This is a genomic window from Acinetobacter halobius (assembly GCF_044130335.1).
Taxonomy (GTDB): Bacteria; Pseudomonadota; Gammaproteobacteria; order Pseudomonadales; family Moraxellaceae; genus Acinetobacter.
In genome coordinates this window covers 1-56608 of record NZ_JBIQOD010000020.1, presented here as the reverse complement: position 1 = coordinate 56608, position 56608 = coordinate 1, and the positions used below count along the sequence as shown (strand labels likewise).

Genomic DNA, 56608 nt, shown 5'->3' with positions numbered 1-56608 from the left:
ATTCTGATGTGACAAAACCTGAATCCTTGTAGTTGAAGTGTTTGTTCGCACTTATATTTTAACTACTTTGGACTCAGGTTTTTTTATTTAAGTCTAACTATGGGACAGCAGTGGCCTTAGCGTCCTTTTTTGCTCAAAAAGAAATTAACGTCTTTGATTATAAACTGCTTGTGCAGCGGCTAAGTTCTTACGCATCGCTTCAATACGCTGACTATTTGATGGATGCGTCGAAAGGAATGAAGAACCACCAGCCCCATCGAGCTTATTCATTTTCTCCCATAAGCTAATTGCCGCTTGTGGGTTATAACCTGCACGCGCCATCAACATTAAACCGCCCTCATCTGCGCGGCTTTCTAAGCTGCGCGAATACGGCAGGCCAATACCAATCTGACTACCTAACTGCGCCGCAGCTGTCCCAGTTTGACCCACACCAGCAGCACTGAGACCAATACCCAAAGCCAAGTCAGTTAATGCTTGTGCGCCAACTTTACTCTTTGAATGCTCTTCTAAAGCATGCACCATCTCATGTCCCATCACTGCTGCAATTTCAGCATCAGTAAGGTTCAACTTATCCACAATACCCGTATAGAACACCACCTTACCACCAGGCGCTACATAAGCATTGACTTGATTTGACTTAAGTACAGCCAACTGCCAGTCAAATCGAGTGCCTGTTTGATTCATCTGATCAGCATAAGGCTTCAAGCGATTGAATACACCATAAATACGCTTGTACGTGCTCGATGAAGTGTCCAAAGTTTTGTTGGTTTTTGCTTCATTTACAGTTTTGTTAAAACCTTGAGTTGCTGCTGCATTTAAAGTTGCTGTATCCGCACCTGCAACCTCCGCAAAAGTTGCACAACCAGAAATGGTGACCACCGTTGCTGCGCACAGACTCATTAATATTTTATTTTTCATTATGGCTTAACTCCATCCATTTTAAAGCACTTCACATAATGTGTTGAATTATAATGAATAGATCTAAAGTGTTAAATATCATAAGCATGTTTTATCATAGCAATTATGTAAAAACAGCTTCATCACTATGCATATTCAACAAAGCCAAATTCACAACAAATGTCAGACTCCAAACTTAAAGTTATTACAGAAACTGAATCAGAAGCCAATAGACCAGACACAGAATATTTAAGCCCAAATATAGATGGCTTAATGGCTCAATTTTTTCTTCAAGCGTTTGACTTTTACGTTTAGCAAATAAAAATGCATTTTGAATAAGAATGATTGGCACCAAAATACAAGCAATAATCACAGACAGCCCAATCAGCGCACTATAAATAACATCAGGATCAGTGGTTTGCCCCTGAATAATCATCATCGCGATTGTTGGCGCACCACCCATAGCAAAAAGTAGTGAGTAAAAAATAGTTCCTGCGATATTCTTTTGCATCCTGCCTGCTCATCTGTTTATCTTGAATTTTATTCTAACAAGCACTTATACATGATGTCGTGCTTATTCATGCAACTTTAGTCTGGAAAACTATAGTAGTTCAACTGTTTATATCCATATTAAATATAAGCTTAATGCCTAACTTTCTCCTGTAGCACCCATTAAAAAACCCTGCACAAAGGCAGGGTTTTTATGGGTGTTTAGCGCTTAAGCTTCAAACGGATGACGCAAGATAATTGTTTCTTCACGGTCTGGACCAGTAGAAATAATGTCGATTGGACATTCAATTAATTGCTCTAGGCGTTTAACGTAGTTGATTGCTGCTTGTGGTAACTGATCTACTGATTTCGCACCAAAAGTAGACTCAGACCAACCTGGCATCGTTTCATAAATTGGTTTTAAAGTTTCAAATGCCAACGCATCAGAAGAACCAACACAACCAGAATCAGCAGCTTCATAACCTACACAGATTTTCACTTCTTCTAGACCATCAAGAACGTCTAGTTTAGTTAAGCAAATACCTGAAAGTGAATTGACTTCCACAGAACGGCGTAAAATTTCCGCATCAAACCAACCACAACGACGTTGACGACCAGTAGATGCACCAAACTCAGAACCAATCGTCCCTAAGTGCTTACCAATAGCGTCACCTACGTCATTTGCAGCATCGTAAACCAACTCAGTTGGGAACGGGCCTGCACCGACACGTGTCGTGTATGCTTTTGTGATACCTAATACATAGTCAAGGTGTAATGGACCCAAACCTGAACCTGAGCTTACGCCACCAGCTGTGGTGTTTGAAGACGTTACATACGGGTATGTACCATGGTCAACATCAAGAAGTGAGCCTTGAGCACCTTCAAACATGATATTGTCACCATTTTTACGGTATTTATGCAACTCACCTGTAACATCAATCACGAGTGGTGCAACCACTTCACGCCATTGATCACAAAGCGCAAGCACATCTTCTAATTGAACTGCTTCTACACCGTAGAATTGGGTTAATTGGAAGTTATGGTATTCAAGTAATTCAGTCAGTTGAGCTTTAAGATGCTCACCACCACGTACCAAGTCTGCAACACGAATTGCACGGCGTGCAACTTTGTCTTCATACGCAGGGCCAATACCACGACCTGTTGTACCAATTTTTGCATTGCCACGCTTAATTTCACGTGCTTGATCCAATGCGATATGGTTTGGCAAAATCAATGGACAGTTTGGTGAAATACGTAAACGTTCTTTAACTGGCACGCCTTCTTTTTCAAGAATGTCCATCTCTTTGATGAGCGCTTCAGGAGAAAGTACAACACCATTACCAATTAAGCACAGTACGTTTTCACGTAAAATACCAGATGGAATGAGGTGTAATACAGTTTTCTTACCACCAACGACAAGTGTATGACCTGCGTTATGTCCGCCTTGATAACGAACGACCGCAGCCGCTTGATCTGTGAGCAGGTCGACGATTTTACCTTTACCTTCGTCGCCCCATTGGGTACCGAGTACCACAACATTCTTGCCCATAATAGCCTCATTGCATCATGCTGTTAAAATTGAAGAACTTTTCAGGCTTTAACTGACCTGAAGAAGTGATTAAATCTGTTCTACAGTCCATTGACCTGCAACATTCACCAATTGGTGCGTCGCATATGGAAGTGTAGTTAAATCATCCTGACCCAAAAGTTGAATCACGCTCATGCCTTTGGCACGTGTGTGTTCAATCGCTTGGAGCAAATCTGTTTGTGTTCCTTTCGGCGCAACAACTAAACTGTTTTGCTGAAAACGCCCTGCGCTAAGCGCATACAAGTCACAACTAAAACCTGTCGCTGGACGTGCACGACCAAAGTGCTCGCCAATTCCGTCATAACGCCCACCTTGTGCCAATGGCGCAGCACGATTAGGCGCATAAACAGCATACATTAAGCCCGTATGGTAGTGATATGAACGAAGTTCAACCACATCAATACCCATCTGTAGGTTTGGCCAACGCGCTTGAATTTCAGACTGTGTGGTTTTTAATGCGTCGAAAGCTTGCTTAAACTCAGCATCGGCAATCACTGCTGCACTTAAATGCGTTTGCAAAGCATCTAAGTCACTTGCATAACGCCCTAAAGTATAAAAGTCTGCACCAAAGTTCAAATCTTGAGTAAATTCAGCCAACTCTGGCAATGCTTTACGTTGATATAAATCAGAGAGTTGACGTTCAGTTGCTTTGTTTAAGCCTGCAACTTTCACCAAACTACGGAATAAGCCCACATGACCTAAGTCCAAGTGAATACCATCTGCAAAGCCTGCTTTCGCAAGTAAGCTAATCATCACGTCGATCAGTTCAACATCAGCATCAATGCTATCTGAACCAAATAACTCAGCACCTAATTGTAAAGGCGCACGTGTGGTATTAAAGCCTTGTGGTTTGGTATGTAGGACTGTTCCTGCATAGCAATAGCGAGCAACGCCTTCAACTGGATGTACATGCGCATCAATACGAGCCACTTGTGGTGTCATATCGGCACGCACACCAAGCAAACGACCAGATAACTGGTCAATGACTTTAAAGGTGGCTAAGTCTAAATCTTGATTCGATTCTGAAAGAGAAGATAACGATTCGATATATTCAATGAATGGCGTGTACACCAACTGATAACCTCGTGTTGCGAGGAAATCTAATGCTTGACGACGCAAAGTTTCAATCACTTGCGCCTGTTCTGGCAGTACATCAGCTACACCATCAGGTAATAACCATGTCTCTGAAATGGGCATGTTGTAAACCTAAAATCTTGTCAGCGCGGAACGAATCCGCATAAAAAAATCGGGGCACACCCGATTTCTCTTAGTCTATCACGATACAATGTGCTGTGCATTAGACAATTTCGGAAAATTTAATTTATCGTTTCAACTTTAACAACCAGCGCGCTATAAAATCTGTTGCTTTTGAATCATTCATTCTTAGCTAGATTTTAAATCATCTCAAAATCGCAACTCAAACGACTGCTGACTATACCGAAGCATGTCACATATTGAAAAAAATCATTTAAAACATTGTTTTATATTTTATTTCCCATTAACAGACTGCTTGCGAAAAAAGCAAGTTATTTTATACTCCTGCTCAATTCAACAGCAAGAATAAATACAACACCACATTATATAGACCATTTTAATCACACTATTTTCACTTGGGGAACGTTTGATGGAATTGCACAGCAACTTATATTACAAGCATGCAAATGCTCAAATCATGGCAAAATTAGACCGGCTGTTCCAAGAACATCGTGGTGATGCAGGCCAATTTACGACTTTAACCTGTGACATTAACCCTGAACATGGTGTTGAACTGGCTGAAGATATTTTAAATACAATTGATAACATCGAGTTTGATCTGGGTCCTGAGTCATTAGGCACTATTGCAGGCTATTCAGTTGCCCATTTTGTTCATGGCTCAGCAGGCGATGAATTCATTGAAGCTATTTTATTCTTCTTGAAAGCCTTGCTTCCAGACATTCACACACAAGCATGGGGCTGTGGCGATGATGATCCGTGGGAGTTTTGGTTTAAGTTCGACGGAGACGAGCTTGTCCGCGAAGACGATGAACCGTTAAATGATCCGGAAGAAGATGAAGAAATTAAAGCCAGTATTTATGCATGGTGGCATGCAGATCTGCCTAAAGAAATTAAAGAAGGCTTTTTAAACGAAGAGTAAGTTGTCAATGCAAAAGTACACGTCCAATCACTTGTGTACTTTTGCCTCAACATAGCAACTCAAATCTAAGAATTATGAGTTTAAATACTCATCTACTGACACCACCGTCGAAAACATTTGAAAAGCTGCTAAACATGCAGTCTGTACATCCTCTGCTTGCACAGTTTTATTGGCATAACTCAAATCACGTGTTGCTGTTGCATCTGCAATAACCACTGGATCATAGCCAAACTCCGCGGCAGCACGGGAAGTTGCATCTACACACATATGCGTCATCATGCCACTAATCACTAATTTTTCAACACCAAGCTGATCCAACACCGTCTTTAGATTGGTTTCAAAAAAACTATTCGGATAATGTTTTTCAACCACGATTGAATCTGCTGTCAATTGCAAGCCTGAATGTAATTCAACACCAAACGTGCCCGCTTCAAAAAATGGGGCATTAGGTTGATTAAAAATATGCTGAATATAGATAATTGGCTGTTTATTTTTCAAAAATGCGTCTTCCAAAAGATTAATCTGCTTTAATGCTAGCTCAGCCTGATATAGCGCCATCTTAGCTTGTGGAAAATAATCATTTTGAACATCAATAATAATTAGTGCTGTTTTATTCATTTAAATCACCCTCTCATCTTCATTTCAGTCTGATGTATCAATGCCATAGAATAAGTAAAATAAACCGGCTCTTGCAGTTGAATATGAAAAAATGTATCTATAAATGTTTTCAGAGTGAAAGAACGATCATCTATGCTGTCAAATCAAGATCCAATTGACTTAAAAATCTTAAAGATTCTTAAAAATGACTCCCGATTAAGTCATAAAGACATTGGTGAATTGGTTCATCGCACAGGTCAAGCGGTAGGAAATCGTATTGCAAAAATGCAAAACGAAGGTCTCATTCAAAAATATACGGTTGATTTAAATTATGAGACGACCCAATTTATTCGAATCATGATGGAAAATAATCAATTTGGACAGTTTGAAACTTTTTTAGCACAGTTTGATCAAATTGAATATGCATATAAAGTTTGTGGCTCCGCATGCTATATGCTGACCTGCCACTTTCATCAAAGACAATTGAATGACTTTATTGAACAGCTCTCCGCATGGGGACAATATTCCGTAGACAGCGTGGTCAAAACGATTGAGCTATAAATTTAACTCACAACTCATCCTTTCACGTAGAAACCCACAGAGTAGTGATCAAGTTTGCCAAGCGGAAAATCGCCTTTGATTTGCAGAACAGGTTTCTAATCGCGCTTGCACTCAACTTGGATAATATACATCACGACTAAACCCGTTAAGCTAAGGGTAACTCAGTCGTTTGTTTAATATTTTGCAACGGAATTTCTGTTTTTATACTTTGTATATTGGGAATTTTATTCAGACGGTGAATTTGAAACTGTCGATAGGCATCCAAATCTGCAACCACAATACGTAAAAAGAAATCACAATCCCCTGCCATTAAATGACATTCAACCACTTCTGGAACTTCACGAATCGACTCGACAAATTGGTTCACAGTTTGCGGATCCTGACTTTTGAGCCAAATCCGTGCAAATACGGTCAATCGCAAATTCACCTTGGCAGGATCAACCAACGCCACATAAGCGCGAATAATCCCATCTTCTTCTAGCTGCTTTACTCGTCTCAAACACGGTGAGGCAGACAGTCCAATGCGCTGAGCCAACTCATTATTTTGAAGTTTTCCATCGACTTGTAGTACTTGTAATATACGTTTATCTGTTTGGTCCATAAATTCCATCCCTAAAGCATAATTTTGCTCATATTTAACCAATTACAGCATATTATGCTAAACAACCCTAATATTAAGCTAAATAAAGTAAAAAATATCTTCGGAAAAACCCTAAAATTATTCACCTACCGCACCAAAACATAGCACGTATAGGCGATTTAAAATGCTCTCCTTTAGAAATACGACTCAGGAACTTAATGATTCCAGCGATTATGTCGAGTTTAAACGTGGAATTAAAACGTCTATCCCGATGCTGCTGGGCATTATTCCTTTTGCTTTGGTCTTGGGAACACAAGCCACTCAAAAAGGCTTTAGCCATTTAGAAGTCCCACTCTTTACTGGCCTAAACTTTGCGGGCGGTTCCGAATTTGCTGTGCTGGAGGTCTGGACCAACCCACCAAATTTTCTCGTTTTAATTTTCATTACTTTTCTAGTCAACAGCCGTCATTTACTCATGGGTGCAAGTCTCGTGCCCTATTTACGCCATTTACCCAATCGACAGGTTTTCCCTGCTCTGTTTTTCATGTGTGATGAAAGTTGGGCAGCAGCTCTTGCCGATGCAGAACAAAAGAAAAGATTTGGGCTACAACAGGCCTTTAGCATGTCTTACTACGCAGGCATCTGTTTTGCCCTGTACTTGATGTGGGTCAGTTTTACCAGTTTAGGTGCCATTCTTGGTCCTTTACTTGGAGATGTACACAGTTACGGTTTTGATATGGCCTTTGCTGCGGTATTTCTGGTTTTATTGCGTGGCATGTGGAAAGGCTTCAGCGCCGCACGCCCTTGGCTGGTTAGTCTCATTAGTGCAGCGATTGCTTATTTATATTTACCGACGGGTTGGTATGTGCCTATTGGGGCAATCTGTGGCATCGCCTCTGCTTTCATATTTATTCAGGAGGATGAGCTATGATTCACGGCACGACTCTTGTTGCAATTTTATTGGTTGCAGCCACCACTTATCTGACACGTATATTGGGCTATGTTTTGCTGAAAAATAAAACACTTACCAATAAACAGCGGAAAATTTTAGAAGTTGTCCCAGGCTGCGTACTGATTTCAGTGATTGCGCCTTATTTTGTGAAGGACAATGTCGCAGATCTACTCGCTATTGCTATCACTTTGCTTGCAGCTTCACGCTTTTCACTCTTACCAACGGTTGTGATTAGTATGCTGAGCGCGGCATTATTGCGTACCGTGCTCATCTAAACTTAATTTTTAGCGTTCAGGCTGTACGGCTTTAGCGAGAATATTCACCAACTCAGCGTTTTGTAGCTCAACTTTTTGCAACTTAGAGGTGGTCTGCTCGATCACTTCCTGTTGCACATGCATCTTTTTTGCAAGATCTTGCATAATCTCTAAAGTCTTTTTTAAATTTTCTTCAAGATGGTGTACTTTTTCCTGAAGCTGATGTTGCTCTGCGTAGGGGTCAGTTTTATCTGTCTGATTTTTAAATTGAAACCAAATTAAAAACACCACTGCGACCGCCAACAACAAAATAAATCCCCAAATTAAGATCAACATAAGCACCACTCTTCTTTATTTTCGTTTATACACTCATCATACCCACAAGTCTGTATGCGGTCTATGTCTATCATCTTGTTTTCAGAGTAAAAGATACTGTAGAAAAGTCCTTTAGATTAATGACGCACTAAAAGATTCACACAAATCCAATAAGCGGTTTGCATAGCCCCATTCATTGTCATACCACGCAAAGACCTTGGCTTGATGCCCTACCACCATGGTTTGCGTTAAATCAACAATGAGTGAATACGGTGAATGGTTAAAATCCGAAGACACCAAGGGTTCATCGGTCACATCCATAATTTCACGGTAGTCTGACTTCGCCGCCTGAATCAACACTTCATTGATTTTATGATCGGTAATCGGTGTTTGCGAAATAAAGGTCAAATCAATTGCCGCCACATTAATGGTCGGTACGCGGATGGAATAACCATCAATACGGTCGGCCATTTTTGGCATGACTTGTTTTAAAGCACCTAAAGCAGACGATGTAGTCGGGATAATGTTTTGACCTGAAGCACGAGCACGTCTTAAGTCCCGATGGGCATGATCCAATACAGACTGATCAGCAGTGACCGCATGAATTTCCGTCATGAGCGCAGTATCAATACCAAAAGCATCATCAATGATTTTAACCAAAGGCACTAAGGCCTGCGTGGTACATGACACACTGGAAATGATTTGGTCACTGGCTTTCACCTCATGGTGATTCACCCCATACACAATTGCGGCATCAACCGAATCAAAAGGTGCCGCGCCAATAATGACCCGTTTTGCACCTGCACGGATATGCTCTGTTGCTGCTTCACGCGAGCGAAATAAACCTGTGCACTCTAGAACCACGTCGACATGGAGACTGGCCCAAGGTAGATCTTGCGGGTTTGCCTGACACAATACTTCAACTTTGAGCTGCTCCTGATCTTTAGAAAGATGTAAATAAATTCTTTCATTTTCATAACTTAAATCGACTTTCCCTGGAAAGCGCCCATGAGTCGTGTCATATTTAAATAAATGCAATAAGGTTTCTACATCTGCTACATCATTTACCGCGACGATTTCAAACTGAAAGTTCTTTGGATTTTCAAACCAAGCACGTAATACATTACGTCCGATTCGACCAAATCCATTTATCGCCACTCGTTGCATGACTTGCCCTTATTTATAAAATGATGAAAGATAAAGCAGGCCTATATTAATGGATTTATATAGATTTGGTTAAGCTTTCTTTTTCTATGATTCATCAGTGAAGATGATGAATATGAACCCTTAAGTCACAAATTGACCCGCCTGACTAGAGCTATCAACCTGCTTTCTTTCTATCAAATGATATAAATATCCAACATTAACCCGCAAAATCAAAGAACGATTGAATACATAGAAATGTCATCAATTCGCCTTAAAGTGATTGGTGCAACATCCTTTTTCCGTTATAATTTGGCGTTTTAAAATTTTTAAGCCAGTAACTGAAGTCAGCGTATTTAGAATAAGACTTGCTTCAGCTACTATTAGCCAAATCGAAATTATGGAGTGACTTGGTTGTGAGTACTCGTTTTATGACATCAGCTGAAATTCGCGAAGCTTTTTTAAGCTACTTTGAATCGCAAGGGCATACACGTGTCGCGTCGAGTTCTCTAGTTCCCGCCAACGACCCTACTTTGTTGTTTACCAACGCGGGTATGAACCAATTTAAAGATTGTTTCTTAGGCCTAGAAAAACGTGATTATGTACGTGCGGTGTCTTCACAAAAGTGTGTCCGCGCAGGTGGTAAACATAACGACTTAGACAACGTCGGTTATACCGCACGTCACCATACTTTCTTTGAAATGTTAGGTAACTTCTCATTTGGCGACTATTTCAAACGTGATGCAATCAAATTTGCGTGGGATTTTCTAACAGGCGAAGCTTGGTTAGCACTGCCTAAAGACAAACTCTATGCAACGGTTTACCACACTGACGACGAAGCATTTGACATCTGGAACAAAGAAATTGGTTTAGATGCATCTCGTATTATTCGTATTGGCGACAACAAAGGCGGCCAATACGCATCAGATAACTTCTGGGCAATGGGTGATACAGGTCCTTGTGGTCCTTGTTCTGAAATTTTCTTTGACCATGGCGACCATATCTGGGGTGGCTTACCGGGCACACCTGAAGAAGATGGCGACCGTTTCATTGAAATCTGGAATAACGTTTTCATGCAGTTCAACCGCACTGCGGATGGCGTATTGCACCCTCTTCCAGCGCCGTCTGTCGATACAGGCATGGGCTTAGAGCGTATTTCTGCTGTTTTACAACATGTTAACTCTAACTACGAAATTGACCTATTCCAGCACTTACTCAAAGCGGCCGCTGAAATTATTGGTTTAGATACCGCAGCACTTGAAGCAGAAGCACACGAAAAAGGTACACCAGTTCAGTACCCTGCTTCACTTAAAGTAGTTGCTGATCACGCACGTTCATGTTCATTCCTAATTGCGGATGGTGTAAACCCATCAAATGAAGGTCGTGGTTATGTACTACGCCGTATTATCCGTCGCGCAGTTCGTCATGGTAACAAGCTCGGTGCAACTGGCTCATTCTTCCATAAAATGTTGCAACCTTTAATTGAAGTGATGGGTCAAGCTTATCCAGAACTTGAAGCACAGAAAGTCCGTATCGAAGCACAATTACTGAAAGAAGAAGAACAATTTGCTAAAACCTTAGAGCAAGGTTTGAAATTGCTTGAAGGCGAATTGGCTCAACTGAAAGGTTCAGTGATTCCAGGTGAAGTGGTGTTTAAACTGTATGATACTTACGGTTTCCCAACTGACCTGACTGCTGACATCGCACGTGAACGTGATTTAACCATTGATGAAGCAGGCTTTGAAGTTGAAATGGCTGCGCAACGTCAACGTGCACGTGATGCAGGTAAATTCGCGATTGACTACAACTCTGTTGTTAAAGTTGAAGGCGAAACTCAGTTTGACGGCTATGATGCAACGGTTGGCGAAGGTCAAATTATCGCAATCTACAAAGATGGCGAACAAGTTGATGAAGTGGTTGAAGGTGACGAAGCTCTCATCGTACTGAACCAAACCCCGTTCTATGCAGAAAGCGGCGGTCAAATTGGTGACACAGGTATTTTCAAAAATGACACGGGTATTTTTGAAGTCCAAGACACCAAGAAATCGGGTGGTGCTTTTGTACACCAAGGTATCGTGACAGTCGGTAGCATTAAGCTTGCTCAACATGTAGAAGCGACAGTGAAAGCAGACATCCGCGCTGCAACTGCGCGTAACCACTCTGCGACTCACCTTTTACATGCTGCACTACGTCAAATCTTAGGTGAACACGTACAACAAAAAGGTTCATTGGTTGCCTCAGACATCTTACGTTTTGACTTTGCCAATGATCAGCCCGTTTCGTTTGAACAACTTCAAGAAATTGAGCGTTTAGTCAATGCCGAAGTGATTGCCAATACTGCAGTTTCTACTGAACTTTTAGACATCGAATCTGCGAAAGCAAAAGGCGCGATGATGTTGTTCGGTGAAAAATATGGCGATGAAGTTCGTGTACTTTCAATGGGTTCAATCATTGAAGAAAAAAACTTCTCAATTGAGCTGTGTGGTGGTATTCACGTTAAACGCACGGGCGACATCGGCTTGTTCAAAATCACTTCTGAAGGTGGTGTAGCTGCAGGTGTACGTCGTATTGAAGCGGTAACAGGTACAAAAGCCATTGAAGTTGCTCAAAAAGCTGACCGTGATATCAATACCATCAATGGTTTATTGAAAGCTCAAAAAGACCAAACTTTAGAAAAAGTTGAAGCTTTAGTCGACACTGCATCAAGCTTGCAAAAACAAATTGAGCAACTCAATCAAAAACTTGCCAGCTTCCAAGCTGCTGAACTGCTTAGCCAAGTTCAAACGCTTGCGGGTCGTCAAACGCTGATCACGACTGTTCAAAACATGGATGCGAAATCACTTCGCAATCTACATGACGGTGTGAAATCAAAATTAGAAAATGCAGTCATTGTCCTTGCAGGTGTTGAAGGTGACAAAGTCAGCCTGATTGCATCTGTAGCAAAAGACTTTACTGCTTCTATTAAAGCAGGTGACATCATCAAACATCTAGCAACTGAGCTCGGTGGTAAAGGTGGTGGCAAACCTGACTTAGCACAAGGTGGCGCGCCACTAAACGAGAAGTTTGCAACAGTGATGGCAGATTTAGCTGCTTGGCTTGAAGCGAAATAAAACTTCACCTTTTGTGTAACTGACCTTGAATGATGCATTCAGGGTCATGGTTTATATGGAACAACTATGGCATTAATCGTTCAAAAATATGGCGGTACCTCTATGGGTACTCCAGAGCGCATTTTAAATGTTGCTCGTCGTGTAAAGCGTTGGCATGACCACGGCCACAAGGTTGTAGTGGTTGTATCAGCAATGAGTGGCGAAACCAATCGTCTACTTGCTTTAGCGAAAGCCATTACCGAAACCCCTGACCCACGAGAATTAGACCAAATGGTTTCTACGGGTGAACAGGTAACGATTTCAATGTTAGCTATGGCGCTCAATTCTATTGGCGTTGAAGCTAAGTCGCTCACTGGTCGCCAAGTCGGCATTAAAACGGACAGTTCATTTACCAAAGCACGTATTGAGTCGATTGATACAGATGTGATGACTGAACATTTAGATGCAGGCCGCGTTATTGTAGTTGCTGGTTTCCAAGGCTTTGATTTGAATGGCAACACAACAACACTTGGCCGTGGTGGTTCAGATACTTCAGGTGTAGCCTTAGCTGCTGCATTAAAAGCAGATGAATGCCAAATCTACACAGACGTAGATGGTGTTTATACCACTGACCCACGCGTTGCGCCAAAGGCGAAAAAAGTAGACCGCATTTCATTTGAAGAAATGCTGGAAATGGCATCACTTGGTTCTAAAGTTTTGCAGATTCGTTCAGTTGAATTTGCGGGCAAATACCAAGTGCCTTTACGCGTATTATCAAGTTTTGATAATGACGATGATGGCGCATTCGACGAAGAATTTAAGAAAAACGTCGGAACACTAATCACCACTGAGGCGGAAGACAACATGGAACAACCAATTATCTCTGGTATCGCATTTAACCGTGACGAAGCTAAACTTACGATTTTAGGTGTTCCTGATGAACCAGGTATTGCATCTAAAATTCTATCGCCAATTGGTAATGCCAACATTGAAGTGGATATGATCATCCAAAATGTTGAGGAAGACGGTACGACTGACTTCACCTTCACGGTAAACCGTGGTGAACTTGCTAAAGCAACAAAAATTCTTGAAGAAACCGCTCAAGCTATTGGTGCTCGCGAAGTTGCTACACGTGATGACATTGTTAAAGTGTCAATCGTGGGTGTAGGTATGCGCTCTCACGCAGGTGTTGCAAGTAAGATGTTTACTGCTCTTGCTGATGAAGGCATCAACATTTTGATGATCTCAACATCAGAAATCAAAATTTCTGTGATTATTGAAGAAAATTACTTAGAACTTGCTGTTCGCTCTTTGCACACGGCTTTCGGTTTAGACCGTGAACATGGAGAGTCAAGTGCCCGTGCTTAAGTAATCGAGTGAAAAACTTGTCATTGTCTGACAGTTTTTGCAAAAGACTACAAAATTTCAGAGCCACTATAGTTTTTTCTATAGTGGCTCTGTTATATTAAACCCGAGGCTTTCTTAAATTTAAACCTATGTTATGCCAAATACTGCTAGACATTAAAAAAAACAGAATGTCATGTAGTTGTATTGAACATTTGTTTAAATTTTTTTAAATACAAAAAATTATGTATTTATTTTAGTACAACTGCAGGTTTAGCGTTTTGCAAGGAGATAAACATGCTGATTTTGACCCGACGTGTCGGTGAAACATTAATGATTGGGGATCAAGTAAGCGTTACTGTGCTTGGTGTCAAAGGCAACCAAGTTCGTATTGGTGTCAATGCTCCCAAAGAAGTATCTGTACATCGTGAAGAGATCTATCAACGCATTCAGCATGAACGTGCTATGCATGAGCACCTTCAACATCTGGATCAGGATTACCAACCTGCTTATGAAGATGATGGTGCACAGCAGAACAACTACAACCGTTAAGGTTGAAGTTTTCTGACATAAAGCGGCTCGATCAGCCGCTTTAAATTTTTATGGCATCTTTTTTTGCTCAAGTGCCTCGATCACTTTCTTTACAGGTCCAAAACTACGGCGGTGTTCATCAATCACCCCATGTTCAGCAATCGCTTCAAAATGTGCCTTAGTTGGATAACCTTTGTGTTTGGCAAAACCAAACTGTGGATACTTGCAATCCAATTCAATCATTTGATGGTCACGTGTCACCTTCGCCAGAATACTCGCTGCTGAAATTTCAGCATGTAAAGCATCCCCTCCAATGATTGCTTCACAACTCATGCTCAAGCCTTGTGGGATTTTATTACCATCAACCAAGACATGGTCAGGTTGCACTGCCAGCTTCTCCACTGCACGGCGCATCGCAAGTAATGAAGCTTGTAGAATATTGATTTCATCAATTTCAGCGGCACTTGCTTCTGCAATTGCCCAAGCCAGTGCTTTTTCCTGAATTTCAACGAAGAGTTTCTCTCGTTTTTTTTCAGTCAATTTTTTAGAGTCATTTAAGCCCTGTATGGGATTATTCGGATCTAATATCACAGCAGCTGCAACGACCGAACCCACTAAAGGGCCACGCCCTGCTTCATCTGCACCAGCAATTTGCATATTCTACTCTCATAAAAAATGGCTGATAACAGCCACTCTCAATATTAATAACAATTTCTTGCGTCTAGTTTAACACTTCAGATGCACAGGTGGCGGTAGTTTTAGTTGTTGCTAAAGCGGTATAGGTCGCCTTTGCTTTAGGATCAATCGCGGCCAAGGCCAGTTGCTCTTTGGACAAGACCTTTGGTGAGTTCTCACCTACACAGTTACATACTTCACGTTTTTTCTTTTGTTTTTGATCGTCAGAAAACAACTTACTCGTCATAAGCCAAGTTGGATTATTTTCAATTTCATCCATACATTTTGCATGAGACGCCATTTTAATGACAGAAAAACCATCTGAGTTTGAACTCGATAATGGATTCAACACACAAGCAGTCAGCAAAACAGAGCTGAATAAACCCATGATTAATTTATTATTTTTCATACATATATACCTTTTTTTATTGATCAAATAATGCTTCAATTTTTATTATTCAGTTCAGTATAAAAGATAAATAAATAAAAGTACAAAAGATTGATCAAGAAGTTCGAATTCATCTCACCTCTTGACCCGCCACTCAGTGATTAATTGACCGCTTCAGCCACACATGCATTGATGGTCTTCGTCACAGCATTGCTAATAATTGTTGTACGGGCTGCTGGATCAATCGCTGCCGTTGCAACATCAACTGCTGTAATATTTTGTGGAGCTTTATCACTCACGCAACCACAAATTTCAGTTTGGATATCGGCTTTTTGATCTACTGTCATAAGCTTAGTCGCAGTTTTCCATGCGGGTAAATTATTCAGCTCAGTGGTGCATTTTGCATTAATGGCAATTTTGAGCGCCGCAGTACCTAACTGTTGAGTTGTGGTTTCAGCCGTTGACGGAGTACCTGTCGTGGTACATGCTGAGAGAACCAAAGCCAAAGGGGCTAACATTGCGACACATTTTTTCACTGATTTATCCTTTTCTTGCAGTTAAAATTCTGCGTATTGTGCCGAAGATTCTCGCATTTCGGAAATACTATTTCGTAAATGCACCGATCATACTTAATCCATTGCATAATTTTAGATCATTCGCACCACTCATCTAAACAGCGTTGCAGAATTTCAACGCTATGTTGCATCTCGTATATTTTTGCAATATCTATAGTTATATAAAATAGCGCAACATAAAAATGGATGTGAATCTAATGAACACAGTAAATACCCATTACACGCGTACCGCTCAAGTTCTACATTGGCTGATGGCAATTATCTTTATTGCCGCATGGCTGATTGGGTTTTATAGCGGAAATTTCTTAAGTTATGATGTGGATGGTAGCTTTAAGGGAGATGTCATCACCCTGCATAAAAATATTGCAACCACGATCATTTTTCTGGTGGTGATTCGTATCTTCTGGCGCTATACCCACCCTGCGCCTAAACTGCCTGATAGTATGTCCCCGCTAATGCAAAAACTGGCACACCTCGGTCATTTGGCTTTATATTTCATTTTGTTGGCTTTACCTATTACAGGCTGTTTATTTAGCTGGAGTGCTGGGCATCCTGCACCTGTTTTGTACTTATTTGAAATACCACGTTTAGTACAAGACAACCCTGAATTACTCGCAATCGTAAAACCATTACATGTCTGGATTTCATGGGCAGCTGGATTGCTGTTGGCAGGTCATATTGCAGCAGCGCTAAAACACCACTTTATAGATAAAGATAACGTATTAAACAGCATGACCAAACAAGCAAAGTAATACCAAGTTGAATCAACCTAAAAGCATCAATCTGTTGCTTTTAGGACTTCATCCACCACGCATCCTTTAAGCGTATTCAATACGCCCTGTTGTACTACCTGTTTTTTGACTTGCTCATCAACCACTGCATGTAATAAGGTTGTTGCGGGAATATCCTTTAATGCATTTTCACCCACGCAGCCACAGATTTGTGTTTGGAGTTGATTCTTTTTTTCTTCACCAATCAATGCTGTACTGACTTTCCATAAGCGTGTCGACTCCAACTCTACACCGCACTGATATACCACCACTGGCTTTAATAACTTTTGAGTTAACCCTGTATCTGTTTTAAGTAAATAAACTGCAAAAAGTGCAAAAATAACCACAAGCAATGCAATGATTTTTTTCATATCGACCTCACATAAAAAAGACAGAGCGAACTCTGTCTTTAAAGCAACATTAGATTAAGCAATGGCTGCAATTTCAGCCGCCCATTTTTGCTTCTCTTCTGTCGAAATAAACGATGCTTCAAAAGAGTTCAGCGCTAATTGTTTTAGCTCAGCTGCTGTTAAGTCTAATGCATCTGTAATCGCAATAAAGTTATCATTCATATAACCACCAAAGTACGATGGGTCATCTGAATTTACTGTCACTTGCACACCTTGTTGCAATAAACGGCGGATATTGTGCTGTGCCATATCGTCAACGACACATAACTTTAAGTTGCTGAGTGGACAAACTGTCAGTGGCATTTTCTCTGCAATCAAACGCTGCATTAATACAGGATCTTCCTCAGAACGTACACCGTGGTCAATACGATTCACTTTAAGCAAATCTAAAGCTTCCCACACATATTCTGCTGGGCCTTCTTCACCCGCATGTGCAACCACTAAAAAACCTGCTTCACGTGCTTTAGCAAAGACACGTTCAAACTTTGCAGGAGGGTGCCCAACTTCGCTTGAGTCTAAGCCTACACCAATGATTTGATCTTTATAAGGCAATGCCTGCGCTAAAGTTTCAAATGCAGCGTCTTCACTTAAATGACGTAAGAAACACATAATCAAATGCGAACTAATGCCAAATTTTGCTTTGGCATCATCACAAGCACGTTGTAAACCATTGATCACGGTTTCAAATGCAACACCACGATCAGTGTGTGTCTGAGGGTCAAAGAACATTTCGGTATGTACTACACGGTCTTCAGCACATTTTTCAAAGTACGCCCAAGCCAAATCATAAAAGTCTTGCTCGTGAATCAGTACATTTGCACCTGCATAATAGATGTCTAAAAAGGACTGTAAGTTATGAAAGTTATAAGCCTGCTTTACTTCTTCAACCGACTTATAGGGAATGTCTATTTGGTTACGCTGTGCAATTGCAAACATGAGTTCTGGCTCAAATGTCCCTTCAATATGCACATGCAGTTCTGCTTTTGGTAAAGCACGAATGAGCTCCAATTGACTCATATCTCTTCCTCTTTAAAAAATAAAAAAGGGTGTAAACGGAGTTTACACCCTTATCAATATTTGGTGAATTAGCCACCAAACATTGCAAATTTCAGTGCCCAAAGCGCAGCAACAATCCAAACCATATACGGTACAGTTGCTGCCTTACCTGTGAACAGTTTAACCAATGCATAGCTGATAAAGCCCATTGCAATACCATCTGCAATTGAGTAAGTAAATGGCATAAAGACAATGGTTAAAAATGCAGGTACTGCTTCAGTAATATCATCCCAATCAATATGGGTAATCCCCTGAATCATCAACACACCAACAAATAACAGAGCTGGAGCGGTTGCAAAACCAGGTACAGACTGAGCTAATGGTGCCAAGAATAAACATAGAATAAAAAGCACAGCAACCACAACTGCGGTTAAGCCTGTACGCCCACCCGCAGCAACACCTGCTGAAGACTCAATATATGGCGTTGTTGAAGATGTACCTAATGCTGCACCCGCAACGATTGCAGTTGAGTCTGCAAACAAAGCCTTTTTTAAACGTGGAAGCTTGCCATCTTTCAGTAAACCTGCACGGTGTGACACACCAACCAATGTACCCGTTGAGTCAAATAAATCGACCAAGAAGAATACAAAAATAACACCCACTAAACTCGCAGTAAAAAGACCTTTGAAATCCATCTGCATGAATGTCGGAGCAATTGATGGAATCTCACCCACCACACCTTTAAATTCGCTTAAACCCAATGCAGTTGAAATAGCAGTCAAAGCTAGAATACTGATAATAATTGCACCGCGCACTTTAAAGTGATGTAGCACAACCACCATTAAGAAACCGAATAAAGCCAAAAGAACAGTTGGTTGCTTTAAGTCACCTAATCCCACCAAAGTTGCTGGATTATCGACAATAATCCCTGCATTTTTTAAAGCAATTAATGCAAGGAATAAACCAATCCCACCACCAATTGCAAGCTTAAGTGACATTGGAATTGCATTCACAATAGCTTCACGGATTTTAAACATGCTGATCGCAATGAATATAAAACCTGATACAAACACGGCTGCTAAAGCGGTCTGCCAAGGTACCCCCATACCCAAACATACCGAATAGGTAAAGTAAGCGTTTAAACCCATACCTGGTGCGAGTGCAATAGGATAATTCGCAACAATGCCCATCACTAAACAACCAATTGCGGCTGCAAGACAAGTTGCTACAAAGACAGCTCCATGATCCATCCCCGTTTCGGATAAAATCATTGGATTCACAATAATGATGTAACACATCGTTAAGAATGTGGTTACACCTGCAAGAAGCTCTGTACGAAAACTGGTTTTATTTTCACTCAGTTTGAACATACGCTCGAGCATATTTTCTGAAGATGGATTAGGAGTCGTCATGACCTAGCCCCTGTAAATAAACTTTTAAAACTGTATAACTTTTCAAAATTTGCTAGATTCAACACACTGAACATCTAATTCAATTTTTGCAAGTTAAAGCAATGGATATGCCAAATTTCCTCAACTCAGGAAAAGTTTATTTAGCCATGAATGATTTAAGTTGAAACTTACACCATATATACCTAAACAAAAAAGCCGCATAAACCGTATGCAGCTTTCAACAAAAATGTCATTTTAGAATCAAAGTCTAAAATTCAAGATATCTCGGCGCGGATTATAACACACTGATTTTTAATTGTTTTAAAATTTATTTTTGATTAAAATTCAATATGATAAGTGATTCATGCGTTTTTTATTCAATTATGAACATCAAAGTACTTTGATCGAGACCTGTTCTATTACCACTTCAGCATCACTTTGAAGTGGGCGCGTAACTTTTTCAGGGACGACCGTTACCTTTGAGATCGGACTCAAGTTTTGTACTTTAGGTTCAGCACTGTTCATGAGTTGATTCAGCTCTTGTTGCTTTTTAGTTTCAGTATCCTGAAAAACAACAAAACCAAGCAAACAAACAGCTAATACAAAAATAGGAATTAGAATCTTTTTCACGGTATTCACAATATCCATAACTGTTTTAGCATGATTACAAATCATAACAAATTACATGAGGGTCAATACACTTATCTGATAAAAAGTATATTCACACTTTATAGTTTTTTCTGATTTAATTATTTCAATAACATAAGATTAAGTGAAAGACATGCCAAGAAAATATGATCAAAGTGCTCAATTTTGTAATATTTTATATTTCAAAAAATTACAGTTGATTAACTTTTGATGAACATAATTTGGTTTCGACAAGACCTTCGCATACATGATAATGCTGCACTTTGGCATGCAAGCCAAGACGGGGCTATGCTTGCTTTAGTCATCTTATCTCCTGAACAATGGCTATTACACCATGATGCTCCTGTAAAAATAGATTTATATGTCCGACAATTGGAAGATTTGAAACAAAATCTGGCTGAGCTCAATATTCCACTGGTTATTTTAAACATTCCTCTGTGGCGCGATATCCCTGTTCAACTTTCATCCTTATGTCATGTACTTCAAGTACAACAGATCTTTGTAAATTTCGAAATGGGCTTAAATGAGCTGAAACGTGATGCTGGAATACAAAAGTGTCTCGATCAACATGCCATTACATTTACTCTATTTCAAGATCGGACGATATTTCCTTTAAACAGTATTCGTAACCAATCAGGTAAACCCTATCAAGTCTTTGGCGCTTTTAAGAAAACCTGTTATGAACGTTTAAATATTGGCTTACCTCAGTGCTACCCACTTCCTTCTGCACAGCAGCCCATACAGCTTCCTACCGATTTAAATACAAGCATTCCTCACATTGAATCACTGATTGATGCAAATACGAATGAATTAAATCAAATTAAAGCCTATTGGCCTGAAACGGAAGCCTATGCACTTTCGGTGCTCGATGATTTTATTGAGCATAAAGTTAGTGACTATCAGAAAGAAAGGAACTTCCCCTTTCTGAATAGTACGAGCCAACTTTCAACCTATTTAAATATTGGAATCCTATCTATCCGCCAGTGTCTCAATGCCCTGTTTCGTGCTCAACATGGTCAATTTATGATTGATAATACAGGCCAGCAAACGTGGTTAGATGAATTACTTTGGCGGGAGTTTTATCAACATATTCTATTTGATTTTCCGCATGTCTCTAAACATCTGCCATTTAAAGCCAACACACAGCGAATTGTTTGGCGAGATGCACCCGAGGATTTAAAAGCATGGCAACAAGGTCATACTGGTATTCCAATTGTGGATGCAGGTATGCGACAACTCCTTGCGACAGGCTGGATGCATAATCGAGTGCGGATGATTGTCGCAATGTTCTTAACGAAAAACTTGTTGATTGATTGGCGACTGGGCGAACAGTGGTTTATGCAACATTTGGCAGATGGTGACTTGGCTGCCAATAATGGTGGATGGCAGTGGTGTGCATCCACAGGCACCGATGCTGTGCCTTACTTCCGAGTCTTTAATCCTGTAAGCCAATCGCAGAAATTTGATAGTCATGGTGACTATATTCGACAGTGGTTACCAGAGCTTGCACATTTAGATGCCAAAAGCATTCATGAACCTTATGCTCGGCAGCCGAATATGGAACTAGACTATCCCAAACCAATCGTAGATTTAAAATCTAGCCGTGTGCGTGCCATCGAAGCGTTTAAAGGGCTCTAAACACTTAAAATTTGGGCTAAGTTCTGCTTAGCCTGATGCTCATAGCGCTTTTGGAAAAGTGGTGTTTGATACAGAGGCTGCATTTCTAAAAAGTGCCTTAACACCTGCTGACGTTTCTGTGCATAAAGTGAAGGCTCAACCCAAGCATATTCTTGCTGAATTTGGCGTTCATATTCAGCAAAACGAATAGGATTGCTGGCTAAAATTGCCAGATCAATATCCAGTAGATAAGCTAAATCCAAGTTAGCTGTCGGTGCATGTGATTGGGTTGCCAAAATCCATGCATAAATCGTTTCCATTTGTTCAGCAACCAGCACATTTTCAAGCACCTGCTTCATGTAATCTGCACTTTGCTGTTCATTGTCATTTGCTTGCGGATTGTAAATGACATCATGAAACCAAATCGCCAACTCAACAGATAAAGCATCTGTTAGGTGGGTTTTAATGTCATGAAAATGCTCTAAACACTCAACAATATGCTGCACCGTATGATAATGCCGTTGTGATTCACTATAGGCGCTATACAGTGCTCCATAAAGTTCTTCACAACTACTCACAGTTAAATCCAACTGGCTTGCGGTATGTGTCCAATAGTCCTGAAACTGTTTTATATACCGCACCATTGCAATGCCCTTTCGTTATGCTGCCTGTTCATCTCGTTTAAAGACCAACTCGCCTTTTAGCGAGCTATCTGCATCGAAATAATAGCCATCAGTATTAAAGGATTTTAAGCCTTCGATTTGATCAATCTGATTTTCAATCATATAGCGAGCCATCAAACCACGTGCTTTTTTGGCATAGAAACTAATGACTTTATATTTGCCATTTTTCTGATCTAAAAACACAGGTTTAATAACTTCTGCTTGGATTTTGCTTTCTTTCACAGATCTATAGTATTCATCAGAAGCAATATTCAGCAAAATTTGAGAACCAGCTTGTTCTAAATCTTGGTTGATTAAATCAGTAATGTGATTGCCCCAAAACTCATACAAATTGTGTCCGCGAGGGTTCGTAAGTTTAGTGCCCATTTCTAAACGATAAGGCATCATCAAATCCAATGGACGTAACAAACCATACAGACCCGATAACATTCTTAAATGCTGCTGCGCATATTGAATGTCATCTGCAGATAAATGATAAGCATCTAAACCTGTATAAACATCACCTTTAAAAGCAAACATGGCTTGTCGTGCATTCGCAAAGCTAAATTCTGACTGCCAATCACGAAAGCGCGCTACATTTAAAGTGGCAATTTTCTCACTCACGCTCATTAAGTTTGCAATTTCACTTGCCGACAACTTGCGACTAACTTCGATCAATTCTTGGGAATGTTGTAGCAATCTGGGTTGTGTGTACTGATCGGTAGGTAAAGCAGTTTGGTAATCTAGAGTTTTAGCGGGAGAAACAAGGGCGAGCATAGACAACCTGATTAAAAAACAATTAAACAGACTATAACAGTAGACTTATTTTATTGCCAATCTGTGTTTTTAATAAGCATAAACGGTTAAACTAGCCGATTCTCCTGTTATATGTATCTATTTTCTATGTCTGAGCAGATGTTCATTCAAGGTCCAGTTGGGCAAATTGAAGTTTTTGTAGACTATCCACAGGGTGAAGTGAAAGGATTCGCGGTAGTAACTCACCCCCATCCCCTGCAAGGTGGTACGCCTCAACACAAGGTTCCTGCTTTACTTGCACAAATGTTTTTAGAACGCGGTTGCGTTGTGTATCGCCCAAGTTTCCGTGGTTCTGGTCAAAGTGCTGGTCAGCACGACGAAGGTCACGGCGAAACGATAGACACCTTAGAAGTTATACACTACGCACGTAGCCAACACGCAGACTTACCTTTTTATGCAGGTGGTTTTAGCTTTGGTGCACATGTCATGGCAAAAAGCTACTCTATGCTTCCAGTAGATGTTCATCCTGTACAAACTATTTTATGTGGCTTACCAACGGCAACTGTAGCGGGTGTACGTCACTATGTTACCCCACACATTAAGGGTGACATCTTGTTTATTCATGGTGAAGCCGATGATGTCACATTGCTCTCCGATATGATCCAGTGGGCTAAACCACAGCGCCATTTAGTGACTGTATTACCGGGCGCAAACCATTTCTTTACAGGTTATTTAAAGCAGTTACGTATCGCGATTACACGTTTTCTGTGGATTTAATGCTTAAAGGAGTTCAAGAGAGAAATGATGATATTCTTTAGAACATTTCTTTCTTGAGTTTTCCAGCATTTCACTTCGCACTTTTCTTTGATTACACATTGAGGTATCACTTTATTTTATTGTCTTGATCTGAACAGCGCGTTTTTAATCACTTATTTCATCTTCTATGTTTTTTTGATGATCTCTTTTGAACTCCATATTGGATCGCTTCAAAACCGACACGCCCCCCACATTTAAATATCCGCGAAGCTTCAAACCGTATCATGGCACATTATGCAACTATATCTTTTTTAACTTGGTATATTCTGCATAACCTTTTTCAAATAATTAATTATACAATCAATGCCTTGGCTCGATAGAGCTACAGATTTAAATAATTTTTAAAATATTCAAGGATCTTATGAAAACAATTATTGGGGCTATTTTAGTTGCTGTAACAACTACATCCATCTGGGCTCAGGATATTACAGGAACTTGGCGCTATATCGACGATAAAACTGGAGAACCGAAAGGTCTGGTTAAAATTGAAAAGCAAGCCAATGGGACTTATGCTGGAACTGCACTGAAAGCAACTCCTCGCCCGGGTTATACAGCAAAAGAATTTTGCACCAACTGTCCAGCACCGTACACAGATAAACCGATTATTGGCATGCAAGTGATTACGGGTTTAAAAACTGACAATAATATTAATTATACGCATGGCAAAATTATTGATCCCATTTCAGGCAAACTGTATAGCCTGAAAGGAAAAATTAGCCCAAACGGCAAAAAGCTTTTTTTACGAGGGTATTTAGGGGTTTCAGCTGTGGGACGTAGCCAGACTTGGTTACGTGTGGAGTAGGTCTTATAGCACATCATGCAATAGACGCATTGACCCATTAAAATATTAAACTTGTTCTGTCCCAGAAAATGCTGAATGATAAAATATTCAGCATTTTCCTCCATTCGGCTAACTATTTTTCCACTCAAACTCAGTAAAACTTTTATCTGTTTTTAATGTATTTTCAACTGCTTGAGCAAGTTGATTCAATAAGCTACGCTCCGCAATACGGTCTACCCAGTCCTGTTCTTCATCAGGATAAGAAGCAATTTCACATACCAAGTTTCCTTCGTTGTCATGACATTGGCAAGTAATAGACAACGGCAAAGTATGGTTATCCACACTCACAGCCACCTGATCACCACTTTGTGGCAACGTTTCAAAGCCAAATTGCCCCAATTTTTGAACCAGTAACTGTTGCACCTGCTTTTGTACTACAGCATTGTCATTTAGGCTATGCGGTTGTCCATGCTGTGCCGTAAATTGTAATTTTCTCATTAATCATCCTAAAGGCTTTTTTATTATATGGGTTTAAGCATAAAGGGTAAAAACAAAACAGCCAAGCAAAAGCTTGGCTGTAATTCAACAAAGTCGTTAAGCTTTGGTCTTATTCAGTGACTTGAATCGCTAAACCGGCTTGATTGCTCAATTGAGTAAAGGTAGGGAAACTGGTTGCAACCGTTTCAGTACCTACAATTTTAATTTCACCAGAGGTCCGTAAGCCTGCCATTGAGAAGCTCATTGCAATACGGTGGTCGTGATGTGATGCAATTTCACCACCAGTGAAAATCGCGCCCCACTCACCTGATCGACCTTTACCTTCGATGATAATGCCATCGTCAGTCGGTGTACAATCAATACCCATAGTTTTTAAGCCATCTGCCATCACTTGAATACGGTCTGACTCTTTTACTCTGAGTTCAGCCGCACCCGTTAGTACGGTTTGCCCTTCTGCACAGGCAGCCGCAATAAACAATGCAGGAAATTCATCAATTGCCAGTGGCACTTGATCTTCAGGCATATGGATGCCTTTGAGTGTACGTGTACCTTGAATACGAATGTCTGCAATCGGCTCACCGCCTGCAATACGTTCATTTTCAACCGTAATGTCCGCACCCATTTGCTTCAAAATTTCGATCACACCTGTACGGGTTGGGTTAATGCCTACCGCCTCTAAAGTGACATCTGAACTTTCGGTAATCGCAGCACCCACCATAAAGAAAGCAGCCGATGAAATATCTGATGGCACTTGAATCTCTGTAGCAACGAGCTTACCACCACCTTGCAGTGAAATGCGGTTACCTTCTGTTTTCACATCATAACCAAATGCACGCAACATACGTTCAGTATGATCACGTGTAGGTTCTGGTTCTGTGACCGATGTTTCACCTGCCGCCCATAAACCTGCCAATAAAATCCCAGATTTCACCTGCGCAGATGCCATCGGCAAATCATAGTGAATGCCTTGTAAAGCTTGATTTCCAGTAATAGAAACAGGAGGTGTGCCACGTTCACCTGTGGTTTGAATCTGAGCACCCATTTCACGTAACGGTTTAGCAATACGTTCCATTGGACGCTTCGACAGTGATGCATCACCCGTCATTACAGAGTCAAATTTCTGTGCAGAGAGCATACCTGAAAGCAGACGCATCGACGTCCCTGAGTTACCCATGTAAAGCGCACTTGCTGGTGCTTTAAGGCCATTTACGCCCACACCATGAATCGTCACTTCACCATTTTTAGGACCTTCAATGCTCACGCCCATATCACGGAAAGCTTGTAAGGTCGCTAACGCATCTTCACCTTCCAAGAAGCCTGTCACATGCGTCGTTCCTTCCGCAATTGCACCAAACATGATTGAACGGTGTGACACAGATTTATCACCTGGCACGCTAAACTTACCTTGGAAACTTTTTTTACCCGGTAATATGGTGAATTGCTGTGTCGTCACTTTATTGTTCTCCATGAAAGGTTTTTGAGCAAGCATATGGTTAAAATGCTGGCGTGCTGCTTGCGCATGTCCAAGCAAGCCCATTAAAGCATGTGAATCTTCATCTTCAATGAGTTTACGAATCGTTGCCAGTTGGTTCTCAAAACCATCTACGGCATTTAAAATGGCTTTTTTATTGGCAAAAAAGATGTCATGCCACATTTGCGGATCACTTGCCGCAATTCGAGAAAAATCACGGAAGCCCCCCGCAGCATAGCGAAAAATATCTAAATTATCTTCACGGTTTGCCAGCTGTTCAACTAAGTTAAAGGCCATTAAATGTGGAAGATGACTGGTATGCGCCAAGACTTCATCATGCTTGGCCACATCCATACAAATTACTTCTGCTTTCGCAGCTTGCCACAGTTGAATCAGTTTTTCGACCGCCCAATCAGCACTGGTCGGTAGCGGCGTCAAAATCACTTTATGATTTGCAAATAAATCAACCTTACCTGCATGCACACCCGTATGTTCTGCACCCGCAATAGGATGCCCTGGTACAAAGCCAGCGGGCAATGCTTCACCATACACGGCTTTGGCTGCATCGACTACATTACCTTTGGTACTCCCCACATCGGTAATAATCGTATGTTCTTGCAAATACGGTTTAATGGTTTCCAGTACTTTTTGGGTTGCACGAACAGGTAAGGCTAAAACCACCAAATCCGCACCTTGAACTGCCTCCACAGGGTCACTATAGCCTTGTTGGATTAAGCCTAATGCTTTGGCATCCTGTAGGGTTCTCTCAGAGCGTGTTGATGCCACAATTTGCTTTGCTAAACCCTCAGCAATCATGACCCGTGCAAGACTCGAACCAATCAGTCCTAGTCCAATAAATGCAACTTTTTCAAACAGTGGCACAGACATAATTTAAGTGTTCGCCTCTAAACCAAGTACTTTAGCCAAAGCTGTTAAAAATTTCGCATTTTCAGCTTCAGTACCAATGGACACACGCAGATGATGCGCAATTCCTACTGGGCGAACAATCACACCTTCTTTTAACAACGCATTAAAAGTCTGTGTTGGGTCGGCTTGTATGTCCACCAAAATAAAGTTAGCGCGTGAAGGCACAAAACTTAATCCTAAAGCTTTAAACCCTGCTTCCAATTGCGCCATGCCAGCTTTATTGACCACACGTGATTTCTCAATAAAATCTTTATCTTTCAGTGCCGCAACAGCAGCCACCATAGCTAAATGGTTGACGTTAAACGGTTGACGAATACGATTTAAGAAATCTGTTACTTCTGCTGATGCTAAAGCAAAGCCAACACGTAAGGCTGCCAAACCAAAACACTTCGACATGGTACGGCTGACAATCAAGTTTGGGTACTGGGCTAAAAATTTTAAACTGTTGAAGTTCTCTGGGAAATATTCCACATAGGCTTCATCTAAAACTACGATCACATGGCTCGGTACTTTTTGCATGAAGCGATCAAATTCAGCTTCTTCAAACCAAGTCCCTGTTGGGTTATTCGGGTTTGCAATAAATACTAATTTGGTATTGCTTTTAATGGCCGCTGCCATCGCCTCAAGATCATGCGAAAAACCTTGAGCAGGCACTTCTATTGCTTCAGCATTAATGGCTTGAGTGAGCAAAGCATAGACCGCAAATGCATGTTGACTAAACACGACTGAGTCTTTATCAGAAACAAAAGCGCGCGCAAATATTTCAAGCAAATCGTTTGAACCATTACCAAGGGTAATGCAATTATGCGCCACACCAAACTGAGTATGGATTTCATCTTTTAAGATAAAACCGCCACCATCTGGATATCGTCCAATTTGCGCCAATTCAGCAGCAACTGCTTCTTTTACTTTGTCAGAACAACCCAAAGGGTTTTCATTTGAGGCAAGTTTAACAATATCGGTAATCCCCAATTCACGCTCTAATTCGCTAATAGGTTTACCTGGTTGATATGGTTTTAACTTTGAAATACCTTCATTGGCTGGAGCAAACGACATGTGACCTTTCCATTCTTACAAGTGGTTATAGGGTTGAGTTCTTTACAAACCCAACCACCTTGGAGATTACAATACTGCTATCGGATATGAACCCAATACTCGAACTTCTTTTACTAGTGGACGAATCTCTTCAATCGCCGCTTTAACATTGTCTTGTTCCACATGCCCTTCTAAATCAATAAAGAAGACATAAGCCCATTTTTCAGGCAGCGCAGGACGGGTTTCAATGCTGGTCAAGCTAATATTATGCTTTGCAAAAGGTGCTAAAATTTCAAGCAATGCACCTGCACGATCGTGTGCTGAAATCAAAAGCGAAGTTTTATCATTGCCACTTTGTGGCACTTTTTCACGGCCAATCACTAAAAAGCGCGTTGTATTTTCTGGATTATCTTCAATATTGCTGTGCAAAATTTCAAGATCATAAATGGTTGCAGCCACCTCAGACGCAATTGCAGCCGAATGCCATTCTGTACGAATACGACGCGCTGCTTCTGCATTTGAACTCAAAGCTACACGCTCAACACCTGGATAGTGTGCATCTAACCATGCACGGCACTGTGCTAAAGTTTGCTGATGTGCATAAATTTGTTTAATACTATCTTTGCGGGTGTTTTCAGACACAAGGAACTGATGATGAATACGCAATTCAACTTCACCAATCACATTTAAGTGAGACGATTTAAAACAATCTAATGTATGGTTAACCACACCTTCAGATGAATTCTCTACAGGCACCAAACCATAATGTGCACTGCCCGCTTCTACTTCACGGAAAACTTCATCAATGGTAGGTAGAGGACGAACCACAGCATCATGACCAAAATGCTTTAAAACCGCAGAATGTGTATAGGTGCCGACAGGTCCCAAAAATGCAATACTTTGTGGCGCTTCAAGCGCTAAACACGCAGACATAATTTCGCGGAACAGACGCGCCATAGTCACATCAGACAAAGGACCTTCATTACGCTCCATAACATTACGTAAAACTTGCGCCTCACGTTCTGGACGGTAAAACATTGGATTCTCTTCAGAAGCAAATTTTGCTTTTGCAACAGCTTCCGCCAGTTTTGCTCGACGGTTAATAAGTTGTTGAATCTGCTGATCAACAGAGTCGATATCCTGACGGATTTGATTGAGGTCAAGAGAAGTCGTTGTGTTTTGATCGTCTTGGATCATTGTTATGTCGCCCTTCATATACATTGTGCAAACAGTATAACAATAGTTAGCTTTGAAATCTTGCGCAATAAGACTTTGCATGTTTCAGTGCTAAAAACATACAGTTGATTTAATCATCAAGTTAATCAATAAACTGCCTAAATAATCGACATCAATAAAATCACTGAGGAATCTGTATTGAGCTTGCACATATTATGCAGAACACCCTTAAAAACACACCTCACCTGATTATTGAATTTTTATCTAAGTCTAATGTTTTTAACACTTAAACTTGGTTTAGAAAATTTTTGCTACATCTAGGCAAAAATCACCATTTATCTGTATTTCAGTGCGTTAGACTTTGTTTTAAAATATGCTTTACTTAAGTTGACGTATTCATAACAAAGAGAGTATGCAGCACGACAGATTGCTCTATAGTCTCAATAAAACAAAACAATAATGAACTGTAGGTACTGTCATGCACAAGAAAATTGCGGTCTTAGTCACCTATGACTTTGAGGATGCCGAATATGCTGAACCTGTTGAAGCATTTCGGGCAGCTCGGCATAGTATTATTAATCTTGAAAGTCAGGCAGGCAAAATTATTTATGGTAAAAAGCGTAAAGCCTTTGTGACCATCGACCAAAGTATAGATGATGCCTCAGTGCATGACTTTGATGCCTTACTCATCCCAGGCGGTTTCTCACCTGACAACCTGTGTCAAGATGAACGCTATGTCCTATTTGTCAGGCAATTTGCAAACACACAAAAGCCCATTTTATGCAGTGCCGATGCCCCAAAAGTTTTGATGCATGCAGGAGTCGTAAAAGGCCGACGTATGACGTGCATCCACCACCTTCATCAGGACTTAGAAGATGCAGGCGCGGTGCTATATAATACAGGGGTAGTCAATGACAATAACTTGTACATTTCATCACAAACGCAGCACGACTTACCTGCTTTTATTAAAGAAAGCCTGCTCGTACTCAGTCGCTAAAGAACCAATGCAAGCTCTTTAGCCAACCGATCGGTTTCTCGCTCAGTAACTATTAACGTCCCAACAAACTACGTGCGACAATTTCTTTCATAATTTCATTGGTTCCACCATAGATGCGTTGAATACGCGCATCGACAAAGAAACGTGAAATTAGATATTCACTCATATAGCCATAGCCTCCAAAGAGCTGTAATAAATTATCTGCCACCTTCATTTGCATATCCGTTGAAAAGCTTTTCAGTGCTGCTGCGGTTTCTACATCCAACTTGCCTTGCATATAAAGCTCCACGTTTTGATTGTAAAAAGCTGCTGTGGCTTGTTCATCAATCTTGGCTTGAGCCAAAACAAAACGTGTATTTTGGAACTGAGAAATATGTTGACCAAAGGCTTGACGCTCTTTGACGTATTGAATAGTGACATCAATCGAACCGCGAATTGCACCTATAGCGGTTGCTGCAATTGCTGTACGCTCACGTGGTAGCTCTTGCATCAAATAAGCAAAACCTTGACCTGCTTGTCCCAACAATTGATCTTTCGGAACTTTTACATTGTCATAAAACAACTCAGAAGTGTCTTGCGAATGCAGGCCAATTTTATCAAGATTGGTCCCTTTTTTAAAACCTTCTAAATGTGTATCGACCAACATCAGTGAAACACCCTTTGCACGAGCTTGCGGATCAGTTTTTACCGCCAATACCACAAGGTCAGCATGCTGCCCATTTGAAATAAAGGTTTTAGAACCATTTAAAATATAATGCTCCCCTTGCAAAATCGCATTACTTCGCATGGCTTGTAAGTCTGAACCCGCACCCGGCTCCGTCATCCCTATTGCACCGACCACTTCACCTGACACCATTTGCGGTAACCAGTACTGCTTCTGTGCTTCAGTTCCAATATGCAAAATATACGGTGCTGCAATTTCGGAGTGACAAGAAATACCTGTCGATAAAGCACTAAAACCTGCTCGTGCCGACTCCTCAACCAACATCAGCGAATAATGCGTTGGAACGCCATAACCGCCGTATTCCTCTGGAACATCGACACATAAGAACCCATTTTCACCCAATGCGTTCCATACCGAACGCGGCATTAAGCCTTCTCGTTCCCATTGTTCATAATGCGGTGCAATGTGTTCATTCATAAAGCGACGAAAATTATCGCGAAATAGCTCTAAGTCTGCATCGTAATTCAGCATGTTTTTTCCTTATGTTGATGTTGTTTTATTATTCAGCTCACATGCTAGCCATTTTTAATGCAACTGTCATGACCGCATTAGGCCATTTTTTTATGCGCATAAAAAAAGGAAGCCATTCGGCTTCCTTTTTAAGATGAACTGAAATTATGCGTGAGCATTTTCTTCAACAGCCATTTGGCGGTCTACTTCATCTGGGTTTGCTAGTGCAAAATGTAGTTTTTCTTGGTCTAACTGACCCACCCATTTCGCAACAACAATCGTTGCCAATGAGTTACCCACCAAGTTGGTTAAGGCACGTGCTTCAGACATGAAACGGTCAATACCTAAAATAAGAGCAAGACCCGCCACTGGAATATGACCAACAGCTGATAAAGTCGCAGCCATTACAATAAAGCCCGAACCTGTGACACCCGCAGCACCTTTCGATGAAATCAATAACACACCCAATAAAGTTACTTGGTGCATCAGATCGAGCTGAGTATTGGTCGCTTGAGCAATAAAGATCGCTGCCATCGTTAAGTAGATTGAGGTACCGTCTAAGTTAAATGAATAACCTGTTGGAATAACCAAACCAACCACTGACTTTTCACAACCCGCAATTTCAAGCTTTTTCAACATACGCGGTAAAACCGATTCTGAAGATGACGTACCCAGTACAATCAATAATTCTTCGCGAATCATGCGAATCATTTTCAAAATACTGAAGCCACAAAGACGTGAAATTGTGCCTAGAACCAAGAAAATGAAAAGCAAACAGGTAATGTAGAAGCAGATGATCAACTGAGCAAGTTGCGCCAAGCTGCCAATACCATATTTACCAATGGTATATGCCATTGCACCAAACGCACCAATTGGAGCAAGCTTCATGATCATGTTTACAATGTTAAAGAACACATGCGAAATTTGATCAATAAACTTAAGAACTGGTTTACCTGCGTCACCCAATTTATGTAATGCAAAACCAAACATGAGTGCAAACAGCAATACTTGTAGGATTTCACCTTCAGCAAATGCGCCAACCACAGTGTTTGGAATGATGTGCATAAAGAAGTCGACAGTTGTTTGCTGCTGTCCCGATTCAACAAATTTCGAGATACCCGAAGTATCTAGTGTTGAAGGGTCAACATTCATGCCTACACCTGGTTTCCAGATGTTAATGACCAGTAAACCGATCAATAATGCAATCGTCGATACAATTTCAAAATAAAGTAACGCAACACCGCCTGTTTTACCCACAGACTTCATGCTTTCCATACCCGCGATACCACTCACCACGGTACAGAAAATCACTGGCGCAATAATCATCTTGATCAGTTTAATAAAGCCTTGACCTAGAGGATAAAAAAGCTCGCCCCAGCCGGGTACATATTCTTCAACGCCATTGATAACTTGCGTACCGCTAGGGAAAAAATGCCCTACCAAGATACCCGCAATAATCGCGACAATAACTTGAAAATATAGTGACTTATAGATTGGTTTCTTAGTCATAACTAATACTTCTGTAAATCAAAAAACTGAAAAAATCGGTATACCTACATATCCTTATAGGCAGCAGGCTTTCTGATAAACACAAAAAAGCCCACAGTTTGGACCGCGCCCAAACACCGGGTAAAAATCATGCTGTACAAACATTAGCTATGTGATGAAATTCACAGTTCATTCACATCTACTATAATGGGAGAAACTTAAAAACTAGCAAGTCACAACAATTGAGTAAATTTTACCTAACATTCTTTAAGCAAAGTAAACTCATTTTAAAAATAATGTATAAAATCTAAACAATATGACTCATACTTTAGTCTAATGATGAAAAATTATTTAAAATTAAAAGTGCTATTTTTTTTGATCGTTCATCTAAAATAGCACACCATAGCCGTCACTTACGTTGGTTTGTTCATGAACAACAAAAGAAATATTTATAAAGATACTGAGCACCCTTTTGCCCAGTTTGTTCGCATTATTGGCAAAGGGAAAAACGGTGCACGTTCTCTCAGTTATGAAGAGGCCTATCAAGCCTTTGACATGATTTTGAAAAACCAAGTCTTAGATGTGCAGCTTGGCGCATTTCTGATGTTACTCCGTGTGAAGGAGGAGTCTGTAGATGAACTGGCAGGTTTTGTTCAAGCCACTCGTGATCAACTACCATTTACTGCTCTCGATGTCGATTTAGACTGGTCTTCTTATGCGGGTAAACGTAAGCACTATCCATGGTTTCTTTTGGCAGCGCTGACTTTAGCCAAAGCGGGTTATAAGGTTGTGATGCATGGTGCATCAGGTCATACCATTAACCGTATTTATACCGAACAAGTATTAGAGTATCTCGATTTTAATATTTGCCAAAACCAAGCAGATGTGGAACAGGAATTAGCAACACATAATTTTGCTTATTTACCTTTACATGCCATTTCCCCGATTCTAAGTGAGCTAATTTCCCTGCGAAATGTGATGGGGCTTCGTTCACCTATTCATACCCTTGCACGCTTGATCAATCCGTTTAATGCCAAAGCGACTTTGCAAGCTATTTTCCATCCAGCCTATCGTGGTTCGCATCAACAAGCAGCATTTAAACTGGGTTATCAAAATAGTGCTGTCATTAAAGGCGAAGGTGGCGAGTTTGAACGTAACCCTGATGCTAAAACGTTAATCTGTGGTATTAAAAATGGTGAACTTTACGAACATGAACTACCAAAGCTCACCAACAACCGCAGCCCAATCGAAGAAGAACTGGATTTGGCCGAGTTTAAAGCAGTTTGGCTGGGTGAAAAACAGCACGAATATGGTGAAATGGCAGTGACTGAAACCATTGGCATTGCACTATATACCATGGGAATCTGCGAGCAATATGAAGAAGCGATGCAACAGGCAAAACGTTTATGGCAAAACCGTCTCCACTAAGCACGTTCGATACCCATAAACGTTAAAGTAAAAAGCTAAGCACTGGGCTTAGCTTTTTATCTTTAAAAGAACTTAAATAAATTTGATAGGCTGGAAATCGTCATGCTGATGGTGATGATCATCATCACACTCTTCACCTTCTTCTTTCGTGCCACGGTCGATATAACCACTGCGCTCATCCTCAGGTAAATGTTTCATTTCCCACGCATAGACCGCTTGCATCGAAATTTCACGCTGTTCTTTGGTTAACGCAACCCCATTTGGCCATTTACCAATTTCAACTGCTGTTCTTAAACGCTCAACAATTTCAGGATTGAGCACAGCTAACATTTGTTCAATATTCATGATTTAATCCTGCTGAAAAGAGTCAAAATCTTGATTCCAGCCGAGTTTGGTTCGGCATGACATATAAAAGTCATAACCCGGCGGATGTAATAAATTCAGTTTAAAGGGATGTTTACGAATATGTAAACTGTCACCGACATTTAAAGATACGCTGTGCTGACCATCGGCACTAACCATCGGTAATACACGATTTTCACGAATGAAAATCTTAATTTCGCTGTGTCCACCCACCACAATTGGGCGTGAAGACAAAGTGTGGGGATGCATTGGAACTAAAGCGATCGCATCCATACTCGGATGTACAATGGGTCCACCACCAGACAGCGAATAAGCTGTTGAACCTGTTGGAGTCGATACAATCAAACCATCACTATGTTGACGATAAACATATTGGCCATCAATATTGAGCTCAAAGTCAATCATATGTACCGATTTACCTGAGTGCAACACCACATCGTTTAGGGCAATCGCATCATAAATGGTTTCACCTTTTGAGCGAATTTCCATTTCCAACAGGAAACGGCGGTCCAGTTGAAATTCACCTTTTAAGACTTGATCGAGCTTAAAAATCACTTCTGTTGGCTTAATGTCCGTTAAAAAGCCCAAGCGACCTCGGTTTACCCCAATTACAGGGGTATTGTATTTCACCAAAGCTCGTGCGGCATGAAGAAGTGAACCATCTCCACCCACCACAATCACCAAATCGACCACTTCACCCAGAAGTGCTCGACTGACTGTTTGTGTATTTTTATAAGGAACGAGTTCAGCTGTTTCCGCATCGAAAACGGGATGTAACCCTAAACTGAGAAGATGATCATGAATAAGACATAAGGTTTCGACGACTGAAGACTTATCTGGACGCCCAATTAAGCCTATGTTTCGAAATGTTTTATGTGAAATTTGCACCAGCAACATCGCTCCGCTAAGATTCCCGCCTATCATAGCATTATTTATTTAAATTGATTCAAAACTAAAGTGACTGCTTCTATACAAATATTTATCTCTATATTTCAATTTGTTCACAGTTTAATTATTGCAAATTAGCGAAAAGCTTCGCATGATTAGCACAATTTATCAGGATCTTATCAGTATTTATGAAGTCAGAACGTGGCATCGGTATAATTGCACTGATCTTCTGCATCTTAGTCATTGCAGCTTTTTTGGTCTTTAGTATTTATTTAATAAGACTAGATTCGGTTGTTCGTGACAAGTTTGAAGGAAAGCGTTGGGATATCCCTGCGAAAGTATTCGCACGTCCGCTTGAAGTGTATACCAACGCACCGATTAGTCAGGCTGACTTTACCCAAGAGCTCAAACTTTTGGGCTATAAGTCCTCTGAAAACTATACCAAATCAGGCAATTATGTCAGTTCTGGCAATGAGTTATATGTGCATACACGTGGCTTTGATTTTGGAGATAGTGTCGAACCTGAGCAAGTACTTAAAGTCACCTTTGCTGATGAACAAGTCTCTGAAGTAAGTGCCACTAAACCTTCCTCTACAGGGATTGCACGCTTAGAGCCGATGCTCATAGGTGGGATCTATCCACAGCATAACGAAGACCGTGTACTGATTAAACTCGATAAAGTCCCTAAACCATTAATTGAAGCCTTAATCGCAACGGAAGACCGTAATTTTTATAGCCACCACGGTATTTCAATCCGTGGTACTGCACGTGCGATTGTGAGTAATGTCACAGGTGGAAAACGCCAGGGTGGTTCAACGCTGACCCAACAGTTGGTGAAAAACTTCTATCTCACTCCTGAAAAAACCATTAAGCGTAAAGTCAATGAAGCATTTATGGCTTTATTGGTTGAACTTCACTACAACAAAGATGAAATTTTAGAAGCGTATCTTAACGAAGTAAATCTTGGTCAAAATGGTAATTATTCAATTAATGGCTATGGCTTGGCTTCACAGTTCTACTTCGGCATGCCTTTACGCGAACTGAATATTGCACAACAAGCGTATTTGGTTGGTTTGGTACAAGGTCCAACCTTATATAACCCTTGGCGTAATCCAGAAGCGGCTAAAAAACGTCGTGATATCGTTTTAAACAACATGTTGGTCATGGGCTATTTGACGCAAGAACAGTATGAAACTGAAACGGCTCGCCCTTTAAATGTGATTGCCAAACCAACTCTCGGCCCATCACGCTTCCCAGATTTCTTAGACATTGTACGTCGTCAGTTGCGTACCGAATACCAAGAAGGTGATTTAACTAATCAAGGTCTACGTATTTTTACAACACTCGATCCGATTGCCCAGACCAAAATTCAAGACTCGTTTAAAGCAACAGTTAATCGTTTGAGTCGTGGGTCAAATCGTTTAAAAGAGTTGCAAGGTGCTGTATTGGTTGCGCATCCTGAAAATGGTGAATTAGTCGCAGCAGTAGGATCAACACAAGATTTTACTGGGTTTAACCGCGCATTAGATGCCAAACGTCAAGTTGGCTCACTGCTCAAGCCTGTAATTTATCTCAGTGCAATTCAGTCAGGTCGCTATAACTGGGCTAGTCCTGTTGAAGACAGTAGTATCAGCATTCAGTCAAATGGTCAGTCATGGACACCAAAAAACTATAGTGGTGGCGAACATGGGGTTGTACCGATGGTACAAGCTTTGTCTCATTCGTATAACTTATCATCCGTACGTTTAGGCCAAGAGTTTGGTTTATCAACATTTAGTAATCACTTAAAACGTTTCGGTGTGACTAGCAACATCCCAAGCTATCCATCTATTTTCTTGGGTGCGGTAGACATGTCTCCAATGGAGGTACTTGGCATTTATGGTAATTTTGCAACAGGGGGCTTTAAATACCCAACCAAAGCGATTCGTACCGTTGTCGATCAAAATGGTCGCCTACTGACCCGTTATGGTCTAAACGTCCAACAAACTATTGACCCTTCTTCTGCCTACGTCCTGAACTATGGACTCCAACAAGTGATGACTTCGGGCACGGGACGCTCTGCGTACAATACTCTTCCGACGTCGCTCAAGCTTGCAGGAAAATCTGGCACCACCAATGACACCCGTGATTCATGGTTTGCAGGTTACTCAGGCAACTATGTTTCTGTAGTATGGTTAGGACTGGATGACAACAAACAAACAGGCTTAACAGGTTCTTCAGGTGCTTTACCTGTGTGGACCAATGTAATGAGTCAACTGCGTCAAAAGCCTGTCAATTTACGCCAACCCGATGATGTTCAATGGCACTGGATTGACAGTGGTTCAGGCTATCTTGCAGCCCAAGGTTGTGAGGGCGCAATGTATATTCCACTACTTCGTAACACCATTCCCCGAAAGGCAACCGCATGTGGCTTGCCTCATTATCAAGTTGAACCCACTTACAATCCTGAAACAGATGGTAACCAAGCTACACCTGAACAAGGCGACAGCATAGACAACTATATTCGTGAAAGTGAATCAAATATGCAACGCAACCTAGAAAATGACACGCAGGTCATTTCAAGCGGTAGCTACCAACCTGAATAAATAGGACGGATTTAAATTTTGATGTGGTTTAAACGTTTAAGTATCTTAGCAATCGTCATAACTGTGGCAGGCTGTCAAAGCCTCCCACAGCAAACTGATAAAAAAATGCCAGAGAAAGCTGAGCCGAACAAAGAGCAGCAAACACCATCAGGTGTAACGATTCACCCTTATGATCGCGAAGAAATTCAACGTCAAAAAATTGTGATTCCTGAACAAAAGACCAAACAGCAGTTTGATGATGGTCGACAACTCCCTGCATTCAAAAACTTGATGCAAAAAACACAAACCGCTTACCGCCAAGGTCAGTGGAACCAAGCTCAAGGTTTTGCTATGCAGGCGCAACGTATCGCCCCACAGTCAAGTGAAACCTTCCTGTATTTGGCGCTAATTGCCAATCAACAAAAACAACCTGCAAATGCAGAATCACTCGCGCGTCGAGGCCTGAGTTATGCGCAAAGTAATGCCATGAAAAAGCAACTTTGGAGCATTATCTTAAAAGCTGGTCAAATGCAGAAAAACCCAAAAACCATTCAACAAGCCCAGACTGCAATCAAAAGCCTGTCTTAAAAGTACGCTCCATTAAATGGAGCGCTGACCTGCTATACCATAAGCACCATAACTTTGTGCTTTGGCTAAATCAGCTAACTGTAAGCCACCTAGGGCAAAAATTGGGATGTGAATCTTTTGAGCAATCAGACTAAACTGCTCCCAGCCCAAAGTGTCACTATTCGGATGGCTTAAAGTTTCAAGTACAGGGCTAAGTAAAATGGCATCACAGCCAATATTCTGCGCATGTTCTGCACTTTCTGTGTCATGACAGGCCGCAATATAACGTTGACCAACTTTTAAATCGCCTTTACGAAGTTGCATCAGTTGAGATTGTTTCAAGTGTATAGCCGCAATCGCTTGCTGCTGTAAAGGGTTCAGCTCTTTCCACAAGCTTACATTCACAATGACTCGCGACAGCTGTTCCACACTCAGTTCCGCTATATTTAAAAGATGTTCAGGGCTTACAGGCACTCTCCAATACATCATTTGCTGTTCAGCTAAAGTCTTCAACAGCGTAATTTGCTCAGAAATCTTAATCACCTGCGGAGCATACAGTCGCTTTAAAATGGCCTGATTGGCTTTAGGAAAGTTTAAATCCTGTAACTCGGCACGTTTAAACCATGCCCATGGCACACGAATGTCTGAAAGCTGATGATCTGAGACAATGCCATGAAACAAATGTAAATGCACAATGACGTCCTCATATTCAAACTGAATACTGTCAAAGGCATGCCAATCTGTAATATCAATTCCAACTTCTTCTAAAACCTCACGGCGACATGCGTGTTCTGTGGTTTCACCTGACTCAACTTTCCCGCCTGGAAATTCGTGCTTATTACCTTGATGTTGCTCAGCCTGACGCCATCCCACCAATACTTTGCCTTGATGTAAAAGAATAGCTATAGCAACTTGAACCAGAGGTTTTGACATAATCAGATTCCATTTCAGATGTGTAGTGTGTTAAGTGACCATATGTAACGATATAGAAGTTTTTTATATTTTCAGCGAGAAAATGTTGACAGCCCCATTCGATAATGATTATCATTTAAAACGTTCAATATACACCACGGAGTCGCCAGAATGAACGCACCATTTAGCTTATTTACTCGTAACGAAACAGCCCATTCACTACCAATGCTACACTCGAACAACTTATTTGCCCTAGGCCGTGAAATTCGCATTATGCACGCAGGAGAAGAGTACCGTCTACGACTCACACGCAATAATCGACTCATTCTAACCAAATAAGAATTATAAAAATTCAATAACAATAATCGTGGAAACAAGCAGTATGTCAGCGCGTACTGCTTTTTAATTGATTTAAAATATTCATTTTAATTTTATCGCTAAAAAAGCATGCTCTAAACCTTAACAATATCCAGTATTAATTCAACGCTTAAACCGCCTAAGTCAGATGGGCTAAATAACAACTGCCCTGCATGTAAATCGACAATTTTTTGACAGATGGATAGACCTAAGCCTGAGCCTTGTGTTTTTGTACCTAAAGCCCGATAGAAGCGTTCACCCAAACGTTGGATAACTGTCACATCTACACCATATCCACTATTTTCAATACTCAGTCTAAGTTGTTGTCTTTCAATCGTCAGCGTCACAAAAACTTTTGCCTGCTCAGGACTATAACGAATCGCATTATCAAGTACATTCCGTAGTGCACTGAATAAAAGCTGTTCATTGGCAAATACATAGACCTCTTTTGCAAGTACCATCTGAACCTCAATCTGTTTTGATTCTGCAAAAGGCTGTAAGGCTTTGACTACATCTTGTATTAACAGACTAAAATCAAATTTGCTTTTGGCTAAACTTTGACTTTGCTCTGGATCTAACCGTGCCAATAAAAGTAAATTATCGAGAACTTGTACCCCACGGCTCACATCTTGCTGAATTGGCTTAAACTCCTGCTCTAGCTCAGGAAACTTACGTTTGAGTACCTGAAGCCGCATTTGTATCGCAGACAATGGAGAACGTAGCTCATGCGAGGCATCTGCGGTAAAGCGTTGCTCTGCCACTAAGGCCTGATCTAAACGAGCCAATAGAGCATTCAACTGAGATAACATCGGTTGTAGTTCAATCAGTTCAGGTTCTGGCATAGAAATAGGCGCTAAATCATTTACCGATTTATTTGAAATTTGCTCTGAAACTTGGTGGATCGTCCGAAACTTGCGTCGAATCGCAAAGTGCATCAATAGCCATTGTACGCACCAGACTAAAAGCAATACCCCACTAAAAATCAAGATGGTGTGCCCAAAGGCTTGAAAACGATCCGATATCAACTGAGTGACTTGTACCTGCAATCCATGCTCATCCTGCGCAGTATAAATACGCCACAATTTCTGCTCTGACCAGTAAAAGCCATAAGGTGCATCTGAAACCAAACTTAAATGATCCACGGTTATTTTTTCTGGCACATCTTCTGAGGCAGTTAAAAGCTGTTGTGCGTTATCGAGTCGATAGCGAATATCAAACTCATCACTAAGTTCAGCCAAGGCCTGACCATTGCTGACAGTTAAGTCATCTGCCAACAACATATCGGCCATTTCATCCATGATCTCATCTTGCATAGACATGGTCTGATAAACAGACACTCCAATAAACATCAGCAAAGCCAAAAGCCCCGCCAGTATCGAACTGAGGAGCGAACTTTTAACGAGCTGACGTTGTAATGAAACTGGTTGAGCCATTATGCGTCCTGATTCATTCTATAACCCAAACCACGGATGGTTTTAATACAGTGGCTACCGAGTTTTTTTCGCAGTTGATAAATAAAAACCTCGATGGCATTGCTTTCGATTTCATCTCCCCACGCATATAGGCTTTCTTCTAACTGCTCACGTGTCACCACATGTTCAGGCTTGAGCATCAATTTATGCAAAATTTGAAACTCTTTGGCGGTCAAATTCACGGATTGACCATTTTGAGTTACGCTTTTGGCTTGTGGATCGAGTTGAATATTGGCATAACTCAATATATGCGAACTGCTATTTTGTTGCTGTCTCAGTTGTAGGCGAATACGAGCAGATAATTCCTCCAAACTAAAGGGTTTAACCAAATAGTCGTTGGCGCCCAAATCTAGCCCTTCGACCCGATCTCGAATGCTGTCACGCGCAGTGAGAAAAATCACAGGCGTCGAGAGGTTCTTGCCACGGACTTTCAGCAAAATGTCATCACCTGTGGCATGTGGCAATCCACGGTCTAAAAGCACACAGTCATACTGATGCTGTTCAATCGCTAAAATGGCATGATCTCCCCGCTCCACCCAGTCCACACTATAACCATCCATTTCAAGCCAAGTTTTAATACTTTCAGCTTGAGAGGCATCATCTTCTGCTAACAATATCCGCACTACTGAACCTGCCTTATCCCTGTTGTTTAAATCATGCTGTGAAATGATGAAAAATACAAAAACCACAGGGCTAAGATCAAATCTAAGCCATGTGGTTTTTTAAGAAAGTCCAATTAAGGTTGGACTAGAGTGTTTAGAATTTCACTTGATCTACATCAATTTCAACGCGTTTTGTTGGTTTATAGTCAATATCCACTTCACCGATAATGGTTACAGGTGTTTTAGCCGAAATCGCTTTGCCCCCCCATAATTCATCATCAATATCGACAGTGATTGAACCTGTTTGGTCACGAAATTCATACTTCTCATCACCAATGGCTTTGACCACATAACCTTTTAACTGAACATGGCTGTCATCTTTTAAAGTTAATGCATGCTTAACCGTAGTTGGCGTTGAAGCAGCTACAGCCGCTTGGTTCACCGCTGTATTTGCTACTGCCACAGTTGTCGAACCAATCACACCAGCAACCAATAACGCTTTCATCATCATATTCATATCCAGTACCTCTATTTAATTGTTGATCTATTTGATGAAGTTATTAAACCAAAATTAGATGAGCTGAATCTTAAGAAAGCTTCAAGTAAAACATTAAACGCTTAGTTGAGAGGTACGACACGCAACACTTCTTCTAGCGTGGTGACTCCCTCTAACACTTTTCGTGCCCCTGCAATCCGCAAAGGCTCAATGCCTTCTTTTTTGGCCTGCTGACGCAGTGCAGTCAAATCACCATTTGCACCAATTAATTGTTTAGCCTCTATGCTAATAGGCATAAACTCATAAATACCAACTCGCCCTTTGTAGCCCGTTTGACGACACTCTTCACAGCCTACTGCGGTAAAGACTTTTTCAGGCATCTCCATAATATAATCAAAAGTCAGGTGCTCCCACTCTTGGCTATTGATTTGTTTTTCCACTTTACAGTGTGGACATAGGCGCCGTACCAAACGTTGTGCCAATACACCCAAAATGGTGGCTGCAGTTAAAAATGGTTGTATGCCCAAATCGTGTAAACGGGTTAGACTAGAAGGCGCATCATTGGTATGTAGGGTTGAAAGTACCAAATGCCCTGTAAGTGCAGCTTGAATTGCCATATTGGCCGTATCATGGTCACGAATCTCCCCCACCATAATAATGTCGGGATCTTGGCGCATGAGTGCACGAACACCATCAGCAAAACCTAAGTCAATACCTGTGTTGACCTGCATTTGGTTAAAGCTTGGTTCTAACATTTCAATTGGGTCTTCAATGGTACAGACATTCACCTGTTCTGTTGCCAACTGTTTCAATGAAGAATAAAGCGTGGTGGTTTTACCTGAGCCTGTTGGTCCTGTCACCAAAATAATGCCATGACTATGTGAAGTCAGTGCCTTCCAATCACTGAGCAAATGCCCATCAAAACCCAACTGCTGAAAGCTACGTACCAAAACTTCTGGGTCAAAAATACGCATAACCAACTTTTCACCAAAGGCCGTTGGCAAGGTTGAAAGACGTAGTTCTGTTTCTTGTCCTTTGGGTGTACGTGTTTTTAAACGACCATCTTGTGGCTTACGTTTTTCTGCAACGTTCATTCGACCTAAAATTTTAATTCGCGAAATGACCGCCGTTAAAGTATTGGCAGGCATGTTATAAATCGTATGTAACACACCATCAATACGGAAGCGTACTTTACCATTGTCCTTACGAGGTTCTAGGTGAATATCACTGGCACTTTGTTCAAAAGCAAACTGTAAAACCCAATCAACTAATTTAACAATGTGTTGATCATTGGCATCAGGATTTTGACTATCACCTAATTGTAACAGGGCTTCAACGCCTTTATTTTCACGATCATAAATTCCAGACTTCTGTGAATTACTCACAGCGCGACTCACCTGATAATACTCCACGATATAACGTTGTAATTGTTCTGGGCTGAGCAATACGCGCTGGATTTTTTTCGGTGCGACATTATGCTCCAAATTCGCTACCCAATCCTTCATATAGGGTTGATCTGTCGCAATCAACACTTGATTGGGTTGAATCTCTACGGCCAAGATTTTATTGCGGAAGGCAAACTCTTGGGACATCACCGAAGTCAAGGCTTGAACATCAGCTTTGAGTGGATCAATCACATAAAACGGTAACTGGGTTTTTTCGGCTAACCATTGACATAATCGGTTCAACGTCAGTCTGGACTGAGGGTGTGACTGATCCTGCATATTAAAATGGGCAATCCATTGTAAAGGGTGCCACTTTAATTGATCCCGTTGACGGTGCGAGGTTTGTACGAGGTTTTTTTCTTTTTCAGTAATTCGCCCATCTTTAAAAAGTTGATCTAAGCACCAAGTGGTATCAATTTCAAAATTAAAATTCATTGTTATACGTCCCCAAACAGAACACCACTATAGCAAGATTTTCGAGATTATTTTGTACAAAGCACAGGCAAATCCTATAAATATAAAAAAGCATGTCAGCTGATCAATATAATCATGAAATGACTACGCTTTTTCTCTATTTTGACTTGAATCCACCACCTACATTCGCCTATATTTTAAACGACTCATTTGTGTTTATGAGGTAGGCTTTGGACTTCAGTACCATTTCAATCGACAACTATGCTTTATCTGACGTCCTGTTTACATTGGCCTCAGCTTTGGGCTGTGGTTTGCTCATTGGTCTAGAGCGAGAAAGAAGCAAGCAACGAGAAAACCAACAGAGCTTTGCAGGACTGCGCTCCTTTGCCATTTGTGCCCTTCTCGGTGCTATTTGTTTTTTATTTGGTGTCACCATTGGTATTGTGGGTGCGCTGATCATTGGAGGTATTGTCCTATTTTCCATGAAAAACCAAACTGAGGACTTAGGCTCAACCACTGAGCTCGCCTTTGTAATGACTTATTTTATTGGCGCCATGTGCCTGTGGAATGCACCTTTAGCTGCAGGTTTAGCCGTACTGCTGACCATTATTCTCATGACTAAACACTCCATGCACAGTATTGCAGGAAAATGGATTACAGAAGCAGAATTTAAAGACGGTATTTTCCTATTGGCTCTCATTTTAATAGCCCTTCCCTTAACACCGAATACGCCTTTATGGGGCGCTGTGCTGAATCCTTATATCATTTTAAAATTAGTCACACTCATTCTGGCTGTTCAAGCCCTTGCACATATCGCCAAACGATTGTTAAGCACTAAAAATGCCATGATTTTATCCGCAATTGCTTCTGGTTTTGTATCCAGTACAGCCACTATTGCTAGCTTGGGCATGGAGGTTCGAGCAGGTCGTGCACAGGCCAAATCCAATGCAGGTGCTGCTCTGATGTCATGTATCGCAACTTTATTGCAACTGCTCATTATTGTGGCGGGCGTCAGTATGCTCTGGCTTAAAACAATACTGTTACCCACTCTAATCGCATGTTTGATTTTAGGACTCTCTGCCTATACTTTAGTCCGCACTGCCCCAGCTCAAGAACAGCAACTGAGCAGTGATTCACGCATGTTTAGTTTAAAAGAGGCAGGAATTATTGCCCTGAGCTTAACTCTCATTCAGGCAGGAGTATATGGACTTCACCTGTGGCTAGGCGAAGCTGGCTTAATTGCAGGAACTTTACTGGCCTCTTTGTTTGAAATCCATGCGGCGATGGCAACCGTGGTGATGCAAGGTACCCCCACAGATACTGCTGTTATATCCGCCTTTATATTTGGTTTAGCCGCACATGCGATTGCCAAATCTGTGAATGCCGCTTTAACAGGAGGGATGCAATACTTTATTGCTTTTGCACCGATTCAAATTTTACATATGATGGTTTTAATCGGCTTACTGTACTGGATGGTTTTTTAAAAAAACTTAACTTACTTATTTTTATGAAATTTATTTATTTATTCAATACTATTAACCTATAATCAGCCCGCTTCATTTTTAAACAACAACGTTATTAATAATAAATTTTTTGAATTGGGTACTTTATGAAATTTAAAATATTATCATTTGCAATTTTTAGCACACTCATGCTGAGTGCATGTGGTGGAAGCTCTGATAGCTCAAATAATACAAGCACGAGCAACAACTCAACAACTACTGACTCATCAAATAATAATTCAAATACCGCTCAGCAATGGGAAATATTCCGTATTGATTATTGGTATGATCAACTCAATCAATTTGGTGATTTCAATGTACTGAATACACAAATTACACTGGTGGATGGTAAAGCCTATGCCACTTTAGATGCAGATGATAATACAAATGAAATTTACTTAACTACGCAAGGCGAGTATCAAACATTCGGCCCAACCCATAGTCGTTATGGCACTTTAATGGGTGAAATGACCTTTTCCAATAATCAACTCAAACTTCGCCCTTATTCAGCAATTGGTTCTACAGGATTAGAATTCACGTCAACTGTCAGCAAACGTGATATTTCAGGCGAAAGTCTACTTGCAACGGTAGACCCTGAGTTGAATTGGAACTTGAACTATCCTCAATATAGCGTCAAATATTCAGATGAAATCAATACAAAATTAAAAGCCTACCAAGCTTTAAAATTCCCAGCAGGTTCAACCTGCCTACTGGAAACCCAATATTCTAATAATCAGGAATATTTACTTTTAGCTGAAAAAGATGATGAATATCAACGTCTCTTTAAAGAATATACAGAGCGATTTACCAACCAAACTAAACAAGAGTATTTTAAGCTCACAAAATTTAAAAATGTTCTTGCCTACCATTACAGTCCTGACGGAACTGAGGCAAATGCTTTCATTGGATATGCTCAATACAAAGACAGTTACTATTCAAGTTCAAAAACAAATGCTGGGGTAGAGTCTAATCTTGCAGATGACATTCAATCAGAGAAAGACCTCATCACAAACAATATGTCTACCGAAGAGAAAAACGCACGTTTAGCTAAGGCAGATGGCTTAAATAAAGGTTGTGACCTGTATAATCCAATTGCAGCAAGTTATTTAGAACAAAACTTAAAGTTCTAAATTACTTGAAAAGCATGCTACCGATGAGCGTTTTAATGGCTACAGGAACTCAAAGTTCCTGTATTTCCACACACGTTTCATTTACCTTAAATTTCACATCTAAGTTTGCAAATCTCATCCCATAAATTCGCGCTTCATCATCTTGATATGCAGGTCGTGGGTCTAAAGATAAAACCGCCTCAAGCTCCTGTACTGTCTGCATAGAAATTTTGCCATTTGCTAAAAGCTGCTGCTTCTGTAGCAAAGCCAGATCAGACCACACCACCACCTTTCGTTTAGGCTCATCTTGTGCATAACCACTTTCAGCATCTAAAACTGCATCTGAATAGTGAATATAAGGCTTAATATCCACAATTGGCGTACCATCGAGCAAATCACTCCCTGTAACATACACACGAACTGACCGCCCTTCTTTTTTTACCGCTTTTAATTGAACTACAGATAGGCCAATTGGCGCTGGACGATACATGCTCCGTGTGGCAAACACTCCTATTTTTTTGTTGCCCCCTAAGCGAGGTGGTCGAACTTGTGGACGAAACTGTGCTTTTTCTTGATTCTTATTGTCATGAAACTGCCAAACCAACCATAAGTGACTAAAAGCCTCAATCCCCTCAAAAGCCAAAAGATCATTATAAGGGGCTGACATTTCAATATAGGATTCCACTTGTACCAAATTAGGTTGGCGAGGAATACCAAACTTTTCTTTATAAGAAGAGTGCATATAACCAATAATTGGCAAGGTTAACTCAGTTATCATCACTTTTTCTAATAAGCTCAATTAAATATATTCAGTTTATCGAGAATGATTTTAGATTAGAATAGCAAGCTGTTCTAATTTGATAATTTATTGAGACCTTTAATGGCTGCTTTCAACGTCGAAAAGATTACTCACGTCCACCATTGGAATGATACTTTATTCTCTTTTAAAACGACGCGCGACACTGCACTGCGTTTTAAAAACGGTCAATTTGTGATGATCGGCCTTGAAGTAAATGGCAAACCGTTAATGCGTGCTTATTCTATTGCCAGTGCAAACTATGAAGAAGAACTAGAGTTTTTCTCAATTAAAGTTCCAGATGGCCCATTGACATCTATCTTACAGAAAGTAAAAGTGGGCGATGAGATTCTAATCTCTAAAAAACCAACAGGGACTTTGGTTCTCGACGACTTGAACCCTGGGAAAAACTTATACCTCCTTTCTTCAGGTACAGGTCTTGCACCGTTCTTGTCTACAATTCGTGACCCAGAAACCTATGAACGCTTTGACAAAATCATTGTTGTACATGGTACTCGTTTCATTTCTGAATTAGCCTACCAAGACCTAATCCTAAATGAACTTCCAAGCCATGAATTCTTTGAAGAACTTGGCATCAAAGACAAATTGGTTTACTACCCAACGGTTACTCGTGAAGAATATCCAAACCAAGGTCGTGTAACGACAGCGATTGAAACTGGCGAATTGTTTGAAAAAATTGGGCTACCACGTTTCAACCCAGAAACTGACCGCGCTATGCTTTGTGGCAGCCCAGCATTCTTAGATGACGTTGCAGCACTTCTCGATCAACATGGTCTAAAAGAATCACCTAAAATGGGTGTACTGGGTGATTATGTTATTGAACGTGCATTCGTTGAAAAGTAAGATCGTATAAAGATATTAAAAAACCGAAGCTTAGGCTTCGGTTTTTTTATTTACTCTGCTTGTCTTTTTCTCTAATATTTGTACAAAAGAACAAATCTTAAATTTATACAATGACCTTTCCAAAACTCAATTTTAAAGACTATTTACACCCAAGACCTCAACCTAAAGGTCTCGATGTACAGTGTAAACTTCAGCATTTCGCCCTCATTACTTATGCACTCGACCCTACACGCTTCAAAGGCATTATTCCCCCTCGATTTAAATTAGACACTATCCTTTATCAAGGTCAACAATGTGCTTTGATGTCTGTCGTTCCTTTTATTGATGTTGACTTTAGCTCCGCCGTCTACCCTTTTCCTAAATTTACTATGGGACAAACCAACTATCGAGTGTATGTGATTGATCAGGAAACACAGGAACGTTGTGTTTGGTTTCTAGGCACAACTTTGGACTCTTGGACGCTGATCTTTCCACGCTATGTTTGGCAACTGCCATGGCATCCAGCCCAAATTGAGTTTGACTGTCTACAAGATCCGACTGGCTTATACACACAATACAAAATGCGAACCCAATCTGCATGGGCTAGCTCTGAAGTGAATTTAATTCAGGCTCAAGATGACCGCTGGTTTTTTGAAGGCTTTCCAGATTTAGAAAGTTACCAAGTCTTTCTTACACATCCTTTGGCAGGATTTTATCATCGCCGTGATGGCAAACTCGGTACATATCGTGTGTGGCATGAGCGCTTAAATCCTAGACCCGCAACACTGCACTACGCGCGCTTTGAGCTGTTAGCAAGGCTTAACCTTATATCCTATGAAGATCAACTCAAGCCTTATAGTGTACTGATTGAACCGATCAATGAATTTACAATTTACTTACCCCCAAGCGTACTCGAAACTGTAGCAAATTAAATTCTAAAAAAATTAATTCTATTTAAGTTATTGAATACTAGAGGCAATGAATAAATTTCAGCCAAACTCAAGACATATTGGTTGTTTTTCTCCACAATTTCTCTATAATTCAACAAAACAGACAAGTCTGTCTATTTTTGCTGAAATACTGAATGACCGAAAACATTCAGAGGGTACAAAAAAATATAAGAAGGCACGTTTAAGTTGCTCATATTCATATCACTCATTAGTGTCAAATAATGAGTGATATGAAAAATAAATTATTATCAGCAAAGCGCGATAATCTAACAGTTATCGCGCTTATTTATTTTTGATTGAATTTTATAAAAGTCTGCATGATTTCAATCAATAAGAATGTGATTCTTAGATGCCACATTCTTATTTTTAATAATTTAAGCCGCAGCTAATTCCATCTGAATCAATGTATTCACACGCTTCCAATACTCTTCCAAATGCACTTGATTTGGGTCAATTTGAGCTTGAATAGTCATTCCATCCAAAATACTAGAAAGAAAACCAGCCAACTGTTCATCTTGCTTCACCCCTAAATGATGCAATGCTTGGCGCAACTTTCCTTTTAACCACTCTTTATAATCAATTGCTGGTTGGAGCGATGACGGATAAATTTTTGAAATTTCTTCGACTGCTTTTTGAAACATGCAACCATTAAAGTCTGTCGTATGAAACCATGTATTATACCATTCAAAAATTGCGCGAATATGTGAGAGATAATCACTTGGGTCACACGCAGCAATCGTTGCATCGAGAGACTGCTGCAAATTTTGGTTTCTAGTCACTAAGCATTCTTCAATTAATTTAGCTTTGGAAGGGAAATATTTGTAAAATGTCATTTTAGCAACGCCAGACTCACTAATAATTCGATCCACACCGATAGAATTGTAGCTATGTGAGTTAAAGAGATTAAGCGCTGTATTAATGATGTCTTCTTTTTTTGACATTTATTTTACCTGATGCACAAAACTTTAAAATTAGGCCACGGCCCCATAAGAACACCACAAGAATATGAAATATATCGTTTCAAAACGATATTATATATCAAATTTAAAACAACACTGTTTTTTTATGGAAAATCTCACTAACATTAAAATAAGCGAATGAAATATAAGAGATTTAAATTCAATAAAAAAACTAGAAGAATGCAGCCTTTTTCACTATGATAAAAAATGATGAAAATTAAAATTTAACGCTCTATGAACACCCTTTCCTTTACTCAGTCTGAACATACCCGCGAAGAAGTTTTGTACTTTATTCAGCACTCCTTAAGTCCAGAGTTATGGAAATCAAATACTCAAGTGGTCCATGCACTAAAGCAGGCAACAGGAAATCATGCCTTATTTAAGCATCCTATCCTTACACGGTTGCACCAATGTCAACTGACCCTTGAGCAGTTAAAATTAATTCATCTGAATTATTTTACAGCTATTGTCAAAAATTTTACCGATGCCTTAAGCATGGTGATCTACCAAGCATTACAACTTGAAAACAACAGTAATATTAAGGCACAAGACCGTATTGCGGCAAAGATATATGCGCGTTATCTACTCTCACTCAATCTTTTTGATGAATTGGGTTTTAACACGCATCAACTTGAACAAAGCTCACCTGCAAAATCGCACTTGGTTTATTTTTTAAAGCTGATGCAACAACTCAAACTCGATGTCACTGACCAAAAACAAACTCAAGCCGAAGCATTCTCTCTTACACAGTTTATTCAAGAGCATATTCATTCTTATGCAGACTTATTGTTGATTTTGGCTTGTACTGAACTGCAAGTGATTAAGTTCAGTGAAGCACTCAGAACAAATCTCGCGGTGTATGATTCTTCGTTTACCAATGGTTATTATGCATGTCACGGTATTGCTAAAGCCAGTGACCAAACTCTTGCAAACGATGATAATCATGAAGACGATATTTGGTTGCTATTCACACAAAGCTACCAACCAAAAGACGAGTCATATTTTAAACAGCTTCAAGCTGAATATTTAAATCTGTGGAATGACTTTTGGACAAAGATGTATTTGCATACTCACTAATTCATCTTAATAGCTGTACGTCCATGTACACTCTCATATTCGTCTTAAACATGCAGAAGTTCCATCCTATGGAGTGTTAAACTTCAAACTACTGTAAGGCTGTAAACCGAATCTTGAACGCTAAACGTATTCGCAATTACATCCTATTCATATTTCACAGTCGAATTTTCTAAAACGCTCTTTTTCCGCTCAGCTAATGCCTTAATCACGACTTGATAGCCAGCTGTCAAACCTAACGTTGCCATAATACCTGCAACAATCATATCGGGCCACATACTTCCTGTCCCAAACACACCTATAGCTGCAAAGATAACCGCCACGTTTCCAATCGCATCATTTCGACTACAAAGCCAAACCGATTGCATATTCGAGTCCCCTTCGCGGTAAGCATATAAAATGACAGCACAAACCACATTCGCAAACAAAGCTATCACACCAATCACGCCCATAGTCATAGCTTCAGGCGGAATCCCTAGCACATAAGCATAAATCACTTTGCCTATCACAACTAAGCCAAACAACGCCATGGTTATACCTTTCAGCAAGGCTACTGTCGCTCGCCAGTATAAACTCGCACCGAGCACTGCCAGTGAAATACCATAATTCACCGCGTCACCAAAAAAGTCTAAGGAATCAGCCCATAATGATGATGAATGCGCATAAGCCCCACCAATGAGTTCCACCACAAACATAGCTAAATTAATAAATAAGGCAATCCATAATGCCGTTCTAAACTTACTATTCGGCTTTTGTGGTGCGGGTGTACAACTACATGAAGAACACGCCATATTAGCGACCTCTATCACTACTTGATCATTTTATATTATGATTAAAAACTATGGAGTCACTCTAAGGTCAAGCAAAATGAATCAACAAAACTCATCTCCTGTTTATTTAATAAAAGACTTAGTCCAAAAAACTGGCTTAAGTGCCGATACCATTCGTTTTTATGAAAAGAAAAATTTATTAGAACCTTCTTTTCGCGGGGACAATAACTATCGCTATTATCAAGATGAGGCGCTTAAACGACTCATTTTTATTAAACGTTGCCGTGCGCTGGATATCTCACTCAAAGAAATTGAATATCTCATCCAATTGGAGCAGAACCCACTACAGGACTGTAGCGCGGTCAATCAATTGATAGATGAGCATTTAAAACAAGTCGAGCAAAAAATAGTTGAACTAAAAAAATTCCAAATTCAGTTGCAACAACTGCGTCAATCCTGTGCCACGCTATCAACCATTGATGATTGTCAAATTTTAAGGCAACTTGAAGCGGAAACTTCTGACGAATAGCAGAACCTCAACATGCCTGATGGCTTAACTTCACTTTTATGCCTAGTCTTCACTTTCTTTCATCTAAATATGCAAAGACTCGTATAAAATTTTTAACTTTTCTTTTTCAAATCACCGTGAATTTTATATGAGGCACTTTATTTTTTAAATTTCTATCTTTATAAAGACATCATTCTTCACTAAAAAAAATATTATTTATTATTTAAAATTAAAGCCTTGAGTAAAAATTCATGATACTCACTAGCAGTTAAATTCCGAGTTTTTTACTAGGTTGAATCTATTTTTTAAAGCACTACAATAAAACCATATTTTTTTTATGCCTTAGTTTGATCATGAGCATTTCCCACGTTACTGAACTTCTTTCTCCTGCAGGTTCGCTTAAAAATATGCGTTATGCCTTTGCCTATGGTGCAGATGCAGTCTATGCCGGACAACCTCGTTATAGTTTACGTGTGCGCAATAATGAATTTGATCATGACAATTTAGCTATCGGCATTCAAGAAGCGCATGACTTAGGCAAAAAGTTTTATGTGGTCGTCAACATTCAACCCCATAACTCAAAGCTCAAAAACTTTATTCGTGACCTCACACCTGTGGTTGCGATGCAACCCGATGCCCTGATCATGTCAGATCCTGGGCTGATTATGATGGTACGTGAGCATTTTCCAAATATGGATGTGCATCTTTCTGTTCAAGCCAATGCTGTCAACTGGGCTACTGTGAAATTTTGGAAAAACATGGGACTGACTCGTGTCATTTTGTCCCGTGAATTATCCATTGATGAAATTGAAGAAATTAAGCAGCAAGTACCAGACATGGAAATTGAGGTTTTTGTGCATGGTGCGTTATGCATGGCGTACTCAGGACGTTGCATGCTTTCAGGCTATATGAATAAACGTGATGCCAACCAAGGAGCATGTACCAATGCTTGCCGTTGGGAATACAAAGTCCATCAGACTACGCAAGATGAAAATGGCGATGTGATCCCCGTTCAAAATCTGAATACAAGCTCCAACTGCTGTTCAAATTCTGATGTTGATGAAGTGCATATGCAAGCACAACATCAGTTCGATGAACCCGTATTATTACAACGTCATGATGAAGACATGTTTGCTGCTGAAGAGGATGAACATGGTACTTACTTTATGAACTCAAAAGACTTGCGCGCGGTGCAACATGTTGAGCGCTTAACCCATATGGGCATCCATTCTTTAAAAATTGAAGGACGGACTAAGTCTTATTTTTACTGTGCCCGTACTGCTCAAATTTATCGCAAAGCCATAGATGATGCGCTCGCAAATAAGCCTTTTGACCCTTCACTCATGACACAACTCGAAGGTCTGGCGAATCGTGGTTATACCGAAGGTTTTTTACGTCGCCACGTACACAGTGAATATCAAAACTATGCAAATGGCTCATCTAGTTTTGACCATCAACAATACTGCGGTGAAATTGTAGAGCGAAATAGCGATTATCTGAAAGTCGATGTCAAAAACCGTTTTGTGGTGGGCGATGTACTTGAACTCATGACCACGTCAGGCAATATCACCTTTAAATTGACAGAAATCCTCGATAAAAAAGGCAATCCAATACTTGAAGCGAAAGGCTCAGGACATGTAGTTGAAATACCTGTTCCTGCTGATGTCGACATGCGTTATGCCCTACTCATTCGTAACTTACCGCATTCAAGCACTGATATTTCAGCGCCTGCATTGGCTTATGTTGCAAGCTGACTGGGGATAATGCCATGGCACTACGAATAACAGATGCGTGTATTAACTGTGATATGTGCCTTCCCGAATGTCCCAATACTGCTATTTTTGAAGGTGACAAGATTTATGAAATAGACGTCAGCCGTTGTACAGAGTGTGTTGGTTTTTATGACACCCAAACCTGCGTCGATGTTTGCCCAATTGCCTGTATCGAGCCACACCCAGAACACATGGAAACTCAGCAACAACTGTTAGAAAAATTTAAAGGATTGAACTTATTTAGCGTCTAACCTTGGGGAAAGTAGAAAAGAAACCGAGTACTGACCACACTCAGAGTTTCAAAACAAAAACTGGGCAAAGAATAACAATAAACAACAACTAAATGAAAAAGCCAAAGTGATCTGGGGAACACTTTGGCTTTTTCTTTGCCCGAAATCATCATTCCAAAAAAAAGAACTCTAGCTGTTAGCGACCAGAGTTCCTATAAAAGTACAACTAGAGCTTAGTCATACAACATAAAGGGAAAAAGCCAACATAGAGTTTGGGAGAGCATTGGCTTTTTCATTTCGCACTTACAAGCCAGAACGAATAATATAGTCAAAAGCAGACAGAGATGCTTTCGCGCCTTCACCTGTGGCAATGATGATTTGCTTGTAAGGCACAGTCGTACAGTCACCTGCGGCAAATACACCTTTAACATTGGTTTCATTGCGATCGTTAATCACAATTTCATTACGATTTGAAAGCTCAACCGCTGTTTCTTTGAGGAAATCGGTGTTTGGCAATAAACCAATTTGCACAAAGATTCCAGCAAGCTCAACCGTATGTTCTACATCAGTTGCACGGTCTTTATATTTTAATGCCGTCACTTGTGAACCATCACCCACAACTTCGGTTGATAGGGCGTTCAGGATTACTGTGGTGTTAGGCAAGCTATGCAATTTGTCTTGCAACACTTGGTCAGCACGTAGTTTGGTATCAAACTCAACCAAAGTTACATGTTCCACAATCCCCGCAAGATCAATTGCCGCTTCGACACCTGAGTTCCCCCCGCCAATTACGGCAACACGTTTGCCTTTAAACAGTGGGCCATCACAGTGTGGACAGTAAGCAACACCACGGGTACGGTAT

58 protein-coding genes are annotated in these 56608 nt (G+C 40.5%); 24 read left to right on the top strand and 34 right to left on the bottom strand.

Annotated elements, in window-relative coordinates:
• Positions 1-144: 144 nt before the first annotated feature.
• The 4 genes from ACE01U_RS14755 to ACE01U_RS14740 all read right to left on the bottom strand — a co-directional run bounded on the left by ACE01U_RS14755 (position 145) and on the right by ACE01U_RS14740 (position 4171).
• Positions 145-918, bottom strand: a complete 774-nt coding sequence (locus ACE01U_RS14755; protein ID WP_086207849.1) for a M48 family metallopeptidase — start codon at positions 916-918, stop codon at positions 145-147.
• A gap of 184 nt (positions 919-1102) precedes the next feature.
• Positions 1103-1408 carry a hypothetical protein gene (locus ACE01U_RS14750; RefSeq protein ID WP_086207850.1) on the bottom strand — a complete coding sequence of 102 codons (306 nt, stop codon included), beginning with the start codon at positions 1406-1408 and terminating at the stop codon, positions 1103-1105.
• A gap of 207 nt (positions 1409-1615) precedes the next feature.
• Positions 1616-2935: an adenylosuccinate synthase gene (locus ACE01U_RS14745; RefSeq protein ID WP_086207851.1), complete on the bottom strand. Its 1320-nt coding sequence runs from the start codon at positions 2933-2935 to the stop codon at positions 1616-1618.
• Between the two features lie 69 nt (positions 2936-3004).
• Positions 3005-4171, bottom strand: a complete 1167-nt coding sequence (locus tag ACE01U_RS14740; RefSeq protein WP_086207852.1) for an ATP phosphoribosyltransferase regulatory subunit — start codon at positions 4169-4171, stop codon at positions 3005-3007.
• A 427-nt stretch (positions 4172-4598) separates the two neighbouring features.
• On the opposite strand from ACE01U_RS14740, the gene ACE01U_RS14735 reads away from it, so the two are divergent.
• Complete coding sequence (locus ACE01U_RS14735; RefSeq protein ID WP_086207853.1) at positions 4599-5108, top strand: hypothetical protein; 510 nt, start codon at positions 4599-4601, stop codon at positions 5106-5108.
• A 72-nt stretch (positions 5109-5180) separates the two neighbouring features.
• On the opposite strand, the gene ACE01U_RS14730 is transcribed toward ACE01U_RS14735, so the two are convergent.
• Complete coding sequence (locus ACE01U_RS14730; RefSeq protein WP_395579823.1) at positions 5181-5726, bottom strand: cysteine hydrolase family protein; 546 nt, start codon at positions 5724-5726, stop codon at positions 5181-5183.
• 132 nt (positions 5727-5858) lie between these two features.
• On the opposite strand from ACE01U_RS14730, the gene ACE01U_RS14725 reads away from it, so the two are divergent.
• Positions 5859-6266 carry an Lrp/AsnC family transcriptional regulator gene (locus ACE01U_RS14725; protein ID WP_087526553.1) on the top strand — a complete coding sequence of 136 codons (408 nt, stop codon included), beginning with the start codon at positions 5859-5861 and terminating at the stop codon, positions 6264-6266.
• 145 nt (positions 6267-6411) lie between these two features.
• Here ACE01U_RS14725 and ACE01U_RS14720 read toward each other — a convergent pair whose 3' ends face one another.
• The gene (locus tag ACE01U_RS14720; RefSeq protein ID WP_086207856.1) at positions 6412-6867 is read right to left on the bottom strand and encodes an Lrp/AsnC family transcriptional regulator; all 456 of its coding nucleotides are present in this window, start codon (positions 6865-6867) and stop codon (positions 6412-6414) included.
• Positions 6868-7030: 163 nt separating this feature from the next.
• On the opposite strand from ACE01U_RS14720, the gene ACE01U_RS14715 reads away from it, so the two are divergent.
• Positions 7031-7777, top strand: coding sequence for an AzlC family ABC transporter permease (locus ACE01U_RS14715; RefSeq protein WP_086207857.1), 747 nt, complete (start codon positions 7031-7033; stop codon positions 7775-7777).
• Positions 7774-8073 carry an AzlD family protein gene (locus ACE01U_RS14710; RefSeq protein ID WP_086207858.1) on the top strand — a complete coding sequence of 100 codons (300 nt, stop codon included), beginning with the start codon at positions 7774-7776 and terminating at the stop codon, positions 8071-8073. Before ACE01U_RS14715 ends, ACE01U_RS14710 begins: the two co-directional genes overlap by 4 nt.
• Positions 8074-8082: 9 nt before the next feature.
• Here the strand turns inward: ACE01U_RS14710 and ACE01U_RS14705 are convergent, their stop codons facing one another.
• A complete protein-coding gene (locus ACE01U_RS14705; protein WP_086207859.1) occupies positions 8083-8388 on the bottom strand; it encodes a hypothetical protein in 306 nt (101 codons plus the stop codon).
• Positions 8389-8499: 111 nt separating this feature from the next.
• On the bottom strand, positions 8500-9534 hold the full coding sequence (locus ACE01U_RS14700; RefSeq protein ID WP_395579822.1) for a type I glyceraldehyde-3-phosphate dehydrogenase: 1035 nt from the start codon (positions 9532-9534) through the stop codon (positions 8500-8502).
• A 392-nt stretch (positions 9535-9926) separates the two neighbouring features.
• Between ACE01U_RS14700 and alaS the strand changes: the two genes are divergently transcribed.
• The 3 genes from alaS to csrA all read left to right on the top strand — a co-directional run bounded on the left by alaS (position 9927) and on the right by csrA (position 14495).
• Positions 9927-12620, top strand: a complete 2694-nt coding sequence (gene alaS / locus ACE01U_RS14695; RefSeq protein ID WP_395579821.1) for an alanine--tRNA ligase — start codon at positions 9927-9929, stop codon at positions 12618-12620.
• 66 nt (positions 12621-12686) lie between these two features.
• Positions 12687-13967 (top strand): aspartate kinase, encoded by a 1281-nt coding sequence (locus ACE01U_RS14690; RefSeq protein ID WP_086207862.1) that lies wholly within the window; start codon positions 12687-12689, stop codon positions 13965-13967.
• 273 nt (positions 13968-14240) lie between these two features.
• The gene (gene csrA, locus ACE01U_RS14685; RefSeq protein WP_086207863.1) at positions 14241-14495 is read left to right on the top strand and encodes a carbon storage regulator CsrA; all 255 of its coding nucleotides are present in this window, start codon (positions 14241-14243) and stop codon (positions 14493-14495) included.
• Between the two features lie 48 nt (positions 14496-14543).
• Here csrA and rnhB read toward each other — a convergent pair whose 3' ends face one another.
• The 3 genes from rnhB to ACE01U_RS14670 all read right to left on the bottom strand — a co-directional run bounded on the left by rnhB (position 14544) and on the right by ACE01U_RS14670 (position 16073).
• A complete protein-coding gene (gene rnhB / locus ACE01U_RS14680) occupies positions 14544-15131 on the bottom strand; it encodes a ribonuclease HII (protein ID WP_086207864.1) in 588 nt (195 codons plus the stop codon).
• Positions 15132-15195: 64 nt separating this feature from the next.
• Positions 15196-15558 carry a hypothetical protein gene (locus ACE01U_RS14675; protein WP_395579820.1) on the bottom strand — a complete coding sequence of 121 codons (363 nt, stop codon included), beginning with the start codon at positions 15556-15558 and terminating at the stop codon, positions 15196-15198.
• A gap of 140 nt (positions 15559-15698) precedes the next feature.
• Positions 15699-16073, bottom strand: a complete 375-nt coding sequence (locus ACE01U_RS14670; RefSeq protein WP_086207866.1) for a hypothetical protein — start codon at positions 16071-16073, stop codon at positions 15699-15701.
• A 236-nt stretch (positions 16074-16309) separates the two neighbouring features.
• Between ACE01U_RS14670 and ACE01U_RS14665 the strand changes: the two genes are divergently transcribed.
• A complete protein-coding gene (locus ACE01U_RS14665) occupies positions 16310-16864 on the top strand; it encodes a cytochrome b (RefSeq protein ID WP_086207867.1) in 555 nt (184 codons plus the stop codon).
• A 26-nt stretch (positions 16865-16890) separates the two neighbouring features.
• Here the strand turns inward: ACE01U_RS14665 and ACE01U_RS14660 are convergent, their stop codons facing one another.
• The 4 genes from ACE01U_RS14660 to ACE01U_RS14645 form a co-directional block, all read right to left on the bottom strand.
• Positions 16891-17253, bottom strand: a complete 363-nt coding sequence (locus ACE01U_RS14660) for a hypothetical protein (protein WP_110975379.1) — start codon at positions 17251-17253, stop codon at positions 16891-16893.
• 54 nt (positions 17254-17307) lie between these two features.
• Positions 17308-18309, bottom strand: a complete 1002-nt coding sequence (locus ACE01U_RS14655; RefSeq protein ID WP_110975380.1) for an adenosine deaminase — start codon at positions 18307-18309, stop codon at positions 17308-17310.
• 68 nt (positions 18310-18377) lie between these two features.
• Positions 18378-19700 (bottom strand): NCS2 family permease, encoded by a 1323-nt coding sequence (locus ACE01U_RS14650; protein ID WP_086207870.1) that lies wholly within the window; start codon positions 19698-19700, stop codon positions 18378-18380.
• Between the two features lie 369 nt (positions 19701-20069).
• Positions 20070-20309 (bottom strand): hypothetical protein, encoded by a 240-nt coding sequence (locus tag ACE01U_RS14645; protein ID WP_228146951.1) that lies wholly within the window; start codon positions 20307-20309, stop codon positions 20070-20072.
• Between the two features lie 228 nt (positions 20310-20537).
• Between ACE01U_RS14645 and ACE01U_RS14640 the strand changes: the two genes are divergently transcribed.
• Entirely contained in the window at positions 20538-21965 is a 1428-nt protein-coding gene (locus tag ACE01U_RS14640; protein ID WP_395579825.1) for a cryptochrome/photolyase family protein, read from the top strand.
• Here the strand turns inward: ACE01U_RS14640 and ACE01U_RS14635 are convergent.
• Positions 21962-22588, bottom strand: a complete 627-nt coding sequence (locus tag ACE01U_RS14635) for an HD domain-containing protein (protein ID WP_395579819.1) — start codon at positions 22586-22588, stop codon at positions 21962-21964. The genes ACE01U_RS14640 and ACE01U_RS14635 overlap by 4 nt on opposite strands.
• Before the next feature lie 15 nt (positions 22589-22603).
• Positions 22604-23383 (bottom strand): peroxide stress protein YaaA, encoded by a 780-nt coding sequence (yaaA, locus tag ACE01U_RS14630; RefSeq protein WP_086207874.1) that lies wholly within the window; start codon positions 23381-23383, stop codon positions 22604-22606.
• A gap of 126 nt (positions 23384-23509) precedes the next feature.
• On the opposite strand from yaaA, the gene ACE01U_RS14625 reads away from it, so the two are divergent.
• Complete coding sequence (locus ACE01U_RS14625; RefSeq protein WP_110975385.1) at positions 23510-24139, top strand: alpha/beta hydrolase; 630 nt, start codon at positions 23510-23512, stop codon at positions 24137-24139.
• Between the two features lie 400 nt (positions 24140-24539).
• Positions 24540-24980 (top strand): DUF2147 domain-containing protein, encoded by a 441-nt coding sequence (locus ACE01U_RS14620; protein WP_395579818.1) that lies wholly within the window; start codon positions 24540-24542, stop codon positions 24978-24980.
• A gap of 108 nt (positions 24981-25088) precedes the next feature.
• Here ACE01U_RS14620 and ACE01U_RS14615 read toward each other — a convergent pair whose 3' ends face one another.
• The 4 genes from ACE01U_RS14615 to pheA form a co-directional block, all read right to left on the bottom strand.
• Positions 25089-25457, bottom strand: a complete 369-nt coding sequence (locus ACE01U_RS14615) for a hypothetical protein (protein ID WP_395579817.1) — start codon at positions 25455-25457, stop codon at positions 25089-25091.
• A gap of 109 nt (positions 25458-25566) precedes the next feature.
• Entirely contained in the window at positions 25567-27816 is a 2250-nt protein-coding gene (locus tag ACE01U_RS14610) for a bifunctional prephenate dehydrogenase/3-phosphoshikimate 1-carboxyvinyltransferase (protein WP_395579816.1), read from the bottom strand.
• Positions 27817-27819: 3 nt separating this feature from the next.
• Positions 27820-28911, bottom strand: coding sequence for a histidinol-phosphate transaminase (hisC, locus tag ACE01U_RS14605; protein WP_086207879.1), 1092 nt, complete (start codon positions 28909-28911; stop codon positions 27820-27822).
• A gap of 66 nt (positions 28912-28977) precedes the next feature.
• Positions 28978-30087 carry a prephenate dehydratase gene (pheA, locus tag ACE01U_RS14600; protein WP_110975388.1) on the bottom strand — a complete coding sequence of 370 codons (1110 nt, stop codon included), beginning with the start codon at positions 30085-30087 and terminating at the stop codon, positions 28978-28980.
• A 457-nt stretch (positions 30088-30544) separates the two neighbouring features.
• On the opposite strand from pheA, the gene ACE01U_RS14595 reads away from it, so the two are divergent.
• On the top strand, positions 30545-31063 hold the full coding sequence (locus ACE01U_RS14595; protein WP_110975389.1) for a DJ-1/PfpI family protein: 519 nt from the start codon (positions 30545-30547) through the stop codon (positions 31061-31063).
• 52 nt (positions 31064-31115) lie between these two features.
• Here ACE01U_RS14595 and ACE01U_RS14590 read toward each other — a convergent pair whose 3' ends face one another.
• Positions 31116-32258: an acyl-CoA dehydrogenase family protein gene (locus ACE01U_RS14590; RefSeq protein WP_395579815.1), complete on the bottom strand. Its 1143-nt coding sequence runs from the start codon at positions 32256-32258 to the stop codon at positions 31116-31118.
• 144 nt (positions 32259-32402) lie between these two features.
• Positions 32403-33746 (bottom strand): dicarboxylate/amino acid:cation symporter, encoded by a 1344-nt coding sequence (locus ACE01U_RS14585; RefSeq protein WP_086207883.1) that lies wholly within the window; start codon positions 33744-33746, stop codon positions 32403-32405.
• Positions 33747-34154: 408 nt separating this feature from the next.
• Between ACE01U_RS14585 and ACE01U_RS14580 the strand changes: the two genes are divergently transcribed.
• Positions 34155-35153 carry a glycosyl transferase family protein gene (locus tag ACE01U_RS14580; RefSeq protein WP_086207884.1) on the top strand — a complete coding sequence of 333 codons (999 nt, stop codon included), beginning with the start codon at positions 34155-34157 and terminating at the stop codon, positions 35151-35153.
• Between the two features lie 72 nt (positions 35154-35225).
• Here the strand turns inward: ACE01U_RS14580 and ACE01U_RS14575 are convergent, their stop codons facing one another.
• Positions 35226-35498 (bottom strand): YeaC family protein, encoded by a 273-nt coding sequence (locus ACE01U_RS14575; protein WP_110975391.1) that lies wholly within the window; start codon positions 35496-35498, stop codon positions 35226-35228.
• Between the two features lie 3 nt (positions 35499-35501).
• Complete coding sequence (locus tag ACE01U_RS14570) at positions 35502-36440, bottom strand: NAD(+) kinase (protein ID WP_171264389.1); 939 nt, start codon at positions 36438-36440, stop codon at positions 35502-35504.
• Between the two features lie 152 nt (positions 36441-36592).
• Here ACE01U_RS14570 and mrcB point away from each other — a divergent pair, with 152 nt between their 5' ends.
• Positions 36593-38989, top strand: coding sequence for a penicillin-binding protein 1B (gene mrcB, locus ACE01U_RS14565; protein WP_151706376.1), 2397 nt, complete (start codon positions 36593-36595; stop codon positions 38987-38989).
• 21 nt (positions 38990-39010) lie between these two features.
• A complete protein-coding gene (locus tag ACE01U_RS14560) occupies positions 39011-39556 on the top strand; it encodes a tetratricopeptide repeat protein (protein WP_395579824.1) in 546 nt (181 codons plus the stop codon).
• 12 nt (positions 39557-39568) lie between these two features.
• Here ACE01U_RS14560 and ACE01U_RS14555 read toward each other — a convergent pair whose 3' ends face one another.
• Positions 39569-40468, bottom strand: coding sequence for an NUDIX domain-containing protein (locus ACE01U_RS14555; RefSeq protein WP_119063045.1), 900 nt, complete (start codon positions 40466-40468; stop codon positions 39569-39571).
• Between the two features lie 150 nt (positions 40469-40618).
• Here ACE01U_RS14555 and hemP point away from each other — a divergent pair, with 150 nt between their 5' ends.
• Positions 40619-40786 carry a hemin uptake protein HemP gene (gene hemP, locus ACE01U_RS14550; protein ID WP_004696105.1) on the top strand — a complete coding sequence of 56 codons (168 nt, stop codon included), beginning with the start codon at positions 40619-40621 and terminating at the stop codon, positions 40784-40786.
• A 113-nt stretch (positions 40787-40899) separates the two neighbouring features.
• On the opposite strand, the gene ACE01U_RS14545 is transcribed toward hemP, so the two are convergent.
• The 4 genes from ACE01U_RS14545 to tfpB all read right to left on the bottom strand — a co-directional run bounded on the left by ACE01U_RS14545 (position 40900) and on the right by tfpB (position 45254).
• A complete protein-coding gene (locus ACE01U_RS14545) occupies positions 40900-42237 on the bottom strand; it encodes a sensor histidine kinase (protein WP_395579814.1) in 1338 nt (445 codons plus the stop codon).
• Positions 42237-42899: a response regulator transcription factor gene (locus tag ACE01U_RS14540; protein WP_395579813.1), complete on the bottom strand. Its 663-nt coding sequence runs from the start codon at positions 42897-42899 to the stop codon at positions 42237-42239. Before ACE01U_RS14540 ends, ACE01U_RS14545 begins: the two co-directional genes overlap by 1 nt.
• 133 nt (positions 42900-43032) lie before the next feature.
• Positions 43033-43395: a NirD/YgiW/YdeI family stress tolerance protein gene (locus ACE01U_RS14535; RefSeq protein WP_086207892.1), complete on the bottom strand. Its 363-nt coding sequence runs from the start codon at positions 43393-43395 to the stop codon at positions 43033-43035.
• 101 nt (positions 43396-43496) lie between these two features.
• Positions 43497-45254, bottom strand: coding sequence for a type IV pilus assembly ATPase TfpB (gene tfpB / locus ACE01U_RS14530; protein ID WP_395579812.1), 1758 nt, complete (start codon positions 45252-45254; stop codon positions 43497-43499).
• A gap of 209 nt (positions 45255-45463) precedes the next feature.
• Between tfpB and ACE01U_RS14525 the strand changes: the two genes are divergently transcribed.
• Positions 45464-46717: an MgtC/SapB family protein gene (locus tag ACE01U_RS14525; RefSeq protein WP_395579811.1), complete on the top strand. Its 1254-nt coding sequence runs from the start codon at positions 45464-45466 to the stop codon at positions 46715-46717.
• A 125-nt stretch (positions 46718-46842) separates the two neighbouring features.
• Positions 46843-47865 (top strand): hypothetical protein, encoded by a 1023-nt coding sequence (locus ACE01U_RS14520; protein ID WP_395579810.1) that lies wholly within the window; start codon positions 46843-46845, stop codon positions 47863-47865.
• 49 nt (positions 47866-47914) lie between these two features.
• Here ACE01U_RS14520 and tsaA read toward each other — a convergent pair whose 3' ends face one another.
• Positions 47915-48622: a tRNA (N6-threonylcarbamoyladenosine(37)-N6)-methyltransferase TrmO gene (gene tsaA, locus ACE01U_RS14515; protein ID WP_086207895.1), complete on the bottom strand. Its 708-nt coding sequence runs from the start codon at positions 48620-48622 to the stop codon at positions 47915-47917.
• Positions 48623-48724: 102 nt separating this feature from the next.
• Here tsaA and ACE01U_RS14510 point away from each other — a divergent pair, with 102 nt between their 5' ends.
• Both ACE01U_RS14510 and ACE01U_RS14505 read left to right on the top strand, forming a co-directional pair.
• Positions 48725-49504 carry a ferredoxin--NADP reductase gene (locus ACE01U_RS14510; protein WP_395579809.1) on the top strand — a complete coding sequence of 260 codons (780 nt, stop codon included), beginning with the start codon at positions 48725-48727 and terminating at the stop codon, positions 49502-49504.
• A gap of 110 nt (positions 49505-49614) precedes the next feature.
• Positions 49615-50415: a DUF2071 domain-containing protein gene (locus tag ACE01U_RS14505; RefSeq protein ID WP_395579808.1), complete on the top strand. Its 801-nt coding sequence runs from the start codon at positions 49615-49617 to the stop codon at positions 50413-50415.
• Between the two features lie 392 nt (positions 50416-50807).
• Here ACE01U_RS14505 and ACE01U_RS14500 read toward each other — a convergent pair whose 3' ends face one another.
• Positions 50808-51374: a TetR/AcrR family transcriptional regulator gene (locus ACE01U_RS14500; RefSeq protein WP_151706383.1), complete on the bottom strand. Its 567-nt coding sequence runs from the start codon at positions 51372-51374 to the stop codon at positions 50808-50810.
• A gap of 252 nt (positions 51375-51626) precedes the next feature.
• On the opposite strand from ACE01U_RS14500, the gene ACE01U_RS14495 reads away from it, so the two are divergent.
• Positions 51627-52469 (top strand): hypothetical protein, encoded by an 843-nt coding sequence (locus ACE01U_RS14495; protein ID WP_395579807.1) that lies wholly within the window; start codon positions 51627-51629, stop codon positions 52467-52469.
• A gap of 143 nt (positions 52470-52612) precedes the next feature.
• Here ACE01U_RS14495 and ACE01U_RS14490 read toward each other — a convergent pair whose 3' ends face one another.
• Positions 52613-53257 (bottom strand): cation efflux transmembrane domain-containing protein, encoded by a 645-nt coding sequence (locus ACE01U_RS14490; RefSeq protein ID WP_395579806.1) that lies wholly within the window; start codon positions 53255-53257, stop codon positions 52613-52615.
• A 76-nt stretch (positions 53258-53333) separates the two neighbouring features.
• Between ACE01U_RS14490 and ACE01U_RS14485 the strand changes: the two genes are divergently transcribed.
• The 3 genes from ACE01U_RS14485 to ACE01U_RS14475 all read left to right on the top strand — a co-directional run bounded on the left by ACE01U_RS14485 (position 53334) and on the right by ACE01U_RS14475 (position 55767).
• Entirely contained in the window at positions 53334-53765 is a 432-nt protein-coding gene (locus ACE01U_RS14485) for a Cd(II)/Pb(II)-responsive transcriptional regulator (protein WP_086207901.1), read from the top strand.
• Positions 53766-54097: 332 nt separating this feature from the next.
• Positions 54098-55498, top strand: coding sequence for a prephenate-dependent tRNA uridine(34) hydroxylase TrhP (trhP, locus tag ACE01U_RS14480; RefSeq protein WP_395579805.1), 1401 nt, complete (start codon positions 54098-54100; stop codon positions 55496-55498).
• Positions 55499-55512: 14 nt separating this feature from the next.
• Positions 55513-55767 (top strand): YfhL family 4Fe-4S dicluster ferredoxin, encoded by a 255-nt coding sequence (locus ACE01U_RS14475; protein ID WP_110975970.1) that lies wholly within the window; start codon positions 55513-55515, stop codon positions 55765-55767.
• Between the two features lie 282 nt (positions 55768-56049).
• Here the strand turns inward: ACE01U_RS14475 and ACE01U_RS14470 are convergent.
• Positions 56050-56608 (bottom strand): FAD-dependent oxidoreductase (locus ACE01U_RS14470; RefSeq protein WP_395552968.1); only part of this gene is annotated, 559 nt, incomplete at its 5' end.

Excerpts from the sequence above, each read along its gene's own strand:
- ACE01U_RS14755 (WP_086207849.1), bottom strand. The coding sequence starts at position 918 with ATGAAAAATAAAATATTAATGAGTCTGTGCGCAGCAACGGTGGTCACC.
- ACE01U_RS14750 (WP_086207850.1), bottom strand. The coding sequence starts at position 1,408 with ATGCAAAAGAATATCGCAGGAACTATTTTTTACTCACTACTTTTTGCT.
- ACE01U_RS14745 (WP_086207851.1), bottom strand. The coding sequence starts at position 2,935 with ATGGGCAAGAATGTTGTGGTACTCGGTACCCAATGGGGCGACGAAGGT.
- ACE01U_RS14740 (WP_086207852.1), bottom strand. The coding sequence starts at position 4,171 with ATGCCCATTTCAGAGACATGGTTATTACCTGATGGTGTAGCTGATGTA.
- ACE01U_RS14735 (WP_086207853.1), top strand. The coding sequence starts at position 4,599 with ATGGAATTGCACAGCAACTTATATTACAAGCATGCAAATGCTCAAATC.
- ACE01U_RS14730 (WP_395579823.1), bottom strand. The coding sequence starts at position 5,726 with ATGAATAAAACAGCACTAATTATTATTGATGTTCAAAATGATTATTTT.
- ACE01U_RS14725 (WP_087526553.1), top strand. The coding sequence starts at position 5,859 with ATGCTGTCAAATCAAGATCCAATTGACTTAAAAATCTTAAAGATTCTT.
- ACE01U_RS14720 (WP_086207856.1), bottom strand. The coding sequence starts at position 6,867 with ATGGACCAAACAGATAAACGTATATTACAAGTACTACAAGTCGATGGA.
- ACE01U_RS14715 (WP_086207857.1), top strand. The coding sequence starts at position 7,031 with ATGCTCTCCTTTAGAAATACGACTCAGGAACTTAATGATTCCAGCGAT.
- ACE01U_RS14710 (WP_086207858.1), top strand. The coding sequence starts at position 7,774 with ATGATTCACGGCACGACTCTTGTTGCAATTTTATTGGTTGCAGCCACC.
- ACE01U_RS14705 (WP_086207859.1), bottom strand. The coding sequence starts at position 8,388 with ATGTTGATCTTAATTTGGGGATTTATTTTGTTGTTGGCGGTCGCAGTG.
- ACE01U_RS14700 (WP_395579822.1), bottom strand. The coding sequence starts at position 9,534 with ATGCAACGAGTGGCGATAAATGGATTTGGTCGAATCGGACGTAATGTA.
- ACE01U_RS14690 (WP_086207862.1), top strand. The coding sequence starts at position 12,687 with ATGGCATTAATCGTTCAAAAATATGGCGGTACCTCTATGGGTACTCCA.
- csrA (WP_086207863.1), top strand. The coding sequence starts at position 14,241 with ATGCTGATTTTGACCCGACGTGTCGGTGAAACATTAATGATTGGGGAT.
- rnhB (WP_086207864.1), bottom strand. The coding sequence starts at position 15,131 with ATGCAAATTGCTGGTGCAGATGAAGCAGGGCGTGGCCCTTTAGTGGGT.
- ACE01U_RS14675 (WP_395579820.1), bottom strand. The coding sequence starts at position 15,558 with ATGAAAAATAATAAATTAATCATGGGTTTATTCAGCTCTGTTTTGCTG.
- ACE01U_RS14665 (WP_086207867.1), top strand. The coding sequence starts at position 16,310 with ATGAACACAGTAAATACCCATTACACGCGTACCGCTCAAGTTCTACAT.
- ACE01U_RS14660 (WP_110975379.1), bottom strand. The coding sequence starts at position 17,253 with ATGAAAAAAATCATTGCATTGCTTGTGGTTATTTTTGCACTTTTTGCA.
- ACE01U_RS14655 (WP_110975380.1), bottom strand. The coding sequence starts at position 18,309 with ATGAGTCAATTGGAGCTCATTCGTGCTTTACCAAAAGCAGAACTGCAT.
- ACE01U_RS14650 (WP_086207870.1), bottom strand. The coding sequence starts at position 19,700 with ATGACGACTCCTAATCCATCTTCAGAAAATATGCTCGAGCGTATGTTC.
- ACE01U_RS14640 (WP_395579825.1), top strand. The coding sequence starts at position 20,538 with ATGAACATAATTTGGTTTCGACAAGACCTTCGCATACATGATAATGCT.
- ACE01U_RS14635 (WP_395579819.1), bottom strand. The coding sequence starts at position 22,588 with ATGGTGCGGTATATAAAACAGTTTCAGGACTATTGGACACATACCGCA.
- yaaA (WP_086207874.1), bottom strand. The coding sequence starts at position 23,383 with ATGCTCGCCCTTGTTTCTCCCGCTAAAACTCTAGATTACCAAACTGCT.
- ACE01U_RS14625 (WP_110975385.1), top strand. The coding sequence starts at position 23,510 with ATGTCTGAGCAGATGTTCATTCAAGGTCCAGTTGGGCAAATTGAAGTT.
- ACE01U_RS14620 (WP_395579818.1), top strand. The coding sequence starts at position 24,540 with ATGAAAACAATTATTGGGGCTATTTTAGTTGCTGTAACAACTACATCC.
- ACE01U_RS14615 (WP_395579817.1), bottom strand. The coding sequence starts at position 25,457 with ATGAGAAAATTACAATTTACGGCACAGCATGGACAACCGCATAGCCTA.
- ACE01U_RS14610 (WP_395579816.1), bottom strand. The coding sequence starts at position 27,816 with ATGTCTGTGCCACTGTTTGAAAAAGTTGCATTTATTGGACTAGGACTG.
- hisC (WP_086207879.1), bottom strand. The coding sequence starts at position 28,911 with ATGTCGTTTGCTCCAGCCAATGAAGGTATTTCAAAGTTAAAACCATAT.
- pheA (WP_110975388.1), bottom strand. The coding sequence starts at position 30,087 with ATGATCCAAGACGATCAAAACACAACGACTTCTCTTGACCTCAATCAA.
- ACE01U_RS14595 (WP_110975389.1), top strand. The coding sequence starts at position 30,545 with ATGCACAAGAAAATTGCGGTCTTAGTCACCTATGACTTTGAGGATGCC.
- ACE01U_RS14590 (WP_395579815.1), bottom strand. The coding sequence starts at position 32,258 with ATGCTGAATTACGATGCAGACTTAGAGCTATTTCGCGATAATTTTCGT.
- ACE01U_RS14585 (WP_086207883.1), bottom strand. The coding sequence starts at position 33,746 with ATGACTAAGAAACCAATCTATAAGTCACTATATTTTCAAGTTATTGTC.
- ACE01U_RS14580 (WP_086207884.1), top strand. The coding sequence starts at position 34,155 with ATGAACAACAAAAGAAATATTTATAAAGATACTGAGCACCCTTTTGCC.
- ACE01U_RS14575 (WP_110975391.1), bottom strand. The coding sequence starts at position 35,498 with ATGAATATTGAACAAATGTTAGCTGTGCTCAATCCTGAAATTGTTGAG.
- ACE01U_RS14570 (WP_171264389.1), bottom strand. The coding sequence starts at position 36,440 with ATGATAGGCGGGAATCTTAGCGGAGCGATGTTGCTGGTGCAAATTTCA.
- mrcB (WP_151706376.1), top strand. The coding sequence starts at position 36,593 with ATGAAGTCAGAACGTGGCATCGGTATAATTGCACTGATCTTCTGCATC.
- ACE01U_RS14560 (WP_395579824.1), top strand. The coding sequence starts at position 39,011 with ATGTGGTTTAAACGTTTAAGTATCTTAGCAATCGTCATAACTGTGGCA.
- ACE01U_RS14555 (WP_119063045.1), bottom strand. The coding sequence starts at position 40,468 with ATGTCAAAACCTCTGGTTCAAGTTGCTATAGCTATTCTTTTACATCAA.
- hemP (WP_004696105.1), top strand. The coding sequence starts at position 40,619 with ATGAACGCACCATTTAGCTTATTTACTCGTAACGAAACAGCCCATTCA.
- ACE01U_RS14545 (WP_395579814.1), bottom strand. The coding sequence starts at position 42,237 with ATGGCTCAACCAGTTTCATTACAACGTCAGCTCGTTAAAAGTTCGCTC.
- ACE01U_RS14535 (WP_086207892.1), bottom strand. The coding sequence starts at position 43,395 with ATGAATATGATGATGAAAGCGTTATTGGTTGCTGGTGTGATTGGTTCG.
- tfpB (WP_395579812.1), bottom strand. The coding sequence starts at position 45,254 with ATGAATTTTAATTTTGAAATTGATACCACTTGGTGCTTAGATCAACTT.
- ACE01U_RS14520 (WP_395579810.1), top strand. The coding sequence starts at position 46,843 with ATGAAATTTAAAATATTATCATTTGCAATTTTTAGCACACTCATGCTG.
- tsaA (WP_086207895.1), bottom strand. The coding sequence starts at position 48,622 with ATGATAACTGAGTTAACCTTGCCAATTATTGGTTATATGCACTCTTCT.
- ACE01U_RS14510 (WP_395579809.1), top strand. The coding sequence starts at position 48,725 with ATGGCTGCTTTCAACGTCGAAAAGATTACTCACGTCCACCATTGGAAT.
- ACE01U_RS14505 (WP_395579808.1), top strand. The coding sequence starts at position 49,615 with ATGACCTTTCCAAAACTCAATTTTAAAGACTATTTACACCCAAGACCT.
- ACE01U_RS14500 (WP_151706383.1), bottom strand. The coding sequence starts at position 51,374 with ATGTCAAAAAAAGAAGACATCATTAATACAGCGCTTAATCTCTTTAAC.
- ACE01U_RS14495 (WP_395579807.1), top strand. The coding sequence starts at position 51,627 with ATGAACACCCTTTCCTTTACTCAGTCTGAACATACCCGCGAAGAAGTT.
- ACE01U_RS14490 (WP_395579806.1), bottom strand. The coding sequence starts at position 53,257 with ATGGCGTGTTCTTCATGTAGTTGTACACCCGCACCACAAAAGCCGAAT.
- ACE01U_RS14485 (WP_086207901.1), top strand. The coding sequence starts at position 53,334 with ATGAATCAACAAAACTCATCTCCTGTTTATTTAATAAAAGACTTAGTC.
- trhP (WP_395579805.1), top strand. The coding sequence starts at position 54,098 with ATGAGCATTTCCCACGTTACTGAACTTCTTTCTCCTGCAGGTTCGCTT.
- ACE01U_RS14475 (WP_110975970.1), top strand. The coding sequence starts at position 55,513 with ATGGCACTACGAATAACAGATGCGTGTATTAACTGTGATATGTGCCTT.